Origin of the sequence: Nonomuraea sp. K271 (assembly GCF_009908215.1) — a bacterium.
Taxonomy (GTDB): domain Bacteria; phylum Actinomycetota; class Actinomycetes; order Streptosporangiales; family Streptosporangiaceae; genus Nonomuraea; species Nonomuraea longispora.
On record NZ_JAAAHR010000065.1, the window covers coordinates 1 to 45,170 of the forward strand.

Genomic DNA, 45,170 nt, shown 5'->3' on the forward strand with positions numbered 1-45,170 from the left:
CCGGTCACCTGAACCGGTCGTGGTCGAAGCGGTTGTGGTTGTGGTTCCGGTTGATGATGACGATCCGGATGCGGCCGTGGCCGTGGTGGTGGCGGCGCCACTTGGCCCGGCCCCAGCCCCAGCCGCAGCGGCGCTTGTGGCAGTGGCCGCCCGCCAGGACGGACGTGCCCGCGCTGACCTGGGTGGTGGCGGCGCTGGCAGCACTCGTGGTCGCGCCCGCGGCGACCACGCCGCCGGTCAGCGCCGTGCTGACGGCGAGGCCTGCGATAACACTTTTAAGCTTGGGCATTGCGTTTTCCCCCTAAAGGATCGATTGCCCCGTTCTCTGCACACCCGGATAACCGGCAGCTGCCAGATTTCCGGGAAGCAGCACGGATGCACCGTTAACGGCTCATCCGCAGTCTGCATATATCCGACACAATCGCCATCTAACTGGAATTAGCAAGCCTTTCCTAACCACAGACACCTACATGGACATTACGCCACACCGCATGAAATAAAGGACCCGATCACCAGCAGAACGACGACAGCGAGGGCCCCGGCGGCGGATGCCGGCGGAGCCCTCGCCAAGAATTGCCGTAACAACGTGAAGAAATGTTGCTCGGGGACGGACCGCGCGAAAAATGCACGTCCCGTCCCCGAGGGCCGGAATTTCACCCGGTCGATTCCGCTCCCCCGCGAGCGGAGACCGTACGTGAAAGACGACCGATCATTCCTGCGCCGTTCCGGCGGGTCACCTTACTCTTCAGGAGCAGGAGCAGGAGTGGCGGTGACCGTGATCGTCGGAGTCGGAGTCGGACGCGGGAACCTGTTGATGTTGCGGTTCCGGTTGTGGACCTTCACCTTCACGTGCGTCCTGTGGTGGTGATGACGGCGCCATCCGCAGCGCCACCAACCGTGGCAGCCACCCGCGACCACGGACGTACCGGTGCTGACCTGGGTGGCGGCACCGGCGGCGGACGAGGTCGTCGCCGCACCAACGGCGACGGCGCCGCCGGTCAGGGCCGTACTGATGGCGAGGCCTGCGATAGCACTCTTGAGCTTGGGCATTGCGTTTTCCCCCTAAAGGATCGATTGCCCCGTTCTCGCGTTTCCCGATAAACAGAAAACAGTCTTGGACGGCTGCTGAAGAGTCATCCACGGAATGTCATTTCCGCCACGAGGTGAGACAAACAGCTATCGCCCCATTTTGCTAGGCATTAACAATGTTATTGCTTCTATTAAACATTTATGCAATGAAATGCTATGAATTATCCGTTATGTCCGAATCGGTGAATGGCCATGGCAGCGGCTCCCGGCACCGACGTGATCCGCCCGCACCGATGTCGGGCATCACAGCTAGAACAAGGGGCGCAGCAGCCCGTGCCGGGCGGCCCGGCCGCCTTGGTGTCCGGGATACGTCTCGCCCTGGCACCCACGCGGTCGCCACGCAGGGAGCGGCGTAGGCGGCGGATGTCTGTGCCTGGGCCCGGCGGTGTACCGCTGGAAGGGTCGCGTCGTGCCGGGGGCAGGGCCCGCGCGTCCGCCAGGCTGCGTCCGGTACGTCGATCGCGGAGGAGACCCCGGCCGCTGCCGCCCGTCGGGTCGCCAACTGCCGGTCAGACGGACGCGGGGCGGGCAGGTGACGCAGAAGCAGCACAGCGGAGGGAAACGCGGGACCGTCATCAGGTCACCGGAGCACACCCGTGCTCTGGTGACGCCGTTAACGGACCTTCCGGACGGGCACGTCCGGGAACGCTGATACCTGCCTGTGGAATCAGCAGCGGCTTACGCGGACTTGCGGGTCTTGCGTTTGGAGGCGGTCTTGTCCTCGTCCTTGGACTTCCCGCCGGCCTTCTTCTGCTTGGCCGGAGCGCCTTCCCGCTCCTTCTTGGCCGCCTCGACGCTCGCCCTCAGCGCGGCCATGAGGTCCACGGCGGGACCTTCTTCTTCCTCCTCGCGGGCGGCGACCACCTCCTTGCCCGCGACCTTCGCCTCGATGACCTCCTGCAGGGCCTCGCGGTACGTGTCGTGGTACTCGCTCGGGTCGAAGTCGGACTCCATGGTGGTGATCAACGACTCGGCCATCTTGAGCTCCTGCGCGCGTACCTCGATGTCCTCCTCCAGGAAGGGGAAGTCGGGCGTGCGGATCTCGTCGGGCCAGAGCATCGTCTCCAGTACGAAGATGCCGTTCCTGACCCTCAGCGTGGCCAGCGACTCTCGCTGGCGCAGGGCCACCTTGACCACCGCCACCTGGCCCGAGCTCTCCAGGGCGTCGCGCAGCAGCACGTACGGCTTCGCCCCCTGCGCGTCGGGCTCCAGGTAGTACGACTTGGCGAAGTAGATGGGGTCGATCTGGTCCGCGGGGGCGAACTGGAGCACGTCGATCCGACGTGAGGTGCTGAGCGGCAGGCCCTCGAAGTCCTCGTCGGTCAGCACGACCACCTCGCCGGTGCCCAGCTCGTACCCCTTGGCGATGTCGGAGTAGGGGACCTCTTCGCCGTCGACGGTGCACACGCGCTTGTACCGGATCCGCCCGCCGTCCTTGCGGTGCACCTGGTGGAAGGTCACGTCCTTCTGCTCGGTCGCCGAGTAGAGCTTGACCGGGATGGTGACCAGCCCGAAGGAGATCGCACCTTTCCAGATGCTGCGCATACGCAACTCCTCAGCACTCAACGGCCCACCGATGGGCACATACCCGTCATGGGGCAACCAATGCCATACCCGGTCGAACCAATGCTTGCCGTACCGGGAGAGATGCCCTCCGATCACCACATGTACGGGCTTGAGGTCAAGTGGGATGGCATCCGGGCTCTTGTCCACGTCGAGGGCGGCGTACGGGTGACGGGGCGGCACGGGGTCGAGTACACGCAGCGATATCCGGAAATTTCGGGGTTCATTTCAGGGTTCGGGGTCAAGAACGCGATCATCGACGGCGAGGTCGTGGCACTCGACCCGAAGGGCAGGCCCAGCTTCGTCCGGCTGCAGCACCGGATGCACCAGACCGACCCGGAGCCGGCCGTGCTCAAGCGGTACCCCGTCACGTACATGCCGTTCGACCTGCTCTACCTCGACGGCATGCCACTCTTCGACCTGCCCTACGGCGACCGCCGCGCGCTCCTCGACGAGCTCGACGTCGGCGCGCCCCCGTACTTCCCCGGCGACTCCGACCTGCTGGCGGCCACGTACGAGCAGGGTCTGGAGGGTGTGGTCGCCAAGCGGCTGGACGCGCCCTACCGGCCGGGCACCCGCTCACCATGGTGGGTCAAGGTCAAGCATCTGAGCACCAGGGAGGTGGTGATCGGCGGCTGGAAGCCCGGCAAGGGCCGCCGGGCCGGCGGGATCGGGTCACTGCTGATGGGGGTGTTCATCGACGCCGGCCTGATGTACGTGGGGCACGTCGGCACGGGGTTCACGGACGCCGTACTGGATGATCTTCACGCCCGGCTGCGCCCGCTGGAGGTCGCGCGCAGCCCGTTCTGCAACGAGGTTCCGTGGCGGAATCGGTGGGTTAGGCCAGATCTCGTCGGGGAGGTGGCTTACACGATGTGGACCGACGAGCAGCGGCTGCGGCACCCCGTGTGGCGCGGGCTGCGCCCCGACAAGCTCCCCTCGGAGGTGACGCCATGAAGGTGCCGGTCAAGGTCGACGGGCGCGAGCTGGCGCTGAGCAACCTGGACAAGGTGCTCTATCCCGACTACGGCTTCACCAAGGCCGAGGTCATCGACTACTACACCCGCATCGCCCCCGTCCTGCTGCCGCATCTCGCCGGCAGGCCCCTGACCGTCAAGCGGTTCCCGAACGGCGTCACCGGCCAGTCCTTCTTCGAGAAGAACGCCCCCGAGCACACCCCCGGCTGGGTCAGACGGGTCAACCTGCCCGCGCCCGGCAGCACCAAGAACCGCGAGAGCATCGACTTCGCCGTCGTCGGGGACCTGCCCACCCTCGTCTACTACGCCAACCTGGCCGCACTCGAACTGCACGTGCCCCAGTGGCGCGTCGACGACGACGGACAGGCGCTGCCGCCCGACACGCTCGTGTTCGACCTCGACCCCGGGCCGCCCGCCACGATCGTCGAGTGTTGCCGCGTGGCGCTCCTGCTCCGCGACGTGCTCAAGTCCGAAGGGCTCGTCGCGGTGCCGAAGACCAGCGGCAACAAGGGCATGCAGCTGTACGCCGACTGGGACTGCCGCGAGGAGCCCTCCGCCTTCGCCAAACGGCTGGCCCAGCTCCTGGAGAAGGAGCGCCCGAACGAGATCGTCAGCGTGATGGCGAAGAAGGCCAGGCCGGGCAAGGTGTTCATCGACTGGAGCCAGAACAACCCGGCCAAGACGACCGTGGCGCCGTACTCGCTGCGGGCCAGGGAGCAGCCGACGGTCTCGACACCTTTGTTGTGGAAGGAGGTCGAGGGCTGCGAGCGCCCCGAGGAGCTGGTGTTCACGGCGCCTGACGTACTCGCCAGAGTGGAGAACCGCGGCGACCTTTTCAGCCGGGCGTAGTCTGGACCCGTCCACACCAAGAGGGGGACCACATGTCAGAGATGGACATACGCGGGGACGAAGCCTACGAGGCGGAGGACGAGCGCTCGATCGAGACGCCCGAGGCCGACGCCGCCGAGCAGCAGCGCGAGATCCGTCCCGTCGGCAGGCTGCGCAGCGAGCTGCCGCTCGACGTCGACCCCGCCGACGCGGCCGACCAGGACCGCGTCGTGGAGCTCGACGACGACGACTATCGCTGAACCGGCTCCACGGCGATGACCCTGCGCGAAGACGGCTCGTCGGTGACCATCGTCACCGAGGGCTCGTCGACGCGCCCGTAGGATGTCCGCACAGCCCCGCTGAGAGACCTATGGAGACCCGCGTGACCGCAACCCCGGACGCGAAGCCCCGGGGCACCCGGCTGCCCCGACTCGCCCGACGCCGGCAGCTGCTGAGCGCCGCGCAGGAAGTGTTCGTCGAGAACGGCTATCACGCGGCCGCCATGGACGAGATCGCCGACCGGGCCGGCGTCAGCAAGCCGGTGCTCTACCAGCACTTCCCCGGCAAGCTGGAGCTTTATCTGGCGCTGCTCGACCTCCACGTCGACGACATGGTCAACCGGTGCCGCGAGGCGCTGGCCTCCACCCAGGAGAACAAACTGCGCGTGCAGGCCACGTTCAGCGCGTTCTTCGACTTCGTCTCCACCCAGGGCGAGGCGTTCCGGCTGGTCTTCGAGTCCGATCTGCGCAACGTCGCGCCGGTCCGTCAGCGGGTGGAGCGGTCGTTGCGGGAGTGCGCCGAGATGGTCAGCGCGGTCATCCAGGAGGACACCGGGTGCACCAGCGACGAGGCGCACCTGCTCGGTGTCGGCCTGGTCGGCATGGCGGAGGTGAGCGCCCGCTACTGGGTCACCACGCACGGCTCGATCCCGAAGGACGCGGCCGAGCAGCTCATGGCCCGGCTCGCCTGGCGCGGCATCAGCGGTTTTCCGCGTACGGCATAACCCGTTCGCTGGGCGCGATCAACAGCGGTCACCGCCGGAACGAACGGTCACCATGGGGAGTGGGCCAGCCCCGTCGACTAGGGAGCCAGGATGGAAGTCAAGATCGGCGTGCGTTCCGTGCACCGCGAGCTCGTTGTCGAAACCGACCTCACCGCCGAGCAGGTGGAGGAGGAGATCAGAAACGCGCTGTCGGTCGAGCGTGGTGTGTTCACCCTGACCGACAGCAAGGGCAGGCGCATCGTGGTGCCGGTCGGTTCGCTCGGCTTCATCGAGATCGGTGAGGACGAGTCGAGGCCGGTCGGGTTCGGCGGCACGCTCTAGACACTTGTGAGCGGGGTGCGGCGCACGCGCCGCACCCCGGACGCAGGCGCACCGCTCTCCCCTGGCTCGGCTCACCTCCGGACGGGCGGCTCGCCTCCCGCCGGGGTGACTCCTCCCGGGCCGGGCGGCTCACCCTTGGGCGAGCGGCTTTCCGAGTCGGCAGCCCCTGGGCCTGCGCGGCCGGAGCACGGCGTGCCGCCTCGGCTCCGTGGTCGGGCAGGCGGCGCTCTGTCTCCGCAGCACTGCCCGCGGAGTCCAGCTTTCCGGCCTGCATCTCGTCGAGATCGTGCGGTAGCGGCGCGAGGCCCTCATGTCTGGCACGGTACAACCGTTGTGTGCCCGCGCGCCGCCCGATGCCGACAACGCGCCCGCCTAAAGGCCCATGGCCGCCATACGTTGGTTGTGCGCCTCGGTCAGTTTCGCGAAAAGTCGGGATATGTCCGTGTGGCCCTCGCCGGCCGACTCCATCAGCAGCAGCGCCAGCTCCGGCCGCGCCGAGGCCACCTGCTGCCCCTGGCTGAGCGCCTCGCCGACGAGCCGCCGCGCCCACAGCGCCAGCCGCCCGCTGGCCGCCGGGTCGGCCTGGATGCCCGCCCGCACCCCTTCGACCGCGAACTTCGACCGTCCCTCGTCCACCAGCACCTCATCGACCAGCTTGGCGATCGACGGGTCGAGGTGCCTGGCCGCCTCCCGGTAGAAGTCGAGCGCGATGCCGTCGCCCACGTACGTCTTGACCAGCGCCTGCAACCAGTCGGCCGGCCGGGTCTGCGCGTGCCAGGCGTCCAGCGCCGCGACGAACGGCGTCATCGCCTCCGCGGGATCGGCGCCCAGCTCGGCCAGCCGGTCGCGCAGCAGGCGGAAATGGGCGAACTCGGTGACGGCGAGCTCGCTGAGCGCCGCCCGGTCGGTGAGGGAGGGCGCGAGGGACGCGGCGTCCTCGGTCATTCGCGCGTAAGCGCTCAACTCCGCGTAGGCCAGCACACCGAGCAGATCGACGACTCCAGGAGACTCCTTCATGGATGGCAGCGTACTTTGCGGGGCTCATGGATTCTTCGGGAACATATGCAAGCTCGGTCAGCGTTGTGGTATCGAGTACACTGCTCTGTGAAAGTGCGACCGCACTGTGTAAATTCGGGGGGTTTCCCCCGATTGACCCCCGTTCCCCGGGTGCGCGGTCGCTGATGACGCGAGAGGGCTGGCTCTACCGCGAGGACCCACGACACGGGGGCTGTTTTCCGCCCGTCGGTCCCGGCAGGCCCGCCTTCATTTGAGACTGAGGCAGGCCACGCTGACGACTTTCCGAGACCTCGGAGTCACACCAGAGATCGCCGATGCCCTCGAGACCGAGGGCATCGTCGCACCGTTTCCCATCCAGGAAATGGCACTCCCGCTCGCGCTGAGCGGCCAGGACCTCATCGGCCAGGCACGCACGGGCACGGGAAAGACCTACGCGTTCGGCATCGCCATGCTCCAGGGCATCGGCAAGCCACGCAAAAACCGCAAGAAGCCGCGCGGGCTGGTCGTCGTACCGACCCGCGAGCTGGCCGTCCAGGTCAGCGAAGACCTCGTCACCGCCGCGGGCAAACTCGGTTCCCGGGTTCTGACCGTTTACGGCGGGCGGGCGTACGAGCCGCAGATCGAGGCGCTCAAGGCCGGGGTCGACGTCATCGTCGGCACCCCGGGCCGCCTGCTCGACCTGGTCAAGCAGAAGCATCTCGACCTGACCCAGGTCACCACCCTCGTGCTCGACGAGGCCGACCGGATGCTCGACCTCGGCTTCCTGCCCGACATCGAGCGGATCTTCAAGCTGATCCCGGCGCAGCGGCAGACGATGCTGTTCTCGGCCACCATGCCGGGCGAGATCGTCGCGCTGTCGCGCAAATACCTCAACCGCCCGACGCACATACGCGCCGAGCTCGAAAACGGCGAGGGCGAGACCACGCCGCTGACCCGCCAGCTCGTCTGGCGCGTGCACCGCATGGACAAGATCGAAATCCTCGGCCGGCTGCTGCAGGCCGAGGGCCGCGGGCTCACCATGGTCTTCTGCGAGACCAAGCGCGCCTGCGACATGGTCGCCGAGCAGCTCGACACGCGTGGTTTCGCGGTCGCGGCCGTGCACGGCGACCTCGGCCAGGGCCAGCGGGAGCAGGCGCTGCGGGCGTTCCGCAACGGCAAGATCGACGTACTCGTCGCCACCGACGTGGCGGCGCGCGGCATCGACATCGACGACGTCACCCACGTGGTCAACTACGACTGCCCCACCGACGACAAGACCTACGTGCACCGCATCGGCCGCACCGGCCGGGCCGGGCGCACCGGCATCTCGGTCACTTTCGTGGAGTGGGAGGAGCTGACCCGCTGGAAGATGATCAACCAGATGCTCGGGCTCGACTTCGCCGAGCCCGAGGAGACCTACTCCACCTCGCCGCACGTCTACACCGAGCTCGACATCCCCGAGGGCACCAAGGGCGTCCTCCCGCGCGCGAGCCGCTCGCGGGCGGGGCTGTCCGCGGAGCGCATCGAGGACCTCGGTGAGACCGGCAGGATCCGCGGGCGTGGCGGGCGCCGCCGCGACGAGCGCGAGGAGCGCCCAGCCCGCACACCGCGCCAGCGCCGCCGCACCCGCGGCGGGCGAGAGCTGGCGGAGACCGCACCCGCCGAGACGACGGAGGCCGAGACCGTGAAGAGCAAGACGGAGGAGACTCCCGCGATCTTCTCGGCGGACGAGGTCCAGGCCGCCGAGCCAAAGCGGGGCCGTTCCCGCAGGGGCGCGGCGTCCACGGCGATCGAGCAGGCGCTGACCGAGGCGCCGGAGGCGCCGGCGAAGCCCACGCGCTCGCGCCGGTCCGCCAGGTCCGAGGGCGACCCCGGGCCCACCGGCTCCAGGCCGGACGCCGGTAACGGCTCGGCCCCCGAGCCCGCGCCCGAGCCCGCGGCCTGGCCCGACGGCGGTCCCACGACCGACGCGGGCGCAAGGCCCGACGCCGGCCCAAGGACCGACGCCCGTCCCGAGGCTGCGCCGGTCGCTCCCGCGGCACCCGTCGCCAGGCCTGAGCCGGTGACGCCCGCGGCGGCCGAGCCGGAGCCGAGCTTCCTGTCGACGCCGCCGCCACCGGCGCGCAAGGAGCACGACCGCATCATCCCGCCGAGCCCGTTCACGGTGATCTTCCAGTCGCCCGACCTGGCCACGGACGACGACGACATCGCCCCGTCCGCGGCGACCGAGCGCAAGCAGCAGCGGCGCGGGCCCCGTGGCGGCAACGGGGGTGGCGGCAACCGCCGCCGCGCCGGCTGACACGGCGAACGAAAGCGCGCACCCCGAGCGGGTGCGCGCTTTTTCATGCGCGGGAAACCGGTCCGTAGGTAGGGCTCGCGTGCGGCGGGCCGTGAGGGCTTCTGCGCGCGGCGCGGCCGCACACCGGACCAATGAGCCTGTCCACGTACGCGGGAGACCCCACGGCGCGCTCAGCGCCCGCCACGGGGGTGTGGAGGACGGCCACCGAGGTGTTCCGGGCCTCGCGCACCGGCTCCCCTCCCCCGGAACTCGCACCGGCGTCCTGGCCATGCCGGTGTCGAGGCGCTGACCTCTGGGTATTGTTGCCCCACGTGAGTACGCCGCGATTCCTCGACCTGCCGCCTGGCGTCGCACCACAGAAGAGGGAAACGCCACAGGGCACGTTCGCGGTCCTGGAGGCTGTTCCGGTCAGTGGTGTGATCGAGCGCTGGCCCGCGCTCCTGGTTCCCGGCCTGACGGGCAGCAAGGAGGACTTCATCGCGGTCCTGATGACGCTGGCCCAGTCCGGCCGCCGGGTCGTGGCCGTCGATCTGCGCGGACAGTACGAAACTCCGGGCCCCGCCGACCCCACGGCCTACACCTGCGCCGCGCTGGGCGCCGACATCGACGCGATGGCCCAGGTCGTCGGCGACGGCGAGCCCGTGCACCTGGTGGGCCACTCCTTCGGCGGGCTGGTGGCCAGGGAGGCGGTGGTCGACGGGGTGACGAAGTTCGCGTCGTTCACGCTGATGAGCTCGGGCCCCGGCCCCATCGAGGGCCGCCGGGCGCGCAACGCCAGGAAGATCGCCGAAGAGGTGCCCGCGCTGGGCCTCGAGCATCTGTGGCATCACAGGTTCGAGCGGGAGGCGCTGGCCGCCGACGTGTCCGACGACATCAGGGAGTTCCTGCACAAGCGGCTGGTCAGCAACTCGCCGACGGGCCTGTCGCAGATGGCCGAGCAGGTGCTGACCATGCGCGACCGCACCGACGAGCTGCGCCAGATCGAGCTGCCCACGCTCGTCCTGTTCGGCGAGCACGACGACGGATGGCCGCCGGAGGCGCAGTCGGAGATGGCGGCCAGGCTCGGAGCCGACTCCGTGGTCGTGCCGGGCGCGGTGCACTCCCCCGCCGTGGAGGCGCCGGAGACGACGGCGGCGGCGCTGGTGAGGTTCTGGAACGCGGCCGAGAAGCACTACTTGGACACGAGGTCCAGCGCCGTGTAAGGGACGCCTACCTCAAGCAGATGCGCCCGAGCCTGCGCGTGACGCGGGAGGCCGCCGAGACCGTGCGCTTCCTGATGTGGCCGCGGTTGCCGCGGGAGCTGAGGATGTTGTCCCTCGCCAAACCCGGCTGGCTTCCTTTTAGCGCCCTCTGTTACCACACGCTGCCCGAGTGGGCCAGGCGCATGTACGGCGTGCTGCCCGAGGTGCCGGCGGCGGCCGTGACGGCCGGGCTCCGGGCGTTCAGGCTGGCGATGAACGCGCTGCCCGAGCCCGTGCACGACCTGGCGTTCATGCCGGCCACACGGCGGATGTTGCGGGCCTCCAGGGAGCGGCTCGGCGCCGCCGGCTACGACGTGAGCAGAGGACTCAGGGGGCTGACCGGTCCCGGTTAGTCGGCGAGCCCGTCCCAGGGTCGGCGCTCCGGCCCGGCGGCCTGCCCCTCGGGGCAGTGGCGGCGGAAGTCGCACCAGGAGCAGATGGGCCCGGGGGTGGGCGCGAACAACTCGTCCACCTCCGGCGGGACGGCGGCGGGCCCGGCGGCGGGCGGGCGTTCGCCGGGCGGGGCCGCCGCTTTGCGCGCGGGCGTTCCCACGACCTCGCGGTAACGCTCGTCGGCCTCGGCGGCCTCGCTCGCGATCTCCTCCGCGCGGCGCAGGTGGCGGGTGAGCGACTCTTCGGTGTGCCGCCACTGCACGATCTCGCCGGTCGGCAGGTGGTGGAGCTCGACCGTGCGGCAGGGCGTGCGCATCATGGTGGAGGCGGCGATGGCGTACGCGGCCAGGGCGAGCGACGAACGGGCGTCGTCCTGGGTGAGCGGGCGGCGGCCGGTCTTGTAGTCGACCACGACGAGTTCGTCGCCGCGCCGGTCGAGCCGGTCGATGCGGCCGGACAGGGCGACGACCTTCGTGCGGGTGGCGACCGTACGTTCGACGCCGACCGGATCATCAGCGGGATCTAAAGTCGCGACATATCCGGACACGAGGTCGCGAGCGCGCCCCAGCCACCGGACCGACTGCTCCGCGTCCTTGAACCCCTTGGTGATCCAGCCGTTCGTGAGGAGCACGGCCGCCGTCAGCGGGGTCCTGCGTTCGTACGGCTCCCGCCACCAGCCCGCCAGCGCGTTGTGCACGCTCGCCCCGACGCTGTTGTGCGCCCAGGCGGGGCCCTTGGACGGCTGCGGCCGGTCCAGATAGGTGAACCGGTAGCGGCGGCGGCAGTCGAGCCAGGCGTTCAGCCGCGACGGCGTGCAGGAGTAGAGCCGCCGCGGCATCCCTTCCAGCGGAAGCTGCGTGTTCATCCGCCCCCGCCCCGCGAGGACGCCGGGCGGAACCGGCCCACCCTGCTCATGGCCTCACTCGTCGCCGGGCCCGAGGCGGATACCGGAGATCTTGGTGCCGTCGGTGAGCGGGCCGTCGTCGGCGGGCTCGGTGTCGACGCGGGTCAGCGACCCGGACACCCAGTCGTCGAAGTGCGGCTCCAGGTCGCCGACCGTGACCTCGTCGCCGTGGGCGGCCAGAATCCGCGTCTCGCCGGGCAGCGTGAACAGCCGCCCGCCGATCGAGGTGAGCTGGTCGGCCAGTGCGGGATATTCGCCGCCCAGCTTGCCGGGGCCGTCGGCCTGCAGGGCCTTGCCGGTGAACACGGCTCCGAGCCCCTCGCAGTAGAGCGACACGCCGCCGGGCGTGACGCCCGGGGTCTCCATGACGTCGAGTTGGACGTCGGCCACCTCGAAGACGCCGTCGTCCTCCATGTCGATGTCGGGCCAGGTCTCCGACCAAGTCTCCCGCCACAACGGCTTGTCCTTGGGGTGCAGGGCGACGACGGCCTCGTCTCTGCTGGCCACCTCGATGGAGGCGCCGACGTGGTCGGGCAGGCCCGCCGTGCAGATGACGGCCAGCACCTCCCGCTCGCCGACCTGCTCAAGGATCTTGTCGGCGTCACGCGCCGCGTCGATGACGATCACTTCGTCGTCGTCACCCACGATCCAGGTGTTGTTCTCGACCTTGTGCTCGGTGCCGTCGATGTCGACGACGCCCTCGGTCACCACTCGCTCGATACGCGCTGTCACGCCTCCGCACTCTAGCTCCTCTGCAGGAGAGCGCGAATCGCCGTGGCCCGTCCTAGGTGTCGAGTCGGGGAGAGAACGCACCGAAAGGGACATCAAGGTCGTGATCCCGCGCGTCGATCAGCGACAGTTCGGACAACGCGATGAGGCAGCCGGCGTCGGCCGGCCAGACGATCGTCCACAACCAGTTGCCCAGCGCCTCACCGGCGTAGACGGCGCGGTCGGCCTGCCCGTTCACGCACCACATGGCGGTGGGGTGGCCGAGCACCTGGATCTTGGCGTTCGGCGGGCCGGCGTCGAACCCCGCCCCCGGGTCGGGGCCGTCGAGCCCGGCGTACGACGCCCCCAACCCGATGCCCGGCTCCTCCGCGATGACGAGCAGGTCGGCAGGCCCTTCGGTGAGCGAGGGCCCGCTCAGCGCCACCACGCTGGCGCGGGCGCCGGTGCGCTGGTCGCCCACCTCGCCGAAGCCGGTCACCAGCCACCCCGCCGGCAACGGCCAGGGCAGCCACACGGGGACGACGGAGCTCTTGCGGATGGCCTCCAGCGCCGTATCGGTCGGCGGCCACGGAGGCTGATAGGGCAGGACATCCCCGTGCGTGTCGCATCGATACGCACTCGACCAGGCGCTCGGCTCGTGAAGCCGGCCAGAACACCGTGGGCAGGTTGCAGCCGCTCTCACAGCTACCCACGGTGCTTCCTGTCTCGGCGTTGCGTCAAGGGCACTTCTCGTTATCTCGTCGTAATCTTGGTCATGTGCGCGTAAATTGCGTTGGTGCAGTAATTTTCGATGCTTTTGACCGAATCCTGCTTGTGCGGCGGGGACATCCGCCCGGCATGGGCCTGTGGTCCATCCCCGGAGGCAGGCTGGAACCCGGTGAGACCGACGCCGCGGGCCTGCGGCGCGAGGTCCAGGAGGAGACGGGGCTGCACGTGGAGGTCGGCCGCCTGGCCGGCACGGTGGAACGACCGGGGCCGGGCGGGGTCACGTACGTGATCCGCGACTACCTCGCGGCCGTCACCGACGGGACCCCCGCGGCCGGGGACGACGCCGCCGACGTGCGGTGGTGCGGCATGGACGAACTGGCCCGGCTGCCGCTCACGGAGGGCCTGCTCGACACGCTCTCCGGCTGGGGCCTGCTGCCCCGCTGAGCGGGTGGACCCACCATCCCCCTACCTGCTGGCGGACAGGCTGGAGGTCCACAGGATGAGATGGTCGGCGTTGTACGTCGTGGACCGGCCGAGCGCCACGACCTCCGCCCCCGAGTCGTCCGCGCGCGAGACCGCCACCGCCGACAACCACTGCATGCCCCGCCCCGCCAGCCGGTCCTTCGTCAGCGCCATCCGGTTCCACGACAGGCCGTCCTGCGAGGTCCAGGCCGCGCTGTCGCCCTCGCCGGGAGCGCCGTGCCAGCCGACCGCCACCAGGCCCTCATCGGCCGCCGCCAGGTCGTAGACCGCCGCCGCCTGCTCCGCGGGCAGCCAGGCCGTACGCCACGTGGCGCCGTCGTCGTCGGAGGCGGCCGCGAACGCCCGCCGCGCGCCGTCGACCAGCGCCGTGCCGATCGCGACCATCTTGCCCTGGTACGAGGTGACCCGCCGGAGACCGGCCGAGGTGGCGCCGGGCGGGGACACCGGGTCGCGAGCGGTCCAGTTGACGCCGTCGTCCGAGTGCCACACGACGCTGTTCTCCTGGTCGGCGGCGCCCGAACCGCCCACGGCCACGAAGCCGTCCGAACTGGCGACCGCGTCGTGGATGTGCACCCCCGAACCGCCGTGCGGCAACTTCTCCGACCTGGTGAACTTGCGCAGGTCAGGAGTGAACCACACGGCCGCCCTCGACACGCCCGCCTGGTCCTTGGACTCGCCCGCGAGCACGTAGCCCTGTTCGCCGGCCGTCACCACGTGCGTCGTCAGGTAGGGATGGTCCCGCTCACGGGCCAGGTCGCCGGAGACCTCGATCCGCTTCCAGCTCTCGCCGTCGGCGGAGGTCACGAGGAGGGGGTCGGTGACGGCGACGTTCGTCTCGGTGGCGCCGACCGCCAGCCAGCCCCGCTCCCCGTGCGCGACGTCCCCCAGCGACTGCCTGCCCGGCCCGCCGAGGCTCATCGACTTCCAGCTCTGCCAGTTTTTGATCGTCCACAGGCCGGCGTCGCCGGATGCCGCGCCGACGGCGACGTACCTGCCGGAGAAGCTGGTCAGCGCGGTCGTCTCGCGCGCGATCCGCGCCAGCCCCTCGACCTCGCCGAGCTTGACGCGCGCCGCCTCGCCGCGCGCGGGCGCGGCCATGAGCACGAGCTGGTTGTCCACGTCGGACGCCGCCTGGTCGCCGCCGGCGAACAGGGTGCCGGCGTCGGAGATCGTGAACCCGCGCAACGTCGCGCCGCTCAGGTCCGCGAAGTCGGCCCGTTTGTTCCAGTCGCTGCCGTTGGTACTCGTCAGCACGCTGTACTTGCCGAGGCCCGCCTGCGTGATCGCCGCGACGCCGGACTTGTGGGAGATCAGCGACTCCACGCCGGGGCTCTCGCCGCTCAGACCGCCGATGGTGCCGCACTGCTTCCACTCCGCCCCGGTCGGGGAGCAGTAGACGCGTACGTCTCCCGTGACCGTGCGCTGCCGCGTCGGCACCAGGACGAACTGCTTGGGCAGCAGGCCCAGCGTCCCGGTGCGCGGCAGGGCCTCTGGGAGCTGGAAGCCGGTCGCCTGCCAGTGACGCCCGCCGTCGGCCGAGCGCAGCACCCGCGATCCCTCGCCGACCGCGGGTTGCCCGATGGCCACGACCGTGTCGCCCTTGGCCACCACGGCCCTGATCTCCCGTACTTCCAGCCCTCTGGTCTCGACTCGCTCCCAGCGGGCGCCGTCGTCCGAGCGCCAGGCCGCGGCCCCGGACCCGCCGTCCTCCCCCGTCGTATGCCCCACCGCGACGAACCCGGAGGCCGTACGCGCGATGTCGTGGATGTGGTCACCGGCCCGGAACGCGTCCGGGCCCGGCCGCTCGACGGCGGACCAGCTGAACCCGTCGGTGCTGGTCCACAGGCCGCGCTCGCCCGAGGAACCGTCGCCGCCGCTGGCCAGCCAGCGCCCGTCGCCACCGACCACCCGCTGGACCGTGGGCGTGGAGACGCCGCTCACCTGGCCGAGCTGCCAGGTCTTGCCTCCGTCCGGCGAGAACAGGAACAGGGGGCGCGGCGTGGGGCTCGTCGTGTCGCTACCGACCGCCACCACGGCGCGGTCCGCCGAGGCCATGTCGTTGAGCTTCTGGTTGACGCCGTCGCCCGCCGCGGGAACGGTGAACAGCTCGTCGCCCGAACGCCCCATGCCCGCCTCCAGGCGCAGGCCGGACGCCTCCTCGCCGCTCCACTGCCACACGAGCACCCCGGTGGCCACGAGGACCGCCGCGGCCACGGACAACACGATGGGGGTCGCCCTGCTGCCGCGGCGTACGGGGCCGGCCCTGCGCATGGCGGCCGGCGCCGGGCCCCTGTGGTGTCTGCCGCTCGATCCCTGGGGGCGGGGAGGCCCGGTGGCGACCAGGAGGTCGGGGCGCGTGGGGCGTCCCGCGGGCGGCCGGCCGACGCGGCGCACCCCGGGCTCGTCGTCGTCCTCCGACTGCTCCTCCGGCGGCTCGGGCACCGGCTCCGTCTCCGGGGGCTCCTCGACGGGGTAGACCCGCACGTACGGGGGGATGCGGGTGCCCTGGTAGGTTTCGGGCTCCTCCTCAGCCGGCTCCGGCTCCGACAGCGGGCCGCCCGCGACGAGCTTGTCGGGACGGTTGACGACGCGGCGGGGCCGGCGCGGCTCCACCTCGGGCTCCGCGGTCGGCGAACTGTACGGCCGGCGCCCCTTGGGCGGTTCCGGCGGCTCGTCGTCCGGGACGGGGGCGGCGAACGGCGGCATGTCCCAGGGAGAGGCCGGCGGTAAGCCCCTGGCCCGGTCGTCGGTGGGCCCTGGCGGCGAATGGCTGATCCTGGGCTCTTCAGAAGAATGCGGTTCCGACGCCCTCTCAGAACGCGGGTCGTCGTCACCCGGCGGTCGCCGTGGCGGTTCGCTGGGGCCGGAGGCCACGCGCCGTACCTCCTCGTCGAACGTGTCGTACGGGTGCTCGTCGATCAGGTCTGGTCGTCCGGATCGGGTCGTGTGCGGGCATGGGAACGGTCGAAACGTCTACCTCCGGGAAACCCTCGCCGTCCCCACAGGATCCAGACCAGCATGACTCAGCCGGAATAGCGAGACCTCTCTAGCGAGATTCCCGGCACCTCACGCCTGATTTATGCAGAGACAGTGCTTATTGACCGCTTTTTGGCTAGATACAACACACCACCCATGTAGACCACGAGCTGCACCAGCGTGCCCAGCAGCGCCTGCCACGGCACCGGCACGTTCGGCTGGTCGAGGGCCTCCTCCAGGCTGCCCGCCGCCGCGCTCAGCCCGAAGGCCAGCAGGTTGTTCATGACGTGCAGCGCGATCGCCGCCTCCAGGCCCCCCGTGCGGACCGTCAGCCAGCCCATCGCCGCCCCGAACACGAACACGTCGACCAGCCCGGCCGGCTGGTATCCGTGCAACGACGCGAACAACGCCGCACCGACGAGAATCGACCAGATCGGATTGCGCACGTGCGCGCCGACCGCCTGCACGAACCAGCCGCGGAAGACGTACTCCTCGGCGGCCGCCTGGAAGGGCACCAGGAGCACGATCACGATCAGCGCCGGCAGGAAGCCCTCCCAGCCTCCCCAGCCGAACATCTCGCTGTCGTCGCCCCCCGCCGACATGACGAGCATCTGCGTGCCCTGGCCGGCCGCCAGCGCCAGGACCGCCAGCCCCGCGCAGCGCGCCATCCACGACCAGCGCAGCCGCCCGGCCACGGACGAGATCGTGCCGGGGCGGCGGCGCTGGATGAGCGCCACGGTGCCGTACACGAGCAGGATCATCGGCGCCAGCGTCATCAGCAGCACCACCAGCGAGAACACCGGATTACCCGACAGTTGCCCGCTGGGCTCCACCGTGAACGGGATGCCCGCGATCAGCGCCACCACCATGCCCGCGAAGACCACCACCACGCCGAGCGTGAAGAACCCGGCGGCGACGACGAGCGTGCCGACGATCGCCCGCCACGGATGGGACGCGGCGGTCCTCGCCAGATGGTCGTAGCGGGCCCCGCGTGGCGTAGGCAGGAACCAGGACGGGCGTGGCGGCGGATAAGGGTGGGCCGGCGGCGGCGCGCCGTACGGAAAATGGGGCCCTGGGTTCTCCTGCATCCATTCATTCTGTCCGCTTGGTGCGCAATAGTTCACAGACGGCGCGCTCTTTTAGGCGGATGCTCGGGTTTGTAGGCATTCGACCCTGGGAGAAGTCCATGTCAAGGCTGGGACCTGTCATCACCCTCGCCGCGGGCGTCGTGCTCGCCGCGGGACTCGGTGTCGCCAGCATCAACGCGGCACCCGCGGCCGACAACACGGCCGCGAACGCAGCGGAGGCACCCTCCACGGAGGAGACGACCCCCGCGCGACAGAACGCCACCGAATCGCCCGCGACGGGGAACACCGCGGAACCGTCCGCCGCGCCCTCCCCCACGGAGCCGAAGAAGATCGCCAAAGCCGACTACGGCGGGCGCGTCAAGGGCAACGGCGGCCTCATCGCCATCTCGATCAGAAACGGCAAGGCCATCGGTTACTTCTGCGACGGCAGGACCGAGGCCTGGTTCAAGGGCAAGGAGTCGGCGGGCGAGCTGTCACTGGCCGGCTTCGGCAGCGCCAAGGTCACGGCCGCGCTGGCAGGCGGCAAGGCCAGGGGCACGGTCGCGCTCGGCGGCAAGAAGTGGAGCTTCGTCGCCCCCACGGTCGTCAAGCCGTCGGGCCTCTACCGCGCCACCGCCATCGTCAGGGGCGCCAAGCTCAGAGCCGGCTGGATCGTGCTGAAGAACCCGCAGGGCGGCTTCACCCAGGTCGGCGCCGCCGTACTCGGGGAGGAGCAGCTCGACATCCCGCGGCTGGACGGCGAGCGGCCCACCACCCCCCTGACCGTGGACGGCACCACGGTGTACCCCAAGGACGTCGACGGCTTCATCGAGGAGATGTCATGACCGCCATCCACCAGCGGCCGTCCCGCAGTCTGATCCCGCTGGTCTGGCCGCTGATCGCCGGCGGGCTCGTCGTGGTCGCGCTCGGCGTCTTCGGACGCGCCCACACACCCACCGGGTTCGCGGTCGGCGTGGCCGGCTTCTCCGCCGCCCTGCCGATGAAGGTCTGGCTCACCACCGGCGCGTTCGTGCTCGCGATCGCACAGGTGGTCTCGGCCCTGTCGATGTGGGACAGGCTCGGCGTCGCCATCCCGCCCGCCGTGCACCGCTGGTCGGGCCGGATCGCGTTCCTGCTGACGATCCCCGTCGCCTTCCACTGCCTCTACGCCCTGGGCCTGCAGTACGACGTTCCACGGGTCCTGGTGCACTCGCTGCTCGGCTGCTTCTTCTACGGGGTGTTCACCACGAAGATGCTCGCCCTGCCCAAGCGCGGCGCCCCCGGCTGGACGCTGCCGGTGCTCGGCGGGGTGGCGTTCACGGTGCTCGTGGGGCTCTGGCTGACGTCGTCGTTCTGGTTCTTCACCGCCATCGGCTTCAAGGTGTGAAGGACGTCGTACGGGTGAGTCCGGCGGCCCGCCCCTTGGCAGCCACGACGAGCGCCATCTTGCGCGAGGCCTCGTCGATCATCTCGTCGCCCAGCATGACCGCGCCGCGCTTCTCGACCGAGGTGTAGTAGTCGTACGCCTCCAGGATGAGCTCGGCGTGATCATAGTCCTCCTGCGTGGGCGAGAACACCGCGTTGGCCGCGTCGACCTGGGAGGGATGCAGCACCCACTTGCCGTCGAACCCGAGCGCCGCCGCCCGGCGGGCCACCTTCTCGAAGCCCTCGACGTCCTTGATCTGCAGGTAAGGGCCGTCGATCACCTGCAGGTCGTGCATCCGCGCCGCCATGAGCAGGCGCATGAGGATGTAGTGGTAGGCGTCGCCCTCGACGTAGCCGGGCGGCTGCTCGCCGACGACGAGCGTCCGCATGTTGATCGAGGCCATGAAGTCGGCGGGGCCGAACACGAGCGTCTCCAGCCGCCGCGACGAACCCGCGACGGCGTCGACGTTGACCAGCCCGCGGGCGTTCTCGATCTGCGCCTCGATGCCGATGCGGCCCAGTTCGTGACCCATGGCCTGCTCGATCTGGGTGAGCAGCGTGTCGAGCCAGACGACGTCGGTGGACTCCTGGACCTTGGGCAGCATCAGGCAGTCGACGAACTCCCCCGCGCCCTCGACGACCTCGATCACGTCGCGGTACGCCCACTGCGTGGTGAGGTCGTTGACCCTGACCACCCGTGTCTTGCCCGACCAGTCGCCCTCGCGCAGCGCGGTCACGATGTTCTTTCGCGCCTCCTGCTTGGCCGCCGGGGCGACGGAGTCCTCCAGGTCGAGGAAGACCTCGTCGACGGGCAGGGTCTGGGCCTTGTCGAGGAAGCGGGGGTTGCTGCCGGGCACGGCGAGCACCGAACGACGGGAACGCATGCGCACACGGTACTCGTCCCCGGCCCCGGCCCGGCCGTACAGTCGGAGCTGTGAGCGACAACACCTCCGCGATCGAAGAGGGCGCGAAGAAGTCGGGCATCCTCTGGCTCACTCTCGATCGCCCGCGCCTGGCCTGGCACTCCTGGCACGACGGCTCGATCTACGTGGTGACGGGGGGCGAGGAGCAGCAGCTGCCCGGTCTCGACGCGCTCGACCGGGTGCACGTCACGCTGCGCAGCAAGGACAACGGCGCCAGGCTGGTGGAGTTCGACGCCGCGGTGTCGGTCGTCGACCAGGCCGCGGCCGGTGACGCCATGGCGGCGCTGGCGAAGGAGCGGCTCAACGCCCGCGACAGTGAGCACCTCGCCGAGCGCTGGGCCCGCGAATGCACCGTCGTGCGCCTCACCCCGGAGCGGTGACCTCGGCCGGCTCCCCGGCGACGGGTCCCGGCCCCGCCGCTGACTGGGCCGCTGACTGGACCGAGGCGGTTGCGGTCTGGGCGAGCAGCGCGCCCGAGAGCACGATCAGCCCGCCCACGATCTGGAACACGCCGAGCGTCTCCCCGACCAGTGCCCAGGCCAGCACCGCGCCCGCGATGACCTCCAGGGACGCGACGGTGGCGCCGACGGCGGCGGACAACCGGCGCACGGCGTACATGCTCACGATGTACGCGACCGAGGTGCCGACGACCGCCATGCACAGGTAGGCCCCGAGCACCGGGAGCGTGACGGCGCCCTCCGGCGTGGCGGAGACGGTGAAGGCCTCCCAGGGGATGTTCCAGGGCCGCGAGAACGGGAGCAGCAGGACGGCCGCGCCCAGCAGGCCCCAGGCGATCAGGCCGAGAGGGTCGATGTCGTCGCCAAAGCCATCGCACATGAGGAAATATCCGGCGCAACACGCTCCGGCCAGCAGCCCGAGCAGCAGTCCCAGCGCGTCGATCCGCAACCCCTGCCAGGCCTCGACGACGATCGCGAGGCCCGCGATGGCCACGACCGCGCCGACGTACGCCGCCCCGGCGAGCCTGACCCTGCGCACGACCCGCACCCACGCCACCACCATCACCGGCGCCATGAACTCCAGCAGCAGCGCCACCCCCACCGGCAACCGGGTGATGGCCACGAAGTACAACGACTGCACCCCCGCCACGCCCATGACCGCGTAGAGACCGAGGAACGGCAGCTTCGAGGACGGGATCCGCAGCGCGCGGGGCCTCACCACGGCCAGCACGGCCACGAGCAGCAGGCCCGCCCCCGCCATTCGCGTCCAGACGGCCTCCATCGGCTCCAGCCCGGCCTCGATGAGGTATTTGGCCATCGGCCCGGCGAAAGCGAAACACCACGATCCCACGAACGCGAGCGCCAGCCCCGCATACCTCATCGCACACCACCTGACCAGTAATGACCGTTAAGCGGGTTTGATACTGACACGTCCGGGGTCCGGGGCGCAACGGGAACACCCTGTTAGCCTGGCCACGTGCAGATCTTCGTGGGCCGGCTGCAAGGCACCCCGGTCTTCGATCCCGCGGGCGACCAGATCGGCCGGGTGCGGGACGTCGTGGCGGGCCTGCGCCTCACCCGCCGGCCGGCCGTGCACGGTTTCGTGGTCGAGGTGCAGCCGCGCCGCCGCGTGTTCCTGCCCATCACCCGCGTCCGCCGCATCGAGGCCGGCGCCGTGGTCTTCACCGGCCGGCTCAACATGCGCCGGTTCGAGCAGCGGGCCACGGAGACGCTCGTCATCGGCGAGATGCTCGACCTCGCCGTGTCCTACGACGACCGGCAGATGACCGTCTACGACGTGGCCATGGAAGAGGTCAGGCCGTCCACGTGGGAGATCACCAAGATCGCACTCCACCGGGGCCGCCGGCGCGACCTGCGCATCGTCGACTGGGACGAGGTGTCCGGGTTCGACACGCTGCAGAAGGACCAGGGGGCCGCTGGCCTGATCACCGCGTTCGAGTCGCTGCGGGCCGCCGACATGGCCAGCGCGCTGCACGGGCTGCCGGGCAAGCGCCGCATCGAGATCGCCCGCGCTCTCAGCGACGAGCGGCTGGCCGACGTGCTCGAAGAGCTCCCGCCCGACGACCAGATCGGCATCGTCGGCACGCTGGAGCCCGAACGAGCCGCCGTCGTGCTGGAGGAGATGGGGCCCGACGACGCCGCCGACCTGCTGCACGACCTGCCGCAGGAGCAGGCGGCCAGGCTGCTGGCGCTGATGGAGCCGGATGAGGCCGCCCCGGTGCGGCGCCTGCTCAGCTACCCGGTCGACAGCGCGGGCGGCGTGATGACCAGCGAGCCCGTGATCCTGCCTCCCACCTCCACGGTGGCCGAGGCCCTCGCCCACATCCGCCAGCAGGACCTCACCCCGGCCGTCGCGGCGCAGGTCTACGTCACCAGACCGCCCACGGAGACGCCGACGGGCACCTATCTGGGCGTCTCGCACTTCCAGCGGCTGCTGCGCGAGCCGCCGTCCACGCTCCTCGGCGGCGTGCTCGACCCCTCGATCGACCCCATCAAACCGGAGTTCACGCTGCACGAGGTCACCTCCTACCTGGCCAACTACAACCTGGTCGCGGCGCCCGTCGTCGACGAGTTCGGCCGGCTGGTCGGCGCGGTGACCGTCGACGACGTGCTCGACCACCTGCTTCCCGAGGACTGGCGCGAAGGGGCCGACCATGACGTCTGAACGCCTCGACCAGCCTCGCGACCTGCGGCGGTCGTTGCGTCCGCACTATGACCCCGAGGCGTTCGGGCGGCTGTCGGAGCGCATCGCCCGTTTCCTCGGCACCGCCCGGTTCATCGTGTACATGACCGTCTTCGTGACGACCTGGGTGATCTGGAACGTCGCCGCGCCCGAGCACCTGAAGTTCGACCCCTATCCGTTCATCTTCCTCACGCTGATGTTGTCGCTGCAGGCCAGCTACGCCGCGCCGCTGATCCTGCTGGCCCAGAACCGCCAGGACGACCGCGACCGCATCCAGTACGAGCAGGACCGCGAGAGCGCCGAGCGCAACCAGGCGGAGATCGAATATCTGACCCGGGAGATCGCCGGGTTGCGCCTGGCGCTGAACGAGGTGGCCACCCGCGACTATCTGCGCTCCGAGCTCGGACACCTCCTGGAGGAGCTCAGGGAGCGCCGGTGATGTCGAGCTTGGCGAGCATCGAGCGCACCTGGCCGATATCGTCGGGGCCCAGCATGTCGAGGAACTGCGTCCTGATGCCGCGCAGGTAGGTCGGCGTCGCCTCCGCCAGCCTGGACGCGCCGCGCTCGGTCAGCACCGCGAACAACCCGCGCGCGTCGTCGGCGCACGCCTCGCGCGCCACCAGGCCGTCGCGCTGCAACCGGTCGATGAGCCTGGTCAGCCCGCTGCGGGACAACAGCACGCGGTCGGCCAGATCGTTCATGCGCAGCCGCCGCTCCGGCGCCTCGGCCAACTGCATGAGCACGTCGTACGACGCCAGCGGCAGGTCATGGGCGACCAGCAACTCCGCCTCCAGGTGGCGGGTGATGCGCACCTGGGCCCGCTGCAGCATCCGCCAGACCGCCAACTCGTCGACGGTGAGGCCCTCGTGGCGCAGAAGAGTCACGGAGTAACCTTAGGACGTTGTTGCACGAACATCTAACAGCTCGGATTAACTCAGCGAGGCCTCCGGTTCATACGATGGAGGGGCATCCTCACTGGCGTCCAGCGCCTGTCACACATATACCGACAAAGGAGGGACGGCACTCCCTCGTGCCGACTTCGATGGCACTAACCCAGGAAAACGTGACGGCCGCTCTCGCCACCGTCATCGACCCCGAGATCCGTCGCCCGATCACTGACCTCGGCATGGTCAAGAGCATCGAGATCGCTCCGGGCGGCGCCGTGCACGTCGGCGTCTACCTCACCGTGGCCGGCTGTCCGATGAAGGACACCATCAGCCGCGACGTGAAGAACGCCGTCGCCAAGCTCGACGGCGTGACGGACGTGCAGCTCGAGCTCGACGTGATGAGCACCGAGCAGCGCAAGGCCCTGCAGACCAAACTGCGCGGCGACCGGGGCCCGGAGAAGGAGATCCCCTTCAACCAGCCGGGCTCGCTGACCCGCGTCTTCGCGGTGGCCAGCGGCAAGGGCGGCGTCGGCAAGTCGTCCGTCACCGTCAACCTGGCCGCCTCCATGACCGCGAGCGGACTCAAGGTCGGCATCGTCGACGCCGACATCTACGGCCACAGCGTGCCCCGCATGCTGGGCGCCGCCGAACGGCCCACCAAGGTCGAAGACATGATCATGCCGCCGGTGGCCCACGACATCAAGGTCATCTCGGTCGGCATGTTCAAACCGGAGGGCAACACGCCGGTGGTGTGGCGCGGGCCGATGCTCGACCGGGCTCTGCACCAGTTCCTCGCCGACGTCTACTGGGGCGACCTCGACGTGCTCCTGCTCGACCTGCCCCCGGGCACCGGCGACATCGCCATCTCGGTGGCGCAGCGGCTGCCGTCGGCCGAGATCCTGGTCGTGACGACGCCCCAGATGGCCGCCGCCGAGGTGGCCGAGCGCGCCGGCTCGATCGCCGCCCAGACGCACCAGCAGATCGCCGGCGTCATCGAGAACATGGCGTGGCTGCCGTGCCCCCACTGCGACGAGCGCATCGCGGTGTTCGGCGAGGGCGGCGGCCAGACCGTCGCCGACGCGCTGACCCGCACCCTCGGCGCCAGGGTGCCGCTGCTCGGTCAGGTGCCGATCGACCTGCGGCTGCGGGAGGGCAGCGACGAGGGCAAGCCTCTGGTGCTGACCGACCCCGACTCACCCGCCGCCACGGAGCTGCGCTCGATCGCCGGAGCGCTCAGCAAGCGCTCCTCCAGCCTCAAGGGCCTCCAACTGGGGTTGGCACCCCGCGGCTGACCCGTCCCGCGCGCACGCTCGCCGCCGGCCCGCGTCGCGCGCGGACCGGCGGCGTGCGGCCCACGTCAGGAAACGGACGTCAGGTGGCTTCGGAGTCGTAAGGGGGGATCTCGCCGTAGCCGAGCTCGTCCACCAGGTCAGGCGTGGCGGGGGCCGTGGTGGCCGGTTCGAGCTCGCGCGGCTTGTTGTAGTCGTCCTCGATGTCGTCGAGGAGATGCTTCCTGACGAACGTACGGGGGTTGAGGTCGGCCGGGTCGAAGTCCGAGAACTCCGGGCCCAGCCCCGCGCGCAGGTCGTCACGCGCGTTGGTGGCCATGCGCCGCAGGTTGCGCAGCGTCCGGCCCGCCTGCGAGGCGGCCTGAGGCAGTTTGTCGGGGCCGAAGACGAGCAGCGCGAGCACGATCAGCGCTGCGACTTCCCACCACCCAAGTCCGAACACCGTGAGCTCCTACCGCAGTCCAACCTCTCCGAGGACAACCCCGGCCTATCCACAGACTAAGGGCTCTCCGGCCTAGGTCGGTCGCCGCCCTATGGTCATTTTCACCGCAAAAGCCCCTGCCCACCGGGCCACCGCGTGCGGAGCGCGGGTCCGCTTCGACCACGCGGACGGCCCGGCCCGGTTCGTCACGGCGGCGCGGCGGGGAAGCCGGTGAGCGTCACCCTGGAAAGCCGGTCACGCACGACGGCGGGTGGGGGCGGGTCGGCTGTGCCGTACAAGATCCTTATTTTTCGAGTGAGATCAGGACGGACTGGGCGCGGGCTGGTCATCGGCCTCGACGGTGAGAGTGGCGCGCTGTTCCTGGCCGGCGCGCTGGAACTTGATGTCGATCGTGGAGCCGGGCGCCTTGCTGCGGATCAGCGCGATCAGCTCGTTGCCGTCCTGCAGCGCCAGCCCGTCGATCTCCAGGATCACGTCGCCCGCCTTCAGCCCGGCCTTGCCCGCCGGTCCGTCGGCGTCGACCGGCTGCTGGCCGCTGACCGGCTCGGAGGCGATGCGTACGCCCTGACCCTTGTAGTCGCGGTCGAGAAGGATGCCGATCTTGGGGCGCTTGGCCCTGCCGGTGGTGATGAGCTCTTCGGCGACGCGCCGCGTCTGGTTGACGGGGATCGCGAAGCCGAGGCCGATGCTGCCGCTCTGGCTGTTGAGCGATCGGCTGAGGGTGGCGATCGCCGAGTTGACGCCGACGACCTCGCCGCGGCCGTTGACGAGCGGCCCGCCGGAGTTGCCGGGGTTGATGGCGGCGTCGGTCTGGATCGCGCTGATGTAGGCGGTCTCCTCGGAACTGGCGCCGGTGTCGTCGCCGGCGATGACCGGCCGGTTGAGCGAGCTGACGATGCCGGTCGTGACCGTGCCGGTCAGGCCCAGCGGGGAGCCGACGGCGATCACGGGGTCACCGACGACCACCTGGTCGGAGTTGCCCAGAGTGATCTCGGGCGTGCCGAACGTGTCCTCGGGCTTGATGACGGCCAGGTCGGAGCCGGGGTCACGGCCGACGATGCGGGCCGTGGTGGTCTTGCGGTTGTTGAACATGATGCGGATCTCACCGCCCTTGGCGGCCGGGGCGACCACGTGGTTGTTGGTCACCACGTAACCGTTCTTGATCAGGAAACCGGAGCCCGAGGCGCCTTCGGTGGCCATGCCGTTGCCGGCCTCGATGGACACCACGCTCGGCAGCACCCGCGTGGCCACGCCCGCCACCGAGTCGGGCGCCCGGTCGGTGGCGCCGGTCGGCACCGGGCCCAGGCTGTAGCCGGGGTCGTTGTCGCTGGCCGGCTTGGTGAGCAGGTAGGTGCCGACGCTGCCGAGCAGCGAGGCCACCAGGGCGATGGCGACGGCGGTCGAGATGAGGAAGCCGGTGCTGGGGATGCGGCGCGGCCTGCTGACGTGGCTGTGCGCGCCCGATGGAGGCGGCGCCCAGCCCGCGCCCATGCCGAGTGCCTGACGCGGGGGCGGGGGTGGTGGCGTGCCGCCGAAGGGAGGGCCGCCGAAGGGCGGCGCTTCGTACGCCCGCGTGCCGCCGTCAGGACGGCCGTAGCCGCCTCCACCGCCGGGACGGCCATCTGGACGGCCGTAACCGCTCTCACCCCCGTCAGGGCGGCCGAAGGCGAGGTTCTCCTGTGTGCCGCTCTCGGCGAGCCCGAAGAACGGACCGTCGTGGGAGCGTGAGTCGCGGTCGGGCGGCGCGCCTTCGTAGGAGCGTGAGTCGCCGTCGGGCGGCGGGCCATCGTAGGGGCGCGAACCCGGCTCGGGCGGCGGAGCTTCATGGTTGCGGGCGTCCGGGTCGGGCGGACCGAACGAGGGCGCGCTGAGCCGTGACCCGCTCTGGCCGGGGTCGTCAGGAGCGGACCCGCCCTCGGCGGGCGATTCGCCGGCCGAGCGGTCGTACGGTGGCGTGCCGGAACCCTCGGAGCGGCCCGACGGGTCGCCCCAGGAGGCGCCGAACGAGGCGGGCGGCTCGGGCCGCCTGCTTTCGTACTCGGACGCATCTTCCGCGGGCAGGAAGTCCGGCCGCCCCTGTGGCTCAGGGTAGTCCGACGTCGTGCGTCCTTCGTTGGGGCGCGTCTCGTCGGTCATCTAAGTCTCACCACTCCTTGGCTCGGCCACCGCAATCCTCGCTTGTGCGGCATACGAGGGTCATAAAGCCTTTGTCATGAATCGCTCGTGACAAATCCCGAACCCAGATCGTATGCCCCACGCGTCGTTGACTACGCCACCCCGAGTATCCCAGGCATGGTGCCGACTCAAGGTGTGGCGGTGGGGGGAGCACTCGTCGGCGAGTTGCGATCGGGCTGCTGGAAGAGCTCGACCGGGGGCGCGGGGTTGCTCTGGCCCACGCCGGTCGCCGCGAAGAACGTGCCCAGCGCGACGGCGGCGGAGACCACCCCGACCGCCACGTAGGTCGAGCGCCGCCTACCACCGCGCCCAGGGCCCGTGGCCCCACCAGCGGCGTCCCGGCGCGGGCGGTTGTCCAGAGGCGCGATGCTGTGCGGCCCAGGGATGGGCACCCCGCCGAAGGTGCGTGTGGGGAAAGGGCGCTCCCTCGGGGGCAGTGGCCCTCCCGGCTCCGCCATCCGGAGCAGGGACATCGTCAGGTCGGCGGGCATCGACGGATCGTCGAGCGAGCGCAGGCGCGACTTCAGCGCCCGCATCGACTCGACCTCTCGACGACAGTCAGCGCAGAAGGTCAGATGAGCAAGCGCACGCTCGCGTTCGGCGTGGTTGAGCTCCCCGTCGACGAGCGCGGATACGCGTTCTCCAAGATGAGCCATATCAGTTTTCCTCCCCACGGATCACGGTCGGGGGGAGTTGAGAGTTACGGGGGGCCCGATGGTCGAGCGCCTCCCGCAACTGCGCCCGGCCACGGTGAATGCGGCTTCGGACCGTGCCCAGCTTGACGCCGAGCGTGGCCGCGATCTCTTCATAGGACAGGCCCTCGATGTCACAGAGCACGATCGCGGCCCGGAACTCCGGGGCGAGCGCGTCGAGGGCGGCCTGGATGTCGGGCTCCAGATGCGCGTCGTCCAGCGCCTGCGCGGGAGACGGCTCACGGCCGCGCAACCGCTCGGCGGCGTCGTCGGCCAGCCCCTCGAACCTGATGCGCTGCTTGCGGCGCGCCATGTCGAGGAACAGGTTGGTCGTGATCCGGTGCAGCCACCCCTCGAAGGTGCCGGGGGTGTAGCTCGACAGCGACCTGAAAACCCGGACGAAGACCTCCTGCGTCAGGTCTTCCGCGTCGTGGACATTGCCGGTCAGCCGGTATGCCAGCCGATACACGCGTGCGGAGTGCGTCCGCACCACTTCCTCCCACGTGGGAGGAGTCCAGTCAGACGACACCGGAGTATCTGTCTGGTGGTCGCTTTCGTCCACCAGAACTCCTCTCTCTGGGACCACCGCTACCGCCATAGTGCCTGGTTTCGTCCCTTCGTGCGCACTGCCTGCCTTCCGGACCGGCAAAGCCCGTTTAAACCTGCAACGCCTCAGGTCCCTCCTGAGTTCCCGTCCCGGCGTGTCTCCCATAGGCTGCGATCGGCACCAATCACGTGTATGACCTTTTGCGACAATCGCACGAAAGTGGGGGGAGGCGGCCGATGACCACTCCGGTGGAGGCCACTCTGGCCTATGCGGAGCAGTTCCATCACGAGGATGAGATCGTGCACGCTGCGCGGCAGCGCGGGCTGGAGATGGGTGCCACGCCCATCCTTCCCGGCGGCGGGGCGGCCTTGTGTTTCCTGGCGACCGCGGTCAACGCCAAGTCCGTCGTCGAGGTCGGCACGGGCTGCGGCGTCTCGGGCCTGTGGCTGCTGCGCGGCATGCGCTCGGACGGCACGCTGACGAGTGTCGACGTCGAGCCCGAGCACCAGCGGCTCGCCCGGCAGGCGTTCGCCGAGGCGGGCTTCTCCGGCGGGCGGGTACGCCTCATCTCGGGCCGGGCGCTCGATGTGCTGCCACGGCTGTCGGACGGCGGCTATGACATGGTGTTCGCCGACGGCGCCAAACACGAGTACGCCGACTACCTCTCCGAGGCGGTCCGGCTGCTGCGCGTGGGCGGCATCGTGGCCTTCGACAACATGTTGTGGCACAACCGGGTGGCCGACCCGGCGCAGCGCGACCCCGACACGGTGACGCTGCGCGAGGTGGGCAAGCTGGTGCAGTCGGACGAGCGGCTCCGCTCGGTGCTGATGCCGCTGGGCGACGGCCTGCTCGCCGCCGTCAAGATCGTCGACTGACCCGCCCGCTGCCGCGTACGTCCGCGTGCCTCTCCCGACGCACGCGCCGGCTGCGCGCGCGGGCCCGGCCGGCCGGGCACCCGGCCGCCACGGGCGCGTACGCTCCGGCAAGGCACGCGCCCGTCAGATGCGCGCGCCCTTCCCGGCAAGCGCCCGTCAGATGCGCGTGAGCCATTCGAGGAGCACGCGCACGCCGAACCCCGTGGCGCCCTTGCTGAGCGTGCCCTCGTCGACGGTGCTGCGTCCGACGCCGGCGATGTCGAGGTGCGCCCACGGCCGCTCCCCGGCGAACTCCCGCAGGAACAACGCCGCCGTGATCGACCCCGCGCCGAACTTCGAGCCGGACTCGACGTTGCTGAGGTCGGCGATCGGCGACTTCAGCGCGGCCGCGTAGTCCTCGATCAGCGGCATGCGCCAGAGCCGGTCGTCGGTGGTCTGGCCGGCGTCGACGAGCTGCCTGGCCAGCGCGTCGTCGGAGGAGTAGACGGCGCCGACGTTGCGCCCGAGCGCCACGGTGATCGCCCCGGTGAGCGTGGCGACGTCGACCACGGCGTCGGGGTCGAGGACGGCGTCGGCGTAGGCCAGGGCGTCGGCCAGCACCAGGCGCCCCTCGGCGTCGGTGTTGAGCACCTCGACGGTACGGCCGCCGTAGTGCTTGATGACGTCGCTGGGCCGCTGCGCCGTGCCCGACGGCATGTTCTCGGCGGCCGCGACCAGCCCGGTGACGCGTACGGGCGCGCCCAGCCGGGTGAGCGCGCCGAGCACGGCGATCACGGCCGCGCCGCCCGCCATGTCGGTCTTCTGGGTCTTCATGTTGTCCGTCGGCTTCAGCGACAGCCCGCCGGAGTCGAACGTGATGCCCTTGCCCACCAGCACCACGTGCCGGTCGTAGGGCCCGTCGGGCGTGTAGGAGAGCTGGATGAGCCGCGGGGGGCTGGCCGAGCCGCGCCCCACGGCGAGGATGCCGCCGAAGCCCTCTGCCTGGAGGCGCTCTTCGTCCCACACCTTGACCGGCACGCCGCTGTCGGCGGCCCGTTCGGCGAGCCAGGCGGGGTTCTTCACCGAGGACGGCGTGTTGGCCAGGTCGCGCGCGAGCGCCACCGCCTGGGCGACGACCTGCGCGCGGCGTACCTGAGCCTCGTCGGCCCCCGCGAAGGCGAGCGTCCGCACGGCCGGCTTGCCCGCCTTGCCGATCCTGTACGAGTACGCCGCCAGCAGCGCCGCCTCGGCGAACGCCGTCACGTCGCCGCCGGGCGTCACCACGGTCAGCGTGTCCTTGCCCTTGACCTTGCGCGTCAGCGCGGCGCCGGCCCTGCGCAGCGCCCGCGGCGAACGGTCACCGACGCCGTAGAGCAGCACGCGGCCCACACCGTCGCCCCGTGCCACCGGGACCTCGACGACCTCGCCCGCCTCCCCCTTGGCCTCGTAGTGTTCCAGCAGGTCGGGCACGGGCAGGTGCAGCTCGACCGGGTGCGCTGGGCTGAGGTCAGAGGCGTAGGGGACGGCCAGCAGCTCGGGCTCGCCGGGGGCCTCGGCGACCACCGACGCAGTGGTCTCAATGGGCACGGAATCTCTCCTCGGACGTCAGCGACCCTGGCGCCGGATTATCGCCAGGGTCGTAGAACAAAAGGTGTCTCTCGGGGCCGCTCAGCCGACGACGTTCTTCAACGCCTCGCCGAGCGCCTTGGCCTCGTCGGCGGAAATCTCCACGACTAGCCGGCCGCCACCTTCCAGGGGGACCCGCATGACAATGCCGCGCCCTTCCTTGGTGACCTCGAGCGGACCATCGCCGGTCCGCGGCTTCATCGCCGCCATGCGTGTTTCCCTTCCTGCCTTGGGCTCCCGCGGCCCGCGATTTCCGACCGCCCGTCGGGGGTGGTCGGCGCATTCACGTCTTCTGTGATGTCCTATTCTCCCGCATCGAGAGCGCTCATGGGTAACGATCTCCTCCCAGAATGCGTTGTCGAGGTCGGCGATCGCGTCCAAACTGGACTTCGTGCACGCTCGCGCCGCTCTGTTCGACCTCTATGGAGACCACCTGCGCTCACGCGGTGGGCAAGCCTCCGTGGCCGCCCTCGTACGCCTCATGAAACCCCTGGAAATCGCCGCTCCCGCAGTGCGTACGGCGGTTTCGCGCATGGTGCGGCAGGGCTGGCTGCAGCCCGTCAGGCTCCCTCAGGGCCCCGGTTACGGGCTGACGCCGAAGTGCGTCAGGCGTCTGGACGAGGCGGCGTTGAGAATTTACCGAGCCGGAACGCTGACCTGGCACGGCAGATGGCATCTGATCGTTTTCGGACCGGTCAAGGACCGCCCGCGAAGGGAGCGGCTGCGCGCCGACCTGACGTTCCTGGGCTACGCCGCGCTGTCCGAGACGGCCTGGATCGGGCCGCGCTCGTCGATCGAGCTGGACAACCTGCTGGAGAGCGAGGGCGTACGAGCCGACAGGTTCGACTCGGCGCTGGAGGGTGACCCCCGCGAGCTGGTCGCCAGGGCGTGGGATCTGACCGCCATCGGCGAGGCGTACACACATTGGCTGGCCGAGGCTGACACGCTGATCAGCGGGCTCCCGGAGGGGGCATCGGCCGCCCAGGTGTTCGCCACCAGGAGCAGGCTCGTGCACGGCTGGCGCAACTTCCTGTTCCGCGACCCGGGGCTGCCGCCCGAGCTGCTGCCCGCCGGCTGGCCGGGCGAGAAGGCCAGGATCTACTTCGAGCAGGAAGCCGCCCGGCTGCTGCCCGCAGCCGCCGCGTTCGTCGACAGGGAGTTGACTTGATCCGCTATGACGTGGCCGACGCCGTCGCCACCATCACCCTCGACCGCCCCGACGCGATGAACTCGCTGACCGCCGAGACCAAACAGGCCCTGCTCGACGCGCTCCGCGGGGCGGCGGACGACCCCGCGGTGAGGGCCGTCCTGCTCACCGGCTCCGGACGGGCGTTCTGCGCGGGCCAGGACCTGCGTGAGCACGCCGCCAACCTGGAGGCGGGCCGCGGCCTGGCCGACACCGTGCGCGCGCACTACAACCCGATCGTGGAGCTCATCACCACCATGGGAAAGCCGGTGGTGGCCGCCGTCAACGGCGTCGCGGCGGGCGCGGGCGCGTCCATCGCCTTCGCCTGCGACCTGCGGGTGGCGTCCGAGAAGGCCAAGTTCGCGCTGGCGTTCGCGGGCATCGGGCTGGCGCCCGACTCGGGCGCGTCGTGGACGCTGCAGCGGCTGGTCGGCCAGGGCAGGGCCGCCGAGCTGATGTTGCTCGGCGAGCCCGTCGACGCGGCCCGCGCGCTGGAGCTGGGGCTCGTCACGCGCGTGGTCCCCCCTGACGACGTGCTGAAGACCGCACGGGAGCTCGCCGGGGCGCTGGCTCAGGGCCCGACGGTGGCGTACGCCGCCACCAAGCGGGCGCTGGCCTACGCCGCGACGCACGCGCTGCCCGACTCGCTGGCCCTGGAGGCCGACCTCCAGGACGCGTGCGCCGCCTCCCAGGACCACCGGAACGCGACGAGAGCCTTCGTCGCCAAGGAGCGCCCCACGTTCGAGGGCAGGTGACGGGGCCCTCAGGCCGGCCGGCGTGAGCGTGCCAGGCAGCCCTCGATGTGGTCGTCGACCAGGCCGATGGCCTGCATCAGCGCGTAGGCCGTGGTCGGGCCGACGAACCTGAACCCGTGCCTCTTCAGCTCCTTGGCCAGCGCCTTGGAGCCGGGCGTCGAAGCGGGCACGTCGGCCATCGTCCTCGGCACCGGCGCGTCGGGCTCGGCGAAGCGCCACACCAGCTCCGAAAGCCCTTCGGGAAGGCCGAGCGCGGCCCTGGCGTTGCCGATCGCGGCTTCGATCTTGGCCCGGTTGCGGACGATGCCGGGGTCGCCGAGCAGCCGTTCGACGTCCTGCTCGGTGTACGCGGCGACCTTGACGATCGAGAAGCCGTCGAAGGCGGCGCGGAAGTTCTCCCTCTTGCGCAGGATCGTCAGCCACGACAGGCCCGACTGGAACGCTTCCAGCGCCACACGCTCGAAGACCGCGTCGTCGCCCTTGACCGGGCGGCCCCACTCCTCGTCGTGATAGGCGAGGTACATCGGGTCCGCCATGCCCGGCCACGTGCACCTGATCGGCTCGGTCACGGTCGTTCGTCCCCCGGCGTGGATTGCGCGGGCGCCTCCCCGCGCACTTCCCCACCGTCCTTCTCGACCGTCGCCTCGACCGGGCGGGGCGCCGGCTCGCCGTCGCCGCTCGCACCGTGGGCTTCGTCCTCGTGTGCTTCGTCCTCGGTCACGCTCTCCGGCCGGTCCGCCTGCTCGCCGTCCCGCTGCCCGTCCAGGACCTCGTCCGCGTCAGGGGCGGCGGGTGCGGGCATCGTGCCGGTGGCGCCGTTGGAGGTCTGCTCGACGGCGGCATCGCGCGGAGGGACCCGCCACTGTGCGTGGTGCCCGTCGCCGTCGTCGCCCCAGGGCCCTCCGCCGGGCAGCGGGTCGCCCGACTCGGGAAGCTCCCTGTACGCGGCCGGAGCCTGCGGAGCGTGGTCGGTGCGCAGCCCCGAGCCCGGGACGGCGTGGGTCTCCTGCCGCGCGTACAGCCGGCTCGACAGCAGCTCGGAGACGCGCTGCTCCAGCACCGCGATCCGCGAGTCGCGGGCGCTGATCGCGCCGGCGGCCCTGCGCAGGGTCTCGTCGACGCTCTGCGTGTGGTAGCCGACCAGGTTGACCGGCAACTGGAGCGCCATGAAGTCGACCGCCGTCAGCTGCCCGGGCTCGGGCAGGTCGAGGGGCGGCACGTCCGGCGGGAACTCGGTCAGCTCACCGCCCCTGCCAAGGGAGACCACGACCACGCATGCCAGGATGGCGATGGCGGCGATGGCGAGTACGACCAGCACATTGGCATCGTACTCATACGGCGGGGCTCGTTCAGCATCAGCGCAAGCAGCCCAATCCGGTCAGCCGGTCGCCTCGCCGAGTTCGGCGACGCTGGGCCGTACGGGCTGCGAACGCGCTTCGAGGTGGGCGAACGCCTCCTCCACGGTGGTCGTCCAGGAGATCGCGTCGAAGACGTCGGCCCTGGTGAAGCCCTGGTCGTACATGCCGCCGACGAGGGCCCTGAGCGGTTCGTACAGGCCCCAGGGGTCGAGGATCACCAGGGGACGGTCGTGGATGCCGAGCACCCGCGCGGTCCAGATCTCGAAGAGCTCTTCCAGCGTGCCGATGCCGCCGGGAAGCACGAGGAAGGCGTCGGACCGGACGTCCATGACGCCTTTGCGCTCGCGCATGTCGTTGGTGACGATCAGTTCGTCGGAGTCTTCGTCGGCCACCTCGATGTCCACCAGGACCTGCGGGATCACGCCGACCGTCCGCCCGCCCCCGGCCCTGGTGGCCGAGGTGACCGCGCCCATGCAGGAGACGGTGGCGCCACCGCTCACCAGCGTGTGGCCACGCTTGGCGAGCTCGGTGCCGACCTGCCGGGCCAGCTCTATGTATTTCTGGTCGATTCGCATGCTGGAGGCGCAGAAGACGCAGATGTTCACAAGGGGCCAGCCTATTGGGGCTCGGCGGGCTGGGCGGCGGCGGACGCCAGTTCTTCGTCCTGCTGCTGCGAGCGTGCCCGGTCGGCGTCCACGATGATGCGCACGGCCTCGTCGACGTCGTCGGTGACGGTGATCAGGTCGAGGTCCTGGGGAGCGATCTTCGCGGTGCCGAGCAGGGTGGTCTTGATCCAGTCGACCAGCCCGCCCCAGAACTCGGTGCCCACCAGCACCACGGGGAAGGAGGTGACCTTGCGCGTCTGCACCAGCGTGAGCGCCTCGAACAGCTCGTCGAGCGTGCCGAAGCCACCGGGCAGGGCGATGAAGCCGCAGGAGTACTTGACGAACATCGTCTTGCGCACGAAGAAGTAGCGGAACTCGATGCCGAGGTCGACGTAGTCGTTCATGCGCTGCTCGAACGGCAGCTCGATGCCGAGCCCGACCGACACCGCTCCGTCGACGTCGCGCGCGCCCCGGTTGGCCGCCTCCATGACGCCCGGCCCGCCGCCGGTGATGACGGCGTAACCCGCCTCCGCCAGCGCCCTGCCGAGCCGGCGCCCCTGCTCGTAGTCGAGGGAATCCTCGCCGGTGCGCGCGGAGCCGAAGACCGTGACCGCCGGGGGCAGCTCGGCGAGCTGGCCGAATCCCTCCACGAACTCGGCCTGGATGCGCAGCACCCGCCATGGGTCCATGTGCACCCAGTCGGAGGATCCCTGGCGTGCGAGCAGCCGCTGGTCGTGCGTGGAGGTGGGGACGAAGCGGCCGCGGACGACGGCCTGCCCGTGACGGCGTTCCCGGCGTGACTTTTCCATGCGGGTCACGCTAGTCGCCTTCGGACACCGCCAGTTCCACCTTCACCCGCCTGCCGGGCCGGCGTCGCGACGGCGACCGGAGCCACAACTCGGGGCACATCCGCAGCTCAGGGCCATGAAACAGGTTGCTAAAAAATCTTGTAAGAAGCAGGGAACCGAATTTCGACTCCCCCGCGTCTAACTGCCGAGGGTGCTGCTCGGGACTGAAAGTGGTCTTCCCCGCCAAATGGCCGGCGAGGAAGGCCACTTTCATGTGGAGAGCCAGTCGAGCATGGCCCGCTCGCTCTCGACGATCTTCGGCAGCGAGACGTACTCCCCCTGCTGGTGCGCGAGGTTCGGATCACCGGGCCCGTAGTTGACGGCGGGCACCCCCAGTGCGGAGAAGCGGGCCACGTCGGTCCAGCCCAGCTTGGCGCGCGGCGTGCCGCCGACCGCCTCGGTGAAGGCCGCGGCCACCGGGTGCGTCAGGCCCGGCCTCGCGGCGGGCGCGGCGTCGACGAAGGCCACCTCGAAGCCGTCGAACACCTCGCGTACGTGCTCCTGGGCCCGCTCGATCGACAGGTCGGGCGCGAACCGGTAGTTGACGGTCACCACGCACTGGTCCGGGATGACGTTGCCCGCGACCCCGCCGCGCACGCCGACCGCGTTCAGCCCTTCGTGGAACTGGAGACCGTCGACCACCGGCCGCCGCGCCTCGTAGGAGTTGAGCCTGGCGAGGACCGGCTCGATCCCGTGGATGGCGTTGCTCCCCAGCCACGACCTGGCGCTGTGGGCGCGCCTGCCCGTCACGGTGACCTCGGCGCGCAGCGTGCCCTGGCAGCCGCCCTCGATCACGCCGCCGGTCGGCTCCATCAGCACCGCGAAGTCGGCCTCCAGCCAGTCGGGGTGGTCTCTGGCGACCCGGTTGAGGCCGTTGCGCTCGGCCTCGACCTCCTCGCAGTCGTAGAAGACGTACGTGATGTCCCTGCCGGACGACGGGACGGCCGCCGCCAGCTTGAGCGCGACCGCCACGCCGGCCTTCATGTCGGAGGTGCCGCAGCCGTACAGGAGGTCTCCCTCCACCCGGCTGGGCAGGTTGGCGGCGACGGGGACGGTGTCGAGGTGCCCGGCGATCAGCACCCGCTCCGGGCGGCCCGCCTGGGTGCGGGCCACGACGGTCTCCCCCGACCGGTCGACCTTCAGGTGCGGCAGCGCGGACAGCGCCCGCCGCACCTCGTCGGCCAGCCGCCGCTCGGCGCCGCTGACCGACTCGATGTCCACGATCGCGGCGGTGAGCGCGCGTACGTCCTGCGTCAGGTCAAGCATCAGGTGTTCACTCCGTGTTCGCGCAGCACCTCGTAGAGGGCCGCCTTGTCGTGCCGCTGTCCCGGCTCCAGATATTGGAGCACGAGCACGCAGGGCAGGCCGAACGTGCCGCCGGGGAACTCCTTCTGGCGGCTGCCGCCGACCGCCACGCACCAGGCGGGGATGCGGCCGCGGGCGATCTCCTCGCCCGTCCGCACGTCGATCACCGGGATCGAGCCGGAGAGGATCGTCCCGGCGCCGACGACCGCGCCCTGCCCGACCCGGGCGCCTTCGACGATCACCGCGCGGCTGCCGATCAGCACGTCGTCCTCGACGACGACCGGGACGGCGCCGGGCTGCTCCAGCACCCCGCCGATGCCCACCCCGCCAGACAGATGCACATTTCTGCCGATCTGGGCGCAGGACCCGACCGTGGCCCAGGTGTCGACCATGGTGCCGGCGTCCACGTACGCGCCGATGTTCGTGAACGACGGCATCAGCACCACGCCGGGCGCCAGGTAGGAGCCCCACCGGGCGATCGCCCCCGGCACCACCCGCACCCCGTCGAACGAGCTCTTGAGCGGGTGCCTGTCGTGGTGCTGGAAGTCGCCCACCTGCGAACGGGCCATGCCGAGCACCGTGAAGCTGAGCAGGATCGCCCGTCTGGCCCGCTCGTCCACGACGACGTCGTCGCCGGCCAGGCGGGCCGCTCTCGCCTCGCCCTTGTCGAGCAGGTCGACCGCGCCGACCACCACGTTGCGCGCGTCGACGTCGGCGGGCGACAACTCCGCCCTGCGCTCCCACAGCTCGTCCACCACCGGGGACAGCGGTGACGAGGTGCTCACGTGACTCATGGCCCCGGAGCTTATCCGTCCAGGTAGGTTCTTCAGCGTGCGCGTGCGCTTCTCCCGTGGGGTCATCACCATCGCGATCATCGTGATCGTCCTCGCCGTGGCCATTTCCGTGGGCCTGTACCACCTGCTCAAGCGGACACCCAAGCTGGCGGAGCGCCATCCGTACTGCGTGGTCAGGACGCCCGACGGCGTCCGCAACCTCGATCCCGAGCAGGCGCAGATCGCGGCGACCATCGCGGCGGTCGCGGCGCGGCGCAGGCTGCCCGAGCGGGCGGTGGTGATCGCGTACGCGACGGCGATCCAGGAGTCGAAGCTCTACAACGTCGCCTTCGGCGACCGCGACTCGGTGGGCGTGTTCCAGCAGCGCCCCTCGCAGGGCTGGGGCAGGAAGAAGCAGCTCATGGACCCCGTCTACGCCACCAACAGGTTCTTCGCCGCCCTGGTCAAGGTGAAGAGATACCGCAAGATCCCGCTGGCGGAGGCGGCGCAGGCCGTGCAGCGCTCGGCGGGCGGCTACGCCTATGCCGCGCACGAGGACGAAGCGAAGATTCTGGCCGCCGCGTTCACCGGGCGTGTCCCCCAAGCGGTGCACTGCTGGTATGCCGCCGCGAAGACGCCCGCGCCCACGTCGCGGACCGCCGCGGCCCGCAAGCAGCTCGCCAGGGCGCTCGGCGGCACCGCGATCACCACCGAGCGGCGCGGCTGGCTGGTGGCCGCGTGGTCGGTGGCCCACGCCGAGAAGTACGGGCTCAACCGCGTCGGCTACAACGGCGCCACCTGGGTCAACGACTATGAGCGCGACGGCTGGCAGACGGGCGGCAAGGCGAGCGCCCGCCGGGTCGACCTCTCGTAGCGCCGGGTCAGGTCGCCCTGCGCACGATGGAGATCGAGCCGGGCGGCAGCGGCTGGGCGTAGCAGGCCGTCCATGAGCGGCCCTGGATGCGTTCGAAGGAGAGCAGCCGCCCGTCGGAGGCGCGGTAGTCGGCGAAGTCGAGCAGGCCCCTGTCGGGGTTGCCGGTGTCGCCCTCGCTCCTGAAGGCGGCCGTGCCCCGCTCGATCGGGAAGAACTCCACGCCCTCCATGATCAGCATGCTCTTGGCGGGAACCATGCCCTGGGTGGGCACGTCGGTCCAGAGCAGCACCTCCAGGTGCGGCGGGTCGCCGTCGAGCACCTCCACCGACAGCCACTGCAGGCGGCGCGAGCCGTCGCGCAGGAGGTATTCGATCCACTGGGTGCCCTGCCACGAGACGTGCATGGCACCGAGCACGCGCGCGGGCGAGCCCTGCACGTCGATCCGGTCGCCGACCTGGATCGTGCGAGGGTCGGTGTAGTCGGTGCCGGCATGCCCGGGCGCGATCACCGGTGCGGCCAGCGGGGTCTCGACGGGAGCGACCTCAGCCGGCGGCACGCTCGTACGGCCCTTCCTGTCCTGCCGCAGAGTGGCCAGGAAGGCACCCAGCAACAGCAGGATGGTGACGATGCTCAGCCCGAGTACGACCATGGAGGTCATGCTCATCGATCAGCTCGCTCCACTCGCGGTCTGTCTCGGCAAAAGCTCTTATCAATTTATGCGTCAAGCCCGCGCGGCGGGCTATGTCGCGCGATCCTACTGGAGGCGGCGCACGGCCGCACCGATCCGCTCATCCGTGGCCGTGACGGCGACGCGGACGTGCCGTTCACCTGCCAATCCGTAGAACTCACCCGGCGCGACCAAAATGCCGATTTCGGAGAGCTTGGCGACCTGGTCCCAGGCGCTCTGCCCATTCGACGCCCAGAGGTACAAACCGGCCGACGAGTGGTCGACACGCCACCCCGCCCGCTCCAGCGCGGGGCGCAGCAGGGCGCGGCGGCCGGAGTAGAGCTCGCGCTGCCGGTCGGCGTGCGCGTCGTCGCCCAGGGCGGCCGTCATCGCCGCCTGGACGGGCGCCGGCATGATCATGCCGGCGTGCTTACGCGTCTCCAGCAACCGCTTGACGAGGACGGGATCGCCCGTCACGAACCCGGCGCGGTAGCCGGCCAGGTTGGAGCGTTTGGAGAGCGAGTGGACCGCCAGCAGCCCCTCGTGGGAGCCGCCGCAGACGTCGGGGTGCAGGATCGAGACCGGCTCCTCTTCCCAGCCGAGCTCGATGTAGCACTCGTCGGAGGCCACGACCGTGCCGCGCTCGCGCGCCCACGCCACGACCTTGCGCAGGTGCTGGGCGGGCAGCACCCGGCCCGTGGGGTTGCCGGGAGAGTTGACCCACATCAGGTCGACCCGTTCCGGGCCGAGCGCGAGCGTGCTGTCGGCCGGGGTCGCCGCCGCCCCGGCCAGCCGGGCGCCCACGTCGTAGGTGGGATAGGCAAGCTCGGGAAAGACGACCCGCCGGGCCCCGAGGTAGGTGGGCAGCCAGGCGACGAACTCCTTGGAACCGATCACCGGAAGCACGTCACGCTGGTCGACGGTGACGCCGTGCCGACGGCGCAGCCACCCGGCCGCGGCCTCGCGCAGCGCCTTGGTGCCGTGGGTGAGGGGGTAGCCGGGGCTGTCGGCCGCCTGCGCCAGCGCGTCCTGGACGGCCCGCGGCACGGAATCGACGGGCGTGCCGACCGACAGATCGACGATGCCGCCGGGATGTGCAAGCGCGCGCTCTTTGTACGGCTCCAGCTTGTCCCAGGGGAAGTCGGGCAGGTTGTTCACGGTTCTCCAGGGTGTCACGTTGCCGTATCGAGCGCCGGGCATGCTTCACGAGCGGGGCGCACCCGGCCCGGATGCCCCCGCTCGCTTCGTGCCTTGACCGTCAGTGGCCCTCTGCCTGCGGCGGCAGGGCGGCCACCACCGGGTGGTCCTTCTCGATCTTGCCGACCTTCGAGGCGCCACCGGGCGAGCCGAGGTCCTCGAAAAAGTCCACGTTCGCCTTGTAGTAGTCCTTCCACTGCTCGGGAAGGTCGTCCTCATAGAAAATGGCCTCGACGGGGCATACAGGCTCACACGCGCCGCAGTCCACGCACTCGTCGGGGTGGATGTAAAGCATGCGCTCGCCCTCGTAGATGCAATCAACGGGGCATTCCTCGATGCACGCCTTGTCCAGGACGTCCACGCAAGGCTGCGCGATGACGTAGGTCACCTCGAGCTCCTTCTTCTCCGCACCATGGCATGACTCTGACCGCGGTTTGCTACGCCCTAGTATTGCCGTGCTTGCCGACTGGCCGAAACGGAGGGTGGCAAACTCGTGGCGGCACGGCTCGTCATCGCGATCACAAGTCAGGACATCGGCGCACGGATCACCACCCGTAGGCGCGTTCCAGAAGGCTTCCGCGACGCGGTGGGGATCCTCGTGTCGTGGGAGTCCGGGGTGCTGACCGTCCGCAAAAAAGACGGGACGCTGGTGGAGATTCCCGAGGAGACGCTGGTAGCCGCCAGGGTCGTTCCGGCCGCGCCTCCTCGACCTGGACGGATGTAGCGGTAAGTATTCGTTGTGTGACTGTACGTACCTGCGCCGCCGCAGCAGCCATCCTCGCCAGTGCCGGATGCGGCGCGTCGTCCACCGAAACCGCCTCCACCGAGGCCAAGAACCTGCCGCCCCTCAACGCCCAGGCCGCCTCCATGAAAGCCGGCTTCGGCACCATGGAGCGGCTCGTCGAGGCCGCGACGCGCGAGGGTGAGCTCAACGTGATCGCCCTGCCCCGCGACTGGGTCAACTACGGCGAGATCATCGACACCTTCGCCGACAAGTACGACATCAAGGTCAACGAACTCGAACCCAACGCGGGCAGCAAGCGTCAGCTCGACGCCGCCGCGCAGCTCAAACCCGACGTGTTCGACCTGACGATGGACGTCGCCGTCGCCGGGGCGGGGCGGTTCGCCCCGTACAAGGTGCAGGGGTGGCAGGACCTGCCCGACCAGGTCAAGGACCCTGCGGGCGGCTGGTACGCCGCCTACGGCGGCTACATGTCCATCGGGTACGACCCGCGCGCCGTCAAGCCCCCCGTCTCCTTCGCCGACCTGCTGAAGCCCGGCTACCGGGTCGCGCTCGACGGCGACCCGCTCCGCTCGGCGTCGGCGTTCGACGGCGTGATGGCCGCCTCCATGCGGGCGGGCGTACCGCAGCCCGCGCAGGGAGTGTCGCTGTTCGCCAAGCTGAAGCAGGCGGGCAGGCTCACGGATCCGTCCAAGGCCAACACGATCGTCGCCTGGGACCACCTCAACGCGGCCCGCAGCGCTCACCAGCCGGACGCGTGGAAGGTGACGATCCCTCGCGACGCCGCCCTCGGCGGTTACCACGTACAGGCGATCAACAAGGCGGCGCCGCATCCGGCAGCCGCGAGGCTCTGGCAGGAGTTCCTGTTTTCCGACGAGGGCCAGAACCTGCTCATGAAGGGGTTCGCCCGGCCCGCGCGCACCGAGGCGATGCGCATGAAGGGCACGCTCGACGCCGAGCAGGCCGCGAAATTGCCCAAGGCGCCCGGCCCGCCGGTCATCCTGACGATTCCGCAGGCAGACGCGGCGAAGGCGTACCTCAAGCGGCAATGGGCGAAGAGCGTGGGATGAGTCCGATGTGACTTGATATGTCGTAGGGACGTTCAGGCTCTAAAGTGAACGGACAGCACGGCCACGGGGGCCCGTTGTCTGACCGAATGTGAGCTGATCGTCTTGCGATACGACACACCGAGTTTGGAGCGGTGGAACAGTCGCGCCTACGACAGCAGCTTCGGCTACGTCTCGACCCAGGGCGCGCCACTGGTCGACCTGCTCGACCCGCGGCCCGGCGAGCGTGTGCTCGACCTCGGGTGCGGCACCGGAGTGCTCACCGCCCAGATCGCCTTCAGAGGTGCCGACGTGCTCGGCATCGACGGCTCGGCCAAGATGATCGAGAAGGCGCTGGCACAGTATCCGGGCATCAACTTCATCGTCGGCGACGGGCACGACTTCACCGTCGTCGAACCGTACGACGCGGTCTTCTCCAACGCGGCGCTGCACTGGATGAGCCGCGACCCGGGCAGCGTGATCGCGAACGTCCGCGAGGCGCTCACGCCCGGCGGGCGTTTCGTCGCCGAGATGGGCGGCGCGGGCAACTGCGCCGAGCTGACCGCCGCGATGCTGACCGCCTGGCGTGAGTACGGCCTGCGCGAACCTGACCTGCCGTGGTATTTTCCCACGCCTGCCGAGTACGCCCGGCGGCTCGAACAGGAGGGTTTCGTCGTCAGGTTGCTCGAATACTTCGACCGGCCGACGCCCCTGGACGAGTGCCCGGGCGGAGCCGCCGACTGGGTGAGCACGTTCGCCGCCTCGGTGCTCAAAGGGCTCCCGCCCGACATCGTGGGGCCCCTGCTGCGGCGCGTCAACGAACTGGCCGCGCCCGCGCTGCGCAGGGAGAGTGGCTGGATGGCCGACTACGTGCGCCTACGCTTTGCCGCTGTTCGGCGCTGATGCGTAGTGCATGATGCGTAGGGCTGTTTTGCCGGACTATGGTCTGTTCCGTGGGCGGCGAGACTATGGCTGCACCGCTGCGGCGGCGTGAGGGGCTGGTGAACGGAACGGGATGAATTTCTGCCTGAGCGACCTCGTACCACCGTTGAGGTGGAGCGACGCGTCGACGATCACGCTACTCACCGGGCAACCGGACCTGCCGGACGCGTGGTGGCGCACTCTGCCCATGCCCCACGTGCTCGCGGCCATCGGCCCGGAGTCGCTGGGCGAGCTGCTGACCGAGATAGCCCTGGAGCATTGGCCGGCGGCGGCGGTGGGCGACGTCCTGCCGGCGCTGCACGTCCTCGACCCCGACGAGGCCGACGAGCCCGCCGTCGCCATCGCGCTCGACCGGGCCGGCTCGTGGGCGGGACTGCTGGCGCTGACCAGCCGGGAGCTGGTGGACCAGCCCTTCATCCAGGCGCGTCCGGTGCTGAACACGCTGTTCTCCGCCGCCTTGGTACGCCTCGCGCGCTCGCGCCACGACCACCCGGCCCCCGCGCCGGCGTCTTCGCCCGCGTCGGCGTCCCCGTCGGCGTCGGTCCCCGGGCCGGTCCCGGCCCCGGCGTCGGCCGCTGAGGCCGCGGCCACGGTCGGCCCGGTGCTGGCCCCCGCCCCGGCCGTCCCCGAGACGGCGCACGGGTCGGAGCCGGTCACCGCCGACCCGCAGGCCGCCCAGCCGGCCGGGGAGCACCCTGCCGAGGCCGGGCACTCGCCGGAGCCCGGACGGCCCGTGGAGCCCGAGCACTCCGCCGGTGCCGAGCACGTCGGCGGGCAGCACTCCGACGCGGCCGAGCAGCCCGACGGGCAGCACTACGTCACGGGAGAGTCGGCCGGCGGACAGCAGCAGGCCGTCGAGGCGAGCGAGCGTCACGGGGCGGTCGCCGAGCAGGCGATGCCTCACGAGGCCGGTGAACGTCCCGCTGACGCGGTGGCGCAGTTCGCCGCCGAACCGGGCGAAGCCGCGCGTGTGGCCGATCATGACGCTGAGGCCGCCGGGAGCGAGGTCGCCGCGGGGCCGGAGGCCCCGGCCGCCGGCGTGGGGCCTGACGCTGAGGCAGTGAGCGCCGAGCAGGTCCCGGAACCTGCCGCTGAGACCGTCAGCCCGGAGCCGACCCCACAGCCCGCCACTGAGACCGTCAGCCCGGAGCCGGTGGCGGAGGCCGCCGCTGGGGTCGTCGGTCCTGAGCCGGTCGCGCCGGGTCAGGACGTTCTGGAGGTTTCCTCCGCGCCTGCGGCGGGGCTGGAGCCCGAACCTCTGGCCGACGCGGCGCCGGAGCCGGAACCCCAGGCCCACGCAGCGCCCGAACCCGAACCCCAGGCCCACGCGGTGGCGGATGCCGGGGTTCAGGGGGACGTGGCGGCGGTGCCTGAGCCGGCCGGGGCGGCGGTCTCCGGGCACGGGCAGGGGTTGCCGGAGCTCATCGAGGCCGCGTTCGCCGGGCTGGACGACAAGAGCTGGGCGGTCGCGCAGAACCGCATCTTCACCGACGAGCCGTCGGCGGTGGACCAGCTGGCCAAGCTCTTCGCCGTACCCCCAGCGGAGATCGCCGCGACCGAGGACGAGCTGCGCGCCCGTCTCGGCCAGTGGCTGGCCAGCGACGAGGCGGCACCGTACCGCGCCCATCTGGACGACCTGGTGCGTACGCTGGGCCCGGCCGCTCCCAAGGAGCAGCTCATCGGCGCGGCCGACTGGCACCAGGTGGAGATCCGCGCGCTCGAGGTGCCCGCCTGGCAGTTCGTCCTGGCGACCCTGGCACCCCAGCCCCAGCCC

General features: G+C 70.5%; 48 protein-coding genes and 1 pseudogene. 23 read left to right on the forward strand and 26 right to left on the reverse strand.

Going from position 1 to position 45,170, the window contains the following annotated elements:
• Positions 1-4 precede the first annotated feature (4 nt).
• Positions 5-289 carry a hypothetical protein gene (locus GUY59_RS22595; RefSeq protein WP_132333080.1) on the reverse strand — a complete coding sequence of 95 codons (285 nt, stop codon included), beginning with the start codon at positions 287-289 and terminating at the stop codon, positions 5-7.
• Between the two features lie 1,478 nt (positions 290-1,767).
• Positions 1,768-2,634: a non-homologous end joining protein Ku gene (ku, locus tag GUY59_RS22600; RefSeq protein ID WP_138201635.1), complete on the reverse strand. Its 867-nt coding sequence runs from the start codon at positions 2,632-2,634 to the stop codon at positions 1,768-1,770.
• Positions 2,635-2,754: 120 nt separating this feature from the next.
• Here ku and ligD (GUY59_RS22605) point away from each other — a divergent pair, with 120 nt between their 5' ends.
• The 5 genes from ligD (GUY59_RS22605) (at position 2,755) to GUY59_RS22625 (ending at position 5,781) form a co-directional block, all read left to right on the forward strand.
• Positions 2,755-3,609, forward strand: a complete 855-nt coding sequence (ligD, locus tag GUY59_RS22605; protein WP_236667409.1) for a non-homologous end-joining DNA ligase — start codon at positions 2,755-2,757, stop codon at positions 3,607-3,609.
• The gene (gene ligD / locus GUY59_RS22610; RefSeq protein WP_138201637.1) at positions 3,606-4,478 is read left to right on the forward strand and encodes a non-homologous end-joining DNA ligase; all 873 of its coding nucleotides are present in this window, start codon (positions 3,606-3,608) and stop codon (positions 4,476-4,478) included. The genes ligD (GUY59_RS22605) and ligD (GUY59_RS22610) overlap by 4 nt, the downstream gene beginning before the upstream one ends.
• A 32-nt stretch (positions 4,479-4,510) precedes the next feature.
• The gene (locus tag GUY59_RS22615; protein WP_236667410.1) at positions 4,511-4,717 is read left to right on the forward strand and encodes a hypothetical protein; all 207 of its coding nucleotides are present in this window, start codon (positions 4,511-4,513) and stop codon (positions 4,715-4,717) included.
• A 122-nt stretch (positions 4,718-4,839) separates the two neighbouring features.
• Positions 4,840-5,460, forward strand: coding sequence for a TetR/AcrR family transcriptional regulator (locus GUY59_RS22620; RefSeq protein WP_165959625.1), 621 nt, complete (start codon positions 4,840-4,842; stop codon positions 5,458-5,460).
• 90 nt (positions 5,461-5,550) lie between these two features.
• Positions 5,551-5,781 (forward strand): DUF3107 domain-containing protein, encoded by a 231-nt coding sequence (locus GUY59_RS22625; protein WP_132333075.1) that lies wholly within the window; start codon positions 5,551-5,553, stop codon positions 5,779-5,781.
• Positions 5,782-6,153: 372 nt separating this feature from the next.
• Here GUY59_RS22625 and GUY59_RS22630 read toward each other — a convergent pair whose 3' ends face one another.
• The gene (locus GUY59_RS22630) at positions 6,154-6,798 is read right to left on the reverse strand and encodes a ferritin-like fold-containing protein (protein WP_132333074.1); all 645 of its coding nucleotides are present in this window, start codon (positions 6,796-6,798) and stop codon (positions 6,154-6,156) included.
• A gap of 361 nt (positions 6,799-7,159) precedes the next feature.
• Between GUY59_RS22630 and GUY59_RS22635 the strand changes: the two genes are divergently transcribed.
• The 3 genes from GUY59_RS22635 to GUY59_RS22645 all read left to right on the forward strand — a co-directional run bounded on the left by GUY59_RS22635 (position 7,160) and on the right by GUY59_RS22645 (position 10,670).
• Complete coding sequence (locus GUY59_RS22635) at positions 7,160-9,076, forward strand: DEAD/DEAH box helicase (RefSeq protein WP_201761209.1); 1,917 nt, start codon at positions 7,160-7,162, stop codon at positions 9,074-9,076.
• 311 nt (positions 9,077-9,387) lie between these two features.
• Positions 9,388-10,278 (forward strand): alpha/beta fold hydrolase, encoded by an 891-nt coding sequence (locus GUY59_RS22640; protein WP_138201638.1) that lies wholly within the window; start codon positions 9,388-9,390, stop codon positions 10,276-10,278.
• 20 nt (positions 10,279-10,298) lie between these two features.
• A complete protein-coding gene (locus GUY59_RS22645; RefSeq protein WP_201761211.1) occupies positions 10,299-10,670 on the forward strand; it encodes an oxygenase MpaB family protein in 372 nt (123 codons plus the stop codon).
• On the opposite strand, the gene GUY59_RS22650 is transcribed toward GUY59_RS22645, so the two are convergent.
• Genes GUY59_RS22650 through GUY59_RS22660 form a run of 3 tightly spaced genes read right to left on the reverse strand, consistent with a single transcriptional unit; the run spans position 10,667 to position 13,025 of the window.
• Positions 10,667-11,575 carry a RecB family exonuclease gene (locus GUY59_RS22650; protein ID WP_161714653.1) on the reverse strand — a complete coding sequence of 303 codons (909 nt, stop codon included), beginning with the start codon at positions 11,573-11,575 and terminating at the stop codon, positions 10,667-10,669. The two genes, GUY59_RS22645 and GUY59_RS22650, sit on opposite strands and share 4 nt — an antisense overlap.
• Before the next feature lie 54 nt (positions 11,576-11,629).
• Positions 11,630-12,346, reverse strand: coding sequence for an MBL fold metallo-hydrolase (locus tag GUY59_RS22655; RefSeq protein WP_165960111.1), 717 nt, complete (start codon positions 12,344-12,346; stop codon positions 11,630-11,632).
• Positions 12,347-12,398: 52 nt separating this feature from the next.
• Positions 12,399-13,025 (reverse strand): DUF6758 family protein, encoded by a 627-nt coding sequence (locus GUY59_RS22660; protein WP_171055469.1) that lies wholly within the window; start codon positions 13,023-13,025, stop codon positions 12,399-12,401.
• A gap of 74 nt (positions 13,026-13,099) precedes the next feature.
• Here GUY59_RS22660 and GUY59_RS22665 point away from each other — a divergent pair, with 74 nt between their 5' ends.
• Positions 13,100-13,495, forward strand: coding sequence for an NUDIX hydrolase (locus tag GUY59_RS22665; protein ID WP_132341802.1), 396 nt, complete (start codon positions 13,100-13,102; stop codon positions 13,493-13,495).
• 21 nt (positions 13,496-13,516) lie between these two features.
• Here GUY59_RS22665 and GUY59_RS22670 read toward each other — a convergent pair whose 3' ends face one another.
• The gene (locus GUY59_RS22670; RefSeq protein WP_138202990.1) at positions 13,517-16,240 is read right to left on the reverse strand and encodes a WD40/YVTN/BNR-like repeat-containing protein; all 2,724 of its coding nucleotides are present in this window, start codon (positions 16,238-16,240) and stop codon (positions 13,517-13,519) included.
• Between the two features lie 371 nt (positions 16,241-16,611).
• On the reverse strand, positions 16,612-17,598 hold the full coding sequence (locus tag GUY59_RS22675; protein ID WP_138202988.1) for a CPBP family intramembrane glutamic endopeptidase: 987 nt from the start codon (positions 17,596-17,598) through the stop codon (positions 16,612-16,614).
• Positions 17,599-17,696: 98 nt separating this feature from the next.
• Here GUY59_RS22675 and GUY59_RS22680 point away from each other — a divergent pair, with 98 nt between their 5' ends.
• Together GUY59_RS22680 and GUY59_RS22685 are read left to right on the forward strand one after the other, a co-directional pair.
• Complete coding sequence (locus GUY59_RS22680) at positions 17,697-18,422, forward strand: hypothetical protein (protein WP_138202986.1); 726 nt, start codon at positions 17,697-17,699, stop codon at positions 18,420-18,422.
• Positions 18,419-18,964: a DUF6529 family protein gene (locus tag GUY59_RS22685; RefSeq protein ID WP_138202984.1), complete on the forward strand. Its 546-nt coding sequence runs from the start codon at positions 18,419-18,421 to the stop codon at positions 18,962-18,964. Before GUY59_RS22680 ends, GUY59_RS22685 begins: the two co-directional genes overlap by 4 nt.
• On the opposite strand, the gene GUY59_RS22690 is transcribed toward GUY59_RS22685, so the two are convergent.
• On the reverse strand, positions 18,954-19,886 hold the full coding sequence (locus tag GUY59_RS22690) for an HpcH/HpaI aldolase/citrate lyase family protein (RefSeq protein WP_138202982.1): 933 nt from the start codon (positions 19,884-19,886) through the stop codon (positions 18,954-18,956). The two genes, GUY59_RS22685 and GUY59_RS22690, sit on opposite strands and share 11 nt — an antisense overlap.
• Before the next feature lie 50 nt (positions 19,887-19,936).
• On the opposite strand from GUY59_RS22690, the gene GUY59_RS22695 reads away from it, so the two are divergent.
• Positions 19,937-20,305: a hypothetical protein gene (locus GUY59_RS22695; protein WP_138202980.1), complete on the forward strand. Its 369-nt coding sequence runs from the start codon at positions 19,937-19,939 to the stop codon at positions 20,303-20,305.
• Here GUY59_RS22695 and GUY59_RS22700 read toward each other — a convergent pair.
• Positions 20,289-21,263 (reverse strand): EamA family transporter, encoded by a 975-nt coding sequence (locus GUY59_RS22700; protein ID WP_138202978.1) that lies wholly within the window; start codon positions 21,261-21,263, stop codon positions 20,289-20,291. The two genes, GUY59_RS22695 and GUY59_RS22700, sit on opposite strands and share 17 nt — an antisense overlap.
• 96 nt (positions 21,264-21,359) lie before the next feature.
• On the opposite strand from GUY59_RS22700, the gene GUY59_RS22705 reads away from it, so the two are divergent.
• The gene (locus GUY59_RS22705) at positions 21,360-22,568 is read left to right on the forward strand and encodes a magnesium transporter MgtE N-terminal domain-containing protein (RefSeq protein WP_425465094.1); all 1,209 of its coding nucleotides are present in this window, start codon (positions 21,360-21,362) and stop codon (positions 22,566-22,568) included.
• Positions 22,558-23,025, forward strand: a complete 468-nt coding sequence (locus tag GUY59_RS22710) for a DUF1003 domain-containing protein (protein ID WP_132335891.1) — start codon at positions 22,558-22,560, stop codon at positions 23,023-23,025. The genes GUY59_RS22705 and GUY59_RS22710 overlap by 11 nt, the downstream gene beginning before the upstream one ends.
• Here GUY59_RS22710 and GUY59_RS22715 read toward each other — a convergent pair.
• Positions 23,009-23,470, reverse strand: a complete 462-nt coding sequence (locus tag GUY59_RS22715; protein WP_252375058.1) for a MarR family winged helix-turn-helix transcriptional regulator — start codon at positions 23,468-23,470, stop codon at positions 23,009-23,011. The genes GUY59_RS22710 and GUY59_RS22715 overlap by 17 nt on opposite strands.
• A gap of 158 nt (positions 23,471-23,628) precedes the next feature.
• On the opposite strand from GUY59_RS22715, the gene GUY59_RS22720 reads away from it, so the two are divergent.
• Positions 23,629-24,765 carry an Mrp/NBP35 family ATP-binding protein gene (locus GUY59_RS22720; RefSeq protein WP_132335893.1) on the forward strand — a complete coding sequence of 379 codons (1,137 nt, stop codon included), beginning with the start codon at positions 23,629-23,631 and terminating at the stop codon, positions 24,763-24,765.
• A 79-nt stretch (positions 24,766-24,844) separates the two neighbouring features.
• Here the strand turns inward: GUY59_RS22720 and GUY59_RS22725 are convergent, their stop codons facing one another.
• From GUY59_RS22725 to sigE, 4 genes are all read right to left on the reverse strand, one after another.
• The gene (locus tag GUY59_RS22725; protein WP_138202976.1) at positions 24,845-25,204 is read right to left on the reverse strand and encodes a sec-independent translocase; all 360 of its coding nucleotides are present in this window, start codon (positions 25,202-25,204) and stop codon (positions 24,845-24,847) included.
• 300 nt (positions 25,205-25,504) lie between these two features.
• Entirely contained in the window at positions 25,505-27,340 is a 1,836-nt protein-coding gene (locus GUY59_RS22730) for a S1C family serine protease (RefSeq protein ID WP_138202974.1), read from the reverse strand.
• A gap of 167 nt (positions 27,341-27,507) precedes the next feature.
• Positions 27,508-28,035 (reverse strand): anti-sigma factor family protein, encoded by a 528-nt coding sequence (locus GUY59_RS22735; RefSeq protein WP_138202972.1) that lies wholly within the window; start codon positions 28,033-28,035, stop codon positions 27,508-27,510.
• A gap of 1 nt (position 28,036) precedes the next feature.
• Positions 28,037-28,669, reverse strand: coding sequence for an RNA polymerase sigma factor SigE (gene sigE / locus GUY59_RS22740; RefSeq protein WP_132335901.1), 633 nt, complete (start codon positions 28,667-28,669; stop codon positions 28,037-28,039).
• A gap of 185 nt (positions 28,670-28,854) precedes the next feature.
• Here sigE and GUY59_RS22745 point away from each other — a divergent pair, with 185 nt between their 5' ends.
• Entirely contained in the window at positions 28,855-29,493 is a 639-nt protein-coding gene (locus GUY59_RS22745; RefSeq protein ID WP_138202970.1) for an O-methyltransferase, read from the forward strand.
• Between the two features lie 156 nt (positions 29,494-29,649).
• On the opposite strand, the gene GUY59_RS22750 is transcribed toward GUY59_RS22745, so the two are convergent.
• Both GUY59_RS22750 and GUY59_RS22755 read right to left on the reverse strand, forming a co-directional pair.
• On the reverse strand, positions 29,650-31,059 hold the full coding sequence (locus GUY59_RS22750; RefSeq protein ID WP_138202968.1) for a leucyl aminopeptidase: 1,410 nt from the start codon (positions 31,057-31,059) through the stop codon (positions 29,650-29,652).
• Positions 31,060-31,140: 81 nt separating this feature from the next.
• Entirely contained in the window at positions 31,141-31,308 is a 168-nt protein-coding gene (locus tag GUY59_RS22755) for a DUF3117 domain-containing protein (protein ID WP_020545024.1), read from the reverse strand.
• A 181-nt stretch (positions 31,309-31,489) separates the two neighbouring features.
• Here GUY59_RS22755 and GUY59_RS22760 point away from each other — a divergent pair, with 181 nt between their 5' ends.
• On the forward strand, positions 31,490-32,266 hold the full coding sequence (locus GUY59_RS22760) for a PaaX family transcriptional regulator (RefSeq protein WP_132335907.1): 777 nt from the start codon (positions 31,490-31,492) through the stop codon (positions 32,264-32,266).
• Positions 32,263-33,039, forward strand: coding sequence for an enoyl-CoA hydratase-related protein (locus GUY59_RS22765; protein ID WP_138202966.1), 777 nt, complete (start codon positions 32,263-32,265; stop codon positions 33,037-33,039). Before GUY59_RS22760 ends, GUY59_RS22765 begins: the two co-directional genes overlap by 4 nt.
• Positions 33,040-33,047: 8 nt before the next feature.
• On the opposite strand, the gene GUY59_RS22770 is transcribed toward GUY59_RS22765, so the two are convergent.
• The 6 genes from GUY59_RS22770 to GUY59_RS22795 all read right to left on the reverse strand — a co-directional run bounded on the left by GUY59_RS22770 (position 33,048) and on the right by GUY59_RS22795 (position 37,949).
• Positions 33,048-33,608 carry a DNA-3-methyladenine glycosylase I gene (locus tag GUY59_RS22770; RefSeq protein WP_138202963.1) on the reverse strand — a complete coding sequence of 187 codons (561 nt, stop codon included), beginning with the start codon at positions 33,606-33,608 and terminating at the stop codon, positions 33,048-33,050.
• A complete protein-coding gene (locus tag GUY59_RS22775; protein ID WP_138202961.1) occupies positions 33,605-34,357 on the reverse strand; it encodes a hypothetical protein in 753 nt (250 codons plus the stop codon). The genes GUY59_RS22770 and GUY59_RS22775 overlap by 4 nt, the downstream gene beginning before the upstream one ends.
• 60 nt (positions 34,358-34,417) lie before the next feature.
• Complete coding sequence (locus tag GUY59_RS22780) at positions 34,418-35,002, reverse strand: TIGR00730 family Rossman fold protein (protein ID WP_138202959.1); 585 nt, start codon at positions 35,000-35,002, stop codon at positions 34,418-34,420.
• An 11-nt stretch (positions 35,003-35,013) separates the two neighbouring features.
• Complete coding sequence (locus GUY59_RS22785) at positions 35,014-35,811, reverse strand: TIGR00730 family Rossman fold protein (RefSeq protein ID WP_132335917.1); 798 nt, start codon at positions 35,809-35,811, stop codon at positions 35,014-35,016.
• A 249-nt stretch (positions 35,812-36,060) separates the two neighbouring features.
• A complete protein-coding gene (dapE, locus tag GUY59_RS22790) occupies positions 36,061-37,116 on the reverse strand; it encodes a succinyl-diaminopimelate desuccinylase (protein ID WP_138202957.1) in 1,056 nt (351 codons plus the stop codon).
• On the reverse strand, positions 37,116-37,949 hold the full coding sequence (locus GUY59_RS22795) for a 2,3,4,5-tetrahydropyridine-2,6-dicarboxylate N-succinyltransferase (protein ID WP_138202955.1): 834 nt from the start codon (positions 37,947-37,949) through the stop codon (positions 37,116-37,118). The genes dapE and GUY59_RS22795 overlap by 1 nt, the downstream gene beginning before the upstream one ends.
• A 37-nt stretch (positions 37,950-37,986) precedes the next feature.
• Between GUY59_RS22795 and GUY59_RS22800 the strand changes: the two genes are divergently transcribed.
• Complete coding sequence (locus tag GUY59_RS22800) at positions 37,987-38,802, forward strand: hypothetical protein (RefSeq protein WP_252375057.1); 816 nt, start codon at positions 37,987-37,989, stop codon at positions 38,800-38,802.
• 7 nt (positions 38,803-38,809) lie between these two features.
• Here GUY59_RS22800 and GUY59_RS22805 read toward each other — a convergent pair whose 3' ends face one another.
• The 3 genes from GUY59_RS22805 to fdxA all read right to left on the reverse strand — a co-directional run bounded on the left by GUY59_RS22805 (position 38,810) and on the right by fdxA (position 41,054).
• Positions 38,810-39,466: a DUF4178 domain-containing protein gene (locus GUY59_RS22805; protein ID WP_236667411.1), complete on the reverse strand. Its 657-nt coding sequence runs from the start codon at positions 39,464-39,466 to the stop codon at positions 38,810-38,812.
• A gap of 90 nt (positions 39,467-39,556) precedes the next feature.
• Complete coding sequence (gene dapC / locus GUY59_RS22810; protein ID WP_171055468.1) at positions 39,557-40,627, reverse strand: succinyldiaminopimelate transaminase; 1,071 nt, start codon at positions 40,625-40,627, stop codon at positions 39,557-39,559.
• 100 nt (positions 40,628-40,727) lie between these two features.
• Complete coding sequence (gene fdxA, locus GUY59_RS22815; protein ID WP_132335925.1) at positions 40,728-41,054, reverse strand: ferredoxin; 327 nt, start codon at positions 41,052-41,054, stop codon at positions 40,728-40,730.
• A gap of 105 nt (positions 41,055-41,159) precedes the next feature.
• On the opposite strand from fdxA, the gene GUY59_RS22820 reads away from it, so the two are divergent.
• From GUY59_RS22820 to GUY59_RS22835, 4 genes and pseudogenes are all read left to right on the forward strand, one after another.
• Positions 41,160-41,390, forward strand: coding sequence for a putative acetyltransferase (locus GUY59_RS22820; protein ID WP_132335927.1), 231 nt, complete (start codon positions 41,160-41,162; stop codon positions 41,388-41,390).
• Positions 41,391-41,407: 17 nt separating this feature from the next.
• The gene (locus tag GUY59_RS22825) at positions 41,408-42,478 is read left to right on the forward strand and encodes an ABC transporter substrate-binding protein (RefSeq protein ID WP_252375056.1); all 1,071 of its coding nucleotides are present in this window, start codon (positions 41,408-41,410) and stop codon (positions 42,476-42,478) included.
• Between the two features lie 102 nt (positions 42,479-42,580).
• Positions 42,581-43,357 (forward strand): class I SAM-dependent methyltransferase, encoded by a 777-nt coding sequence (locus GUY59_RS22830; protein WP_138202951.1) that lies wholly within the window; start codon positions 42,581-42,583, stop codon positions 43,355-43,357.
• Between the two features lie 112 nt (positions 43,358-43,469).
• Positions 43,470-45,170 (forward strand): annotated as a pseudogene (locus tag GUY59_RS22835) (hypothetical protein); the annotation flags it as partial.

Coding starts and splice junctions, on each gene's coding strand:
- GUY59_RS22595 (WP_132333080.1), bottom strand. CDS start 289: ATGCCCAAGCTTAAAAGTGTTATCGCAGGCCTCGCCGTCAGCACGGCG.
- ku (WP_138201635.1), bottom strand. CDS start 2,634: ATGCGCAGCATCTGGAAAGGTGCGATCTCCTTCGGGCTGGTCACCATC.
- ligD (WP_236667409.1), top strand. CDS start 2,755: ATGTACGGGCTTGAGGTCAAGTGGGATGGCATCCGGGCTCTTGTCCAC.
- ligD (WP_138201637.1), top strand. CDS start 3,606: ATGAAGGTGCCGGTCAAGGTCGACGGGCGCGAGCTGGCGCTGAGCAAC.
- GUY59_RS22615 (WP_236667410.1), top strand. CDS start 4,511: ATGTCAGAGATGGACATACGCGGGGACGAAGCCTACGAGGCGGAGGAC.
- GUY59_RS22625 (WP_132333075.1), top strand. CDS start 5,551: ATGGAAGTCAAGATCGGCGTGCGTTCCGTGCACCGCGAGCTCGTTGTC.
- GUY59_RS22630 (WP_132333074.1), bottom strand. CDS start 6,798: ATGAAGGAGTCTCCTGGAGTCGTCGATCTGCTCGGTGTGCTGGCCTAC.
- GUY59_RS22635 (WP_201761209.1), top strand. CDS start 7,160: ATGGCACTCCCGCTCGCGCTGAGCGGCCAGGACCTCATCGGCCAGGCA.
- GUY59_RS22645 (WP_201761211.1), top strand. CDS start 10,299: ATGCGCCCGAGCCTGCGCGTGACGCGGGAGGCCGCCGAGACCGTGCGC.
- GUY59_RS22650 (WP_161714653.1), bottom strand. CDS start 11,575: ATGAACACGCAGCTTCCGCTGGAAGGGATGCCGCGGCGGCTCTACTCC.
- GUY59_RS22670 (WP_138202990.1), bottom strand. CDS start 16,240: ATGCCGCCGTTCGCCGCCCCCGTCCCGGACGACGAGCCGCCGGAACCG.
- GUY59_RS22675 (WP_138202988.1), bottom strand. CDS start 17,598: ATGCAGGAGAACCCAGGGCCCCATTTTCCGTACGGCGCGCCGCCGCCG.
- GUY59_RS22680 (WP_138202986.1), top strand. CDS start 17,697: ATGTCAAGGCTGGGACCTGTCATCACCCTCGCCGCGGGCGTCGTGCTC.
- GUY59_RS22685 (WP_138202984.1), top strand. CDS start 18,419: ATGACCGCCATCCACCAGCGGCCGTCCCGCAGTCTGATCCCGCTGGTC.
- GUY59_RS22690 (WP_138202982.1), bottom strand. CDS start 19,886: ATGCGTTCCCGTCGTTCGGTGCTCGCCGTGCCCGGCAGCAACCCCCGC.
- GUY59_RS22700 (WP_138202978.1), bottom strand. CDS start 21,263: ATGAGGTATGCGGGGCTGGCGCTCGCGTTCGTGGGATCGTGGTGTTTC.
- GUY59_RS22710 (WP_132335891.1), top strand. CDS start 22,558: ATGACGTCTGAACGCCTCGACCAGCCTCGCGACCTGCGGCGGTCGTTG.
- GUY59_RS22720 (WP_132335893.1), top strand. CDS start 23,629: ATGGCACTAACCCAGGAAAACGTGACGGCCGCTCTCGCCACCGTCATC.
- GUY59_RS22730 (WP_138202974.1), bottom strand. CDS start 27,340: ATGACCGACGAGACGCGCCCCAACGAAGGACGCACGACGTCGGACTAC.
- GUY59_RS22735 (WP_138202972.1), bottom strand. CDS start 28,035: ATGGCTCATCTTGGAGAACGCGTATCCGCGCTCGTCGACGGGGAGCTC.
- sigE (WP_132335901.1), bottom strand. CDS start 28,669: ATGGCGGTAGCGGTGGTCCCAGAGAGAGGAGTTCTGGTGGACGAAAGC.
- GUY59_RS22745 (WP_138202970.1), top strand. CDS start 28,855: ATGACCACTCCGGTGGAGGCCACTCTGGCCTATGCGGAGCAGTTCCAT.
- GUY59_RS22755 (WP_020545024.1), bottom strand. CDS start 31,308: ATGGCGGCGATGAAGCCGCGGACCGGCGATGGTCCGCTCGAGGTCACC.
- GUY59_RS22785 (WP_132335917.1), bottom strand. CDS start 35,811: ATGGAAAAGTCACGCCGGGAACGCCGTCACGGGCAGGCCGTCGTCCGC.
- dapE (WP_138202957.1), bottom strand. CDS start 37,116: ATGCTTGACCTGACGCAGGACGTACGCGCGCTCACCGCCGCGATCGTG.
- GUY59_RS22795 (WP_138202955.1), bottom strand. CDS start 37,949: ATGAGTCACGTGAGCACCTCGTCACCGCTGTCCCCGGTGGTGGACGAG.
- GUY59_RS22805 (WP_236667411.1), bottom strand. CDS start 39,466: ATGAGCATGACCTCCATGGTCGTACTCGGGCTGAGCATCGTCACCATC.